39 protein-coding genes (1 of these 39 running past the window's edge) are annotated in these 45,030 nt (G+C 73.9%); 8 read left to right on the forward strand and 31 right to left on the reverse strand.

Annotation, left to right across the window (positions count from 1 at the left end):
- From ACZ6Q9_RS22845 to ACZ6Q9_RS22890, 10 genes are all read right to left on the reverse strand, one after another.
- Positions 1-589, reverse strand: the 5' end (the start) of a protein-coding gene (locus tag ACZ6Q9_RS22845; protein WP_396829476.1) for a glycosyl hydrolase. Its footprint begins 1,112 nt before the window's first position; 589 of the gene's 1,701 nt are visible here — the first part of the coding sequence; it begins with the start codon at positions 587-589; the stop codon falls past the left edge of the window.
- Between the two features lie 153 nt (positions 590-742).
- Positions 743-1,567 (reverse strand): shikimate dehydrogenase, encoded by an 825-nt coding sequence (locus ACZ6Q9_RS22850; protein ID WP_396829475.1) that lies wholly within the window; start codon positions 1,565-1,567, stop codon positions 743-745.
- A complete protein-coding gene (gene mltG, locus ACZ6Q9_RS22855) occupies positions 1,567-2,766 on the reverse strand; it encodes an endolytic transglycosylase MltG (protein ID WP_396829474.1) in 1,200 nt (399 codons plus the stop codon). The genes ACZ6Q9_RS22850 and mltG overlap by 1 nt, the downstream gene beginning before the upstream one ends.
- Positions 2,763-3,224: a Holliday junction resolvase RuvX gene (gene ruvX, locus ACZ6Q9_RS22860; RefSeq protein ID WP_350708988.1), complete on the reverse strand. Its 462-nt coding sequence runs from the start codon at positions 3,222-3,224 to the stop codon at positions 2,763-2,765. Before ruvX ends, mltG begins: the two co-directional genes overlap by 4 nt.
- A gap of 73 nt (positions 3,225-3,297) precedes the next feature.
- Complete coding sequence (alaS, locus tag ACZ6Q9_RS22865; protein WP_396829473.1) at positions 3,298-5,976, reverse strand: alanine--tRNA ligase; 2,679 nt, start codon at positions 5,974-5,976, stop codon at positions 3,298-3,300.
- Positions 5,973-6,278 carry a hypothetical protein gene (locus ACZ6Q9_RS22870; protein ID WP_393263809.1) on the reverse strand — a complete coding sequence of 102 codons (306 nt, stop codon included), beginning with the start codon at positions 6,276-6,278 and terminating at the stop codon, positions 5,973-5,975. Before ACZ6Q9_RS22870 ends, alaS begins: the two co-directional genes overlap by 4 nt.
- A 24-nt stretch (positions 6,279-6,302) precedes the next feature.
- A complete protein-coding gene (locus tag ACZ6Q9_RS22875; RefSeq protein WP_393263810.1) occupies positions 6,303-6,764 on the reverse strand; it encodes a DUF948 domain-containing protein in 462 nt (153 codons plus the stop codon).
- Positions 6,765-6,915: 151 nt separating this feature from the next.
- Complete coding sequence (locus ACZ6Q9_RS22880; RefSeq protein WP_393263854.1) at positions 6,916-7,539, reverse strand: hypothetical protein; 624 nt, start codon at positions 7,537-7,539, stop codon at positions 6,916-6,918.
- 2,429 nt (positions 7,540-9,968) lie between these two features.
- The gene (locus ACZ6Q9_RS22885; protein WP_393263812.1) at positions 9,969-11,483 is read right to left on the reverse strand and encodes a replication-associated recombination protein A; all 1,515 of its coding nucleotides are present in this window, start codon (positions 11,481-11,483) and stop codon (positions 9,969-9,971) included.
- A 76-nt stretch (positions 11,484-11,559) separates the two neighbouring features.
- The gene (locus tag ACZ6Q9_RS22890; protein ID WP_350708997.1) at positions 11,560-11,772 is read right to left on the reverse strand and encodes a hypothetical protein; all 213 of its coding nucleotides are present in this window, start codon (positions 11,770-11,772) and stop codon (positions 11,560-11,562) included.
- A 165-nt stretch (positions 11,773-11,937) separates the two neighbouring features.
- Between ACZ6Q9_RS22890 and ACZ6Q9_RS22895 the strand changes: the two genes are divergently transcribed.
- Positions 11,938-12,678, forward strand: a complete 741-nt coding sequence (locus tag ACZ6Q9_RS22895) for a GNAT family N-acetyltransferase (RefSeq protein WP_393456448.1) — start codon at positions 11,938-11,940, stop codon at positions 12,676-12,678.
- A 46-nt stretch (positions 12,679-12,724) separates the two neighbouring features.
- Here ACZ6Q9_RS22895 and ACZ6Q9_RS22900 read toward each other — a convergent pair whose 3' ends face one another.
- The 5 genes from ACZ6Q9_RS22900 to ACZ6Q9_RS22920 form a co-directional block, all read right to left on the reverse strand.
- On the reverse strand, positions 12,725-14,155 hold the full coding sequence (locus ACZ6Q9_RS22900; RefSeq protein WP_393456445.1) for an MFS transporter: 1,431 nt from the start codon (positions 14,153-14,155) through the stop codon (positions 12,725-12,727).
- Positions 14,152-14,748, reverse strand: a complete 597-nt coding sequence (locus tag ACZ6Q9_RS22905) for a helix-turn-helix domain-containing protein (protein ID WP_393456442.1) — start codon at positions 14,746-14,748, stop codon at positions 14,152-14,154. The genes ACZ6Q9_RS22900 and ACZ6Q9_RS22905 overlap by 4 nt, the downstream gene beginning before the upstream one ends.
- An 85-nt stretch (positions 14,749-14,833) precedes the next feature.
- Positions 14,834-15,649, reverse strand: a complete 816-nt coding sequence (locus ACZ6Q9_RS22910) for an SDR family oxidoreductase (RefSeq protein ID WP_396829472.1) — start codon at positions 15,647-15,649, stop codon at positions 14,834-14,836.
- Between the two features lie 76 nt (positions 15,650-15,725).
- A complete protein-coding gene (gene aspS, locus ACZ6Q9_RS22915) occupies positions 15,726-17,531 on the reverse strand; it encodes an aspartate--tRNA ligase (RefSeq protein WP_393456436.1) in 1,806 nt (601 codons plus the stop codon).
- Positions 17,532-17,653: 122 nt separating this feature from the next.
- Positions 17,654-18,424: a hypothetical protein gene (locus tag ACZ6Q9_RS22920; protein WP_396829471.1), complete on the reverse strand. Its 771-nt coding sequence runs from the start codon at positions 18,422-18,424 to the stop codon at positions 17,654-17,656.
- A 167-nt stretch (positions 18,425-18,591) separates the two neighbouring features.
- On the opposite strand from ACZ6Q9_RS22920, the gene ACZ6Q9_RS22925 reads away from it, so the two are divergent.
- A complete protein-coding gene (locus ACZ6Q9_RS22925; RefSeq protein ID WP_396829470.1) occupies positions 18,592-19,269 on the forward strand; it encodes a hypothetical protein in 678 nt (225 codons plus the stop codon).
- A gap of 33 nt (positions 19,270-19,302) precedes the next feature.
- On the opposite strand, the gene ACZ6Q9_RS22930 is transcribed toward ACZ6Q9_RS22925, so the two are convergent.
- Both ACZ6Q9_RS22930 and ACZ6Q9_RS22935 read right to left on the reverse strand, forming a co-directional pair.
- Positions 19,303-20,910 carry an MFS transporter gene (locus ACZ6Q9_RS22930; RefSeq protein ID WP_396829469.1) on the reverse strand — a complete coding sequence of 536 codons (1,608 nt, stop codon included), beginning with the start codon at positions 20,908-20,910 and terminating at the stop codon, positions 19,303-19,305.
- A gap of 103 nt (positions 20,911-21,013) precedes the next feature.
- Positions 21,014-22,063 carry a S1 family peptidase gene (locus tag ACZ6Q9_RS22935; protein ID WP_393456424.1) on the reverse strand — a complete coding sequence of 350 codons (1,050 nt, stop codon included), beginning with the start codon at positions 22,061-22,063 and terminating at the stop codon, positions 21,014-21,016.
- Positions 22,064-22,315: 252 nt separating this feature from the next.
- Here ACZ6Q9_RS22935 and ACZ6Q9_RS22940 point away from each other — a divergent pair, with 252 nt between their 5' ends.
- Positions 22,316-23,146 (forward strand): SGNH/GDSL hydrolase family protein, encoded by an 831-nt coding sequence (locus tag ACZ6Q9_RS22940; protein ID WP_396829468.1) that lies wholly within the window; start codon positions 22,316-22,318, stop codon positions 23,144-23,146.
- Positions 23,147-23,199: 53 nt separating this feature from the next.
- Here the strand turns inward: ACZ6Q9_RS22940 and ACZ6Q9_RS22945 are convergent, their stop codons facing one another.
- A complete protein-coding gene (locus ACZ6Q9_RS22945) occupies positions 23,200-23,676 on the reverse strand; it encodes a winged helix-turn-helix transcriptional regulator (protein WP_396829467.1) in 477 nt (158 codons plus the stop codon).
- A 56-nt stretch (positions 23,677-23,732) separates the two neighbouring features.
- Here ACZ6Q9_RS22945 and ACZ6Q9_RS22950 point away from each other — a divergent pair, with 56 nt between their 5' ends.
- A complete protein-coding gene (locus tag ACZ6Q9_RS22950; protein WP_396829466.1) occupies positions 23,733-24,248 on the forward strand; it encodes a PaaI family thioesterase in 516 nt (171 codons plus the stop codon).
- 214 nt (positions 24,249-24,462) lie between these two features.
- Here ACZ6Q9_RS22950 and ACZ6Q9_RS22955 read toward each other — a convergent pair whose 3' ends face one another.
- The 3 genes from ACZ6Q9_RS22955 to ACZ6Q9_RS22965 all read right to left on the reverse strand — a co-directional run bounded on the left by ACZ6Q9_RS22955 (position 24,463) and on the right by ACZ6Q9_RS22965 (position 27,602).
- Positions 24,463-25,395, reverse strand: a complete 933-nt coding sequence (locus ACZ6Q9_RS22955; RefSeq protein ID WP_396829465.1) for an acyl-ACP desaturase — start codon at positions 25,393-25,395, stop codon at positions 24,463-24,465.
- Between the two features lie 69 nt (positions 25,396-25,464).
- The gene (gene hisS, locus ACZ6Q9_RS22960; RefSeq protein ID WP_396829464.1) at positions 25,465-26,793 is read right to left on the reverse strand and encodes a histidine--tRNA ligase; all 1,329 of its coding nucleotides are present in this window, start codon (positions 26,791-26,793) and stop codon (positions 25,465-25,467) included.
- A gap of 89 nt (positions 26,794-26,882) precedes the next feature.
- Positions 26,883-27,602 carry an MBL fold metallo-hydrolase gene (locus ACZ6Q9_RS22965; protein WP_350709027.1) on the reverse strand — a complete coding sequence of 240 codons (720 nt, stop codon included), beginning with the start codon at positions 27,600-27,602 and terminating at the stop codon, positions 26,883-26,885.
- Between the two features lie 258 nt (positions 27,603-27,860).
- Between ACZ6Q9_RS22965 and ACZ6Q9_RS22970 the strand changes: the two genes are divergently transcribed.
- Together ACZ6Q9_RS22970 and ACZ6Q9_RS22975 are read left to right on the forward strand one after the other, a co-directional pair.
- A complete protein-coding gene (locus ACZ6Q9_RS22970; protein WP_393271073.1) occupies positions 27,861-28,751 on the forward strand; it encodes a peptidylprolyl isomerase in 891 nt (296 codons plus the stop codon).
- Between the two features lie 64 nt (positions 28,752-28,815).
- Positions 28,816-29,652, forward strand: a complete 837-nt coding sequence (locus tag ACZ6Q9_RS22975) for a peptidylprolyl isomerase (protein ID WP_396829463.1) — start codon at positions 28,816-28,818, stop codon at positions 29,650-29,652.
- Positions 29,653-29,905: 253 nt separating this feature from the next.
- Here ACZ6Q9_RS22975 and ACZ6Q9_RS22980 read toward each other — a convergent pair whose 3' ends face one another.
- The 8 genes from ACZ6Q9_RS22980 to ruvC all read right to left on the reverse strand — a co-directional run bounded on the left by ACZ6Q9_RS22980 (position 29,906) and on the right by ruvC (position 39,311).
- Entirely contained in the window at positions 29,906-32,425 is a 2,520-nt protein-coding gene (locus tag ACZ6Q9_RS22980; RefSeq protein ID WP_393456406.1) for a RelA/SpoT family protein, read from the reverse strand.
- 171 nt (positions 32,426-32,596) lie between these two features.
- Positions 32,597-33,163, reverse strand: coding sequence for an adenine phosphoribosyltransferase (locus ACZ6Q9_RS22985; RefSeq protein WP_393456403.1), 567 nt, complete (start codon positions 33,161-33,163; stop codon positions 32,597-32,599).
- A 101-nt stretch (positions 33,164-33,264) separates the two neighbouring features.
- On the reverse strand, positions 33,265-34,452 hold the full coding sequence (gene secF, locus ACZ6Q9_RS22990; RefSeq protein ID WP_393271069.1) for a protein translocase subunit SecF: 1,188 nt from the start codon (positions 34,450-34,452) through the stop codon (positions 33,265-33,267).
- 1 nt (position 34,453) lies between these two features.
- Positions 34,454-36,379 (reverse strand): protein translocase subunit SecD, encoded by a 1,926-nt coding sequence (gene secD / locus ACZ6Q9_RS22995; protein ID WP_396829462.1) that lies wholly within the window; start codon positions 36,377-36,379, stop codon positions 34,454-34,456.
- Positions 36,380-36,637: 258 nt separating this feature from the next.
- Entirely contained in the window at positions 36,638-36,979 is a 342-nt protein-coding gene (gene yajC, locus ACZ6Q9_RS23000) for a preprotein translocase subunit YajC (RefSeq protein WP_357704261.1), read from the reverse strand.
- Positions 36,980-37,117: 138 nt separating this feature from the next.
- Positions 37,118-38,188 carry a Holliday junction branch migration DNA helicase RuvB gene (gene ruvB / locus ACZ6Q9_RS23005; RefSeq protein WP_396829461.1) on the reverse strand — a complete coding sequence of 357 codons (1,071 nt, stop codon included), beginning with the start codon at positions 38,186-38,188 and terminating at the stop codon, positions 37,118-37,120.
- Positions 38,185-38,787: a Holliday junction branch migration protein RuvA gene (gene ruvA, locus ACZ6Q9_RS23010; protein WP_350709043.1), complete on the reverse strand. Its 603-nt coding sequence runs from the start codon at positions 38,785-38,787 to the stop codon at positions 38,185-38,187. Before ruvA ends, ruvB begins: the two co-directional genes overlap by 4 nt.
- Positions 38,784-39,311 carry a crossover junction endodeoxyribonuclease RuvC gene (gene ruvC, locus ACZ6Q9_RS23015; RefSeq protein ID WP_350686934.1) on the reverse strand — a complete coding sequence of 176 codons (528 nt, stop codon included), beginning with the start codon at positions 39,309-39,311 and terminating at the stop codon, positions 38,784-38,786. Before ruvC ends, ruvA begins: the two co-directional genes overlap by 4 nt.
- 193 nt (positions 39,312-39,504) lie before the next feature.
- Between ruvC and ACZ6Q9_RS23020 the strand changes: the two genes are divergently transcribed.
- Positions 39,505-40,287, forward strand: coding sequence for a 3-hydroxybutyrate dehydrogenase (locus tag ACZ6Q9_RS23020; protein ID WP_393271061.1), 783 nt, complete (start codon positions 39,505-39,507; stop codon positions 40,285-40,287).
- Between the two features lie 14 nt (positions 40,288-40,301).
- Complete coding sequence (locus ACZ6Q9_RS23025) at positions 40,302-42,221, forward strand: helix-turn-helix domain-containing protein (RefSeq protein WP_393271059.1); 1,920 nt, start codon at positions 40,302-40,304, stop codon at positions 42,219-42,221.
- Between the two features lie 97 nt (positions 42,222-42,318).
- Here ACZ6Q9_RS23025 and ACZ6Q9_RS23030 read toward each other — a convergent pair whose 3' ends face one another.
- Both ACZ6Q9_RS23030 and ACZ6Q9_RS23035 read right to left on the reverse strand, forming a co-directional pair.
- Entirely contained in the window at positions 42,319-42,927 is a 609-nt protein-coding gene (locus tag ACZ6Q9_RS23030) for a TetR/AcrR family transcriptional regulator (protein ID WP_393271057.1), read from the reverse strand.
- 11 nt (positions 42,928-42,938) lie between these two features.
- Entirely contained in the window at positions 42,939-44,507 is a 1,569-nt protein-coding gene (locus ACZ6Q9_RS23035; protein ID WP_393271055.1) for an MFS transporter, read from the reverse strand.
- Positions 44,508-45,030 lie beyond the last annotated feature (523 nt).

Consider the following 45,030-nt stretch of genomic DNA (forward strand, 5'->3'; position numbering starts at 1 on the left):
GGCGCGGGCGCAGGTCGGGGTTGCTGTTCTCCGTCGACGCCCAGTAGATCCGCGTTTCCAGGCCGGTCTGGGCCAGCGAGACCGTCCAGGTGCCGTTCCCCCTGACCAGGGCCGAGACGTCCCACTCGTTGAAGCCCGCCGCCACCGGGGACACGGCGTCCAGGGCCGGGCCCGGCGGCGTCGGCGCCGGGCGCGCCGCGCCGGCGTCGGCGGTGGACGCGTGCGCGGTCACCGTCGCGGGGAACTTCCGCCAGGCGTGCACCCGCAGCGTGGCCCTGATGTTGACGGCGGACGCCGGCAGGCTGGTCACCGCGAACCGGATGACCGCCTCCCGGGCCCCGCGCGGGTTGCCGTCGCAGCGGGCGGCGCAGGTCGCCAGCGTGGTCTTCGCGCCGTTGTCGCCGTCCTGCGGCACCGTCGTCGCCGTGGTGTCCGCCGTCGCCCGGATCGACACGTCGTCGGCCGCCAGCAGCGGCACCGTGGTGGCGGCGATGCCGGCGACCACGGTGGCGCCGACGACGCCGAGCAGCACGGCCTTGCGCCGTGGGCCGTGGTGCCGGGCGCGGCGGTGCAGTCCGTGCCTGCTCAAGGAACACTCCCTGTGTCTCGGGCGGTGACGCTCAGCAGCGTATCCACGACCGCCACGTGACGTGGGCAGGACAGCGGGACGTAAGCGCGTCTTAACCGTCGCCTAAGGATGCCCTGGAGAACCACAGGGGACGGTCCCCGCCGGCGGGGACGGTCAGGCGGCGCGGGCGGCGGCCAGCGCGGCGGCCATCGCCGCCCGGGGCGCGGCGACGCCCGTGAAGTGCTCGAACTGGCCGACCGCCTGGGCCAGGAGGAGGTCGAGCCCGGAGACGATCCGACAGCCGGCGGCCTGGGCGGACGCGGCGAGGGGTGTCGGCCACGGGTCGTAGAGCGCGTCGAAGAGCACCGTCTCCGGCCGCCAGGCGACGGTCTCCGCGAGCGGGTCGGCGACGCCCTTCGGCACGGTCGAGACCACCACGTCGGCGCGGCACCGGTCGGCCGCGTCGGCCCAGGACCCGCCGGCCAGCTCCACGTCGACCGCGCGCGCCACCGGGCGCAGCTCCTCGACCGCCTCGGGCCGGCGGGCCACCACGGTCACCGCACGGGCGCCGAGCCGCCCCGCCGCCGCCACCGCCGCCCGCGCCGTGCCGCCCGCGCCCAGCACCGTCACCGTCGCGCCGGGGCGCACCCCGGCGTCGGTGAGCACCTCGACCATGCCGACGACGTCCGTGTTGTCGGCGTACCAGGAGCCGTCCGGGCGGCGTACCAGCGTGTTGGCGGCGCCGACGGCGGCGGCGACCGGCGAGACCTCGTCGGCCACCGCGAGCGCCGCCTCCTTGCCCGGCATCGTCACCGACAGCCCGGCCCACTCCGGGCCCAGGCCGGCGACCACGTCCGGCAGCTCCGCCGCCGCGCACTCGATCCGGGTGTACGACCATCCGGCCAGCCCCGCCGCCGCATAGCCGGCGTTGTGGATCACCGGGGAGAGAGAGTGCGCGATGGGCTTCCCGAGCACCCCCGCCCGCCGTACGACCGCCATCAGATGACCCCGGCCTCCCGAGCCTTCGCCATGTTCTTCTCGTGCTCCGCGTAGGTCTCGGCGAACTCGGAGTGACCCGCCTTGTCGATCGCCACGAAGAAGAGCCACTTGCCGTCCGGAGGGTCCATCGCGCCCTCCATGGCCTGCTTGCCGGGGTTGTTGATCGGGGTCGGCACCAGGCCCTTCAGCTTGCGGTTGTACGGGTTCTTCGGGTCGTCGAGCTCGGCGGCAGTCATGTCGGCGGAGCGCTTCGTCGCCCTTCCGATCGACTCCAGGTAGTAGTTGACCGTGACGTCCATCTCCAGGCAGTTGCAGGGAAACTCGCCGAACACCCGGTTGTACGCCACCCGGGCGACCTTGCCCAGGTCGTCCTTGTTGCCGGCCTCGGCCTGGGCCAGCGACGCGACGATCAGCGCCTCGTACGGGCTGATGCCGCCGCGCTCCTTCTGCACCCGGTCGGCGAACTGCATCTCCCCGGTGACGGCGAGGAAGTTCTCGACCATCAGCTTCAAGATGGTCTCGGCGGTTGCCTTCGGCGGGATCTCGTAGGTGTCGGGGTAGAGGAAGCCCTCGATCGACGGCTTGACCTTCTTGCCGTCGGTGCGCTTGAACCACCAGTCCGGCACGCCGAGCGCGAGCGGGTCCTTCGCCGCCGCCTCGAAGTCCTTCACCGGGATCTTGGTCTCCTTGGAGAGCAACTGGTAGACGTTCTTCGCCGTCCGGCCCTCCGGGATGGTGACCCCGTTGACGATCCGGTTCTTCAGGTCGAGCATCGCGGTGACCGCGCTCTCGCCGCTCATCTGCTTGCGCAGCTTGTAGGTGCCCGGCTGGATGTTCTTGCTGCGCGAGTTGGCCTCGGCGGCCTCGATGAACGCCTTGGCGCTCTTCACCACGTCGGCGGCGACCAGCGCGTCGGCCATGTCGGCGATCAGCGCGCCCTGCTTGATCTCGACGGTCACCTCGCCGGTGCCCGCGCCGTCGTAGTCGGGCGTGACGAAGTAGCCCTGGATCCGGTCGAAGCCGTAGAAGGCGCCGCCCCCGATCCCGCCCAGCAGGACCAGGGCGAGCAGCAGCGCCAGGACGGTCTTGCCCCGCCCGCCGCCGGAGCGCCCGTCGCGCTTACGCATGGCGCTGCGCCGGTGTTTGCCCTTCTCCCCCCGCTCCTGCTCGTCGAACCCGAGGTCCAGATCGTCGATCATCGCGTCCGCCTCCGCTGCGCGTCCAGCCAGCTCTGCAGAATCTCCACCGCGGCAGCCTGGTCGACCACCGCCCGTTGCCGTTTCCCCCGGACACCACGCTCGGCAAGCCTACGAGACGCCACGACCGTGGACATCCTCTCGTCGGTGAGCGCCACCGGAACGGGCGCTATTACATCGGCCAGTCGGTCAGCGTACGCCTTCGCGTGGACGGCCGCCGGACCGTGCTTGCCGGCGAGATTGACCGGAAGGCCGACGACGACCTCGACCGCCTCGTGCTCGGCCACCAGCGCGGCGAGCTCGGCGATGTCGCTCGGCACCGCGTCCGGGCCCGCCGTGAGGTCGCGGGCGAGGGTGACCAGCGGGGTGGCCAGCACCCCGTGCGGGTCGGAGCGTGACACCCCCACCCGGACCTGCCCGACGTCCACGCCGAGCCGGACGCCGTGGGACAACTCGCTCACCGTCGGTAACTCCCCCAGAAACGGCGAACCAGGACGGACCATTCCGGTCCGCCCTGGTCGCTGCGGTCTCGCATCACGCCTCGGCGATCGCCTTCTCGACCGTGAGCAGCAGGTTGGGCGCTTCCGCCGCCGGCAGGCCGCCGCCCTGGGCCAGGTCGGGGCTGCCGCCCCCACGCCCGGAGAAGGCCGCCTTGACCAGGTCGGAGGCGGACAGGCCCCGGCTGCGGGCGGCCGGGTTCACCGCGACCACCAGGGACGCCTTGCCGTTGGCCCGGGCCGCCACCGCGACGACCGCCGGCCGCGCCGGGTCGATCTTGCCCCGGATCTCCTGGGCGAGCGTCCGCACGTCGTTGCCGGCCGCGCCCTCCGGCGCCTCGGTGCCCACGTACGCGACCCCGCGCACGTCCTTCGCCTGCGCCGCCAGCGCCGCCGCGCCGCCGAGCACGAGCTGGGCGCGCAGCTTCTCCAGCTCCTTCTCGGCGTCGCGCAGCTGCGTCACGGTCTGCTCGACCCGGTCGGCGACCTGGTCGTTGGGCACCCGGTACAGCTCGGCGAGGCGGGACACCAGCAGGTGCTCGCGGGCCAGGAAGTGGAAGGCGTCCATGCCGACCAGCGCCTCGACCCGGCGCACCCCGGAGCCGATCGACGACTCGGAGAGGATCTTGACCAGGCCGAGCTGGCCCGAGCGGGCAACGTGGGTGCCGCCGCACAGCTCCCGGGCGTAGTCGCCGACCTCGACGACCCGCACCTCCTCGCCGTACTTCTCGCCGAACAGCGCCATCGCGCCGATCCGCCGTGCCTCCTCCAGGGAGGTGACGAAGGCGTGCACCTCCAGGTCGGCGAGGAGCACCTCGTTGACCTGCTGCTCGACGTCGCGCAGCACGCTCGGCGCCACCCCGGTGGGGGTGTTGAAGTCGAAGCGCAGCCGCCCGGGGGCGTTCAGCGAACCGGCCTGGGTCGCGGACTCGCCGAGGAAGTTGCGCATGGTCTGGTGCACCAGGTGGGTCGCGGTGTGCGACCGGGAGATGGCCCGCCGGCGGGTGGTGTCGATCTCCGCGTAGCCGGTCTCCCCCGCCCGCACCTCGCCCCGGACCACCCGGGCGCGGTGCACGATCAGGCCGGGCACCGGCTGCTGCACGTCGAGCACCTCGACCTGGCCGCCGCCGACCGTGATCATGCCCAGGTCGGGCTGCTGCCCGCCGCCCTCGGCGTAGAACGGGGTGGCGTCGAGCACCAGCTCGACCGTGTCGCCCTCGACCGCCGCCTGGCGGGGGCCGTCGACGCCGAGCACCGCCCGCACCGTCGACTCCCGGGACACCTCGCTGTAGCCGGTGAACGTCACCGGCCCGCCCGAGTCGAGCACCGACCGGTACGCCGACAGGTCGGTGTGCCCGGTCTTGCGCGCCTGGGCGTCGGCCTTGGCCCGGGCCCGCTGGTCGGCCATCAGCCGGCGGAAGCCCTCGGCGTCGACCTGGAGCCCCTGCTCGGCCGCGATCTCCAGGGTCAGGTCGATCGGGAAGCCGTACGTGTCGTGCAGCTGGAACGCCTTCTCACCGGAGAGCGCCTGCTTGCCGGCCGTCCGGGTTTCGGCGATCGCCGTGTCCAGGATCGTCGTGCCGGCGCGCAGGGTGGACAGGAACGCGTCCTCCTCCGCGTACGCGTAGTCGGCGATCCGGTCGAAGTCGGCGGCCAGCTCCGGGTACGACGGGGACATGCAGTCCCGGGCGACCGGCAGCAGCTCGGGCAGCGCCCGCTCCTGCCAGCCGAGCAGCCGCACGGCCCGGATCGCCCGCCGCATGATGCGCCGCAGCACGTAGCCGCGCCCCTCGTTGCTCGGGGTGACCCCGTCGCCGATCAGCATCAGCGCGGTACGCACGTGGTCGGCGATCACCCGCAGCCGGACGTCGTCCGGGTGCGACTCGCTGGCGACGTGGCCGGAGCGGGCGCCGTAGCGCTTGCCGGTCAGCTCGGCGGCCTTGTCGAGGATCGGCCGGACCTCGTCGATCTCGTAGAGGTTGTCGACGCCCTGGAGGATGGATGCCATCCGCTCCAGGCCCATGCCCGTGTCGATGTTCTTCGCCGGCAGGTCGCCGAGGATCGGGTAGTCCTCCTTGCCGGTGCCCGGGCCCCGCTCGAACTGCATGAAGACGAGGTTCCAGAACTCCATGTAGCGGTCCTCGTCGACCGCCGGGCCGCCCTCGCGGCCGTACTCGGGGCCGCGGTCGTAGAACAGCTCGGAGCACGGGCCGCACGGGCCGGGGATGCCCATCGACCAGAAGTTGTCCGCCTTGCCCCGACGCACGATCCGCTGGGCGGGCACGCCCACGGAGCGCCAGATGTCGTACGCCTCGTCGTCGTCCAGGTAGACCGTCGGCCAGATCCGCTCCGGGTCGAGGCCGAACCCGCCCTGCTCCTGCGACTTGGTGACCAGGTCCCAGGCGAGCGGGATCGCCCCGTCCTTGAAGTAGTCACCGAAGGAGAAGTTGCCGTTCATCTGGAAGAACGTGCCGTGCCGGCTGGTCTTGCCGACCTCGTCGATGTCGGGCGTGCGGATGCACTTCTGCACGCTGACGGCCCGCCGGTACGGCGGGGTCTGCTGCCCCAGGAAGTAGGGGACGAACTGCACCATGCCGGCGTTGACGAACAGCAGGTTCGGGTCGCTGATGGCGGGCAGCGGAGCGGACGGCACCACGGCATGGCCGTTCGCCTCGAAGTGGGCGAGGTACCGCCGCTTGATCTCCGCCGTCTTCATCGCTGGTGTTCCTCCGGAAAGATTTCTCGGTCGCCGACGCGCGGGTCCTCCCGCAACTCGGCGAACTGGTCGTCGAACGCCTCGCCCTGGGCGAACGCCTCGTGGATCTCCTGCTCGCGCTCGGCCATCCCGATCCGGACGTCCTCCACGAAGCTACGCAGCGACTCCGCCAGCCCGCCAGCGGATTCGGACAACGTGCTGGCGATGCCGGCCGGGGTGTACGACTGCGCGGTGCGGGTCGCCTTGCGGACCACGACCACGCCGACGGCCAACCCGATGCCGAGCCAGAACAAGCGCCTCATTCCCCAGCCCTCCTGGTCGTGCCGTCAGCGGTTGCCGCGCTTGGCGGCCCGCCGCTGCTGCTTGATGGTGTCGCGTACCTCGCGCTCGGTCTCGGCGTGCCGGCGGGCGGCGGCGGCCTTGCGCACGCCGTAGCCGAAGGCGGCCACCTTGACCAACGGGTTGGCGGCGGCGGCGGAGACGACGGTGGCCAGGTTCGCGACGTTGGCGGTGACGTTCTGCGCGTGGCTGGTCATGGTGTCGACCTTGGCGAGCTGCAGGTTCACCCCGTCCAGGGAGGTCTGCACCTGTTCCAGGGTCGTGTTCACGTTCTTCACCGTGGTGTTGACGTCGCCCAGCAGCGGCGCGGTGCGGTCGTTGAGGTCGTTGATCATGCGGGTGGTCGCGTCCACGGTGTGCCGCAGCCGCAGGATGGGCAGCGTCAGGATCAACACCAGCATCGCGAACGCGATCGCCGCGATCAGCGCCGCGACCTCTCCAAAGTCCACGCCTGTCCTCCTCAAGCAGGGGTCCCGGGGACCGGACGTCCCCGGAACGCGCGACCGTTGTGCCCACACCGCCGCCCGGCGACCCGCAGGGGCCAGCGGGGGCTGGCGGATCCGCCAGCCCCAGACCCTACCGTCCGTGATGGAAACCGGCTCAGGACGGTGAGGGTGTCGGTTCGCCGAGCGGATCCTCGCTGAACGTCGGGAAGGGATCCTCGCCCGTGAGCGAGGGGTCGATGCTCGGCTGCGGCCGGGTCCGCTCGTCGTCGATCGCGTTGCGGACCTTCACCGACACCAACGATCCGGCGCACTGCTGGGCAGCGGCCGACGGATCGGGCGACGGCTCCACGGCCGGTGCCCCGTCCACCGGCGGCGGCGCACAGGTCGGCTCGCGCACCCAGAGGTCGAGGGTCAGCTCGTCCCGGCGCCAGCAGGTGTAGCTCCCCTTCGGCGACTGCTCGGGGCAGCGGGTCACCTGCCAGGGCCGCCAGCCGTCCTCGGTCAGCGCCCGCTCGTAGACCTGCGCGGTCTCCTCCGGGGCCCGTTCGGAGGTGATGGTGCGTTCGCGCAGCCGGCAGTCGAGCAGGCACCACCGGCTGCCGCTGACGTCGTCGACCGTCTTCGCCGCCGCCCAGCCCGGCACGTCCAGCTCGTCGAGGGTGTCGAAGACCGGGTCGCGGCTGAGCGTGCGGATGCCGAAGAAGAGCGGGATCGCGCCGAGGAGCACCACGCTGACCAGGGCCAGGACGCCCATCCGCAGCCGCCGCCGCTCGCGCATCTGCCGCCGCAGTTCGGACCGCGCGCCGCGCAGCCCGCCGGAGGCGGGGGCGTCGTCGTCGGGCGACTCCGGCTCCGCGGCCTGCCGCAGCGCCGGCCCGTCCGCCGGCCCCGGCCCGACGGCGGACGGATCGGCGGACGGTACGACCGAGACGGCGGCCCGGGCCACCGGCGGCCCGCCGGCCGGTCCCGACGGAACGCCCGCCGGCTCCGGTCGCCCGGGGTCACGGGGCGGCGGCAGGGCGCGCCCGGTGGCGCGGTCCTCCGGTCCGGGCCGGGGCGCCGGGGCGGCGGCGCGGGCCACGCCGGTCGGCCCGGCCGGCGCGCCAGGTCCGGCGCTGCCCGGGCCGGCGGTGCCAGGTCCCACGGTGCCCGGGCCGGCGGTGCCGGGCAAAGTCGTGGGGGCCGGCGTCCCGCCGGCGTGGGTGGTCCCGGGCGGCATCCCGCCGGCGTCGGGGGCCCCGGGCGGCGGCACGGCGGCCCGACCCGGCGCGGCGTCGGGTCGCGCGGCGCCCCGGACCGGCCCGCCCTGGGTCACGTCGGGACGGGCCCGGCCACCCGGGCGCGCCTTGCCTTCGAGCGGTCCAGCCGGCGCCGGTCGCGCGGCGCCCCGCGCCGGCGGCGGACCGGAGGGTGCGCCGTCGGCCGGCCGGGGTGGTTCGGAACCGGGCCGGGCCCGGCCCGTCACCTGTCCGGTGTCGTCGCCGGGGACCGGCGGTCGCGCGCCGGGGCGGGCCCGGCCGGCGGGGGCGCGGCCGGTCCCGGCGCCGCGCTGCTCCGAATCGGGTGCCACCGGCGGGTCGCCCGGGACGGGCGGCGCCGCCGGTGGCTTGACGGTCGGCAGGGCGGGGTCGGTGTGGTGGGTGCGGCCGGCCTGCCGGAGCCAGTCGGCCGGGCGCTCCGGCCGGCCGCCCCGGGGCTCGCCGGGGGCGGGCCGCCGCCGGCCCGGTTCCCCCTCGCCGGGTGCCACACGGCGCCCCGGCCCGGCGTTCTCTTCCTCGTCCGGGCTCGTCCGGTGCCCCCGGACACGGCCGGCCGGGGCCTCCGCACGACCGGTGGGCGGCGCCGCGGGGCCGCCGTCCGCACGACCGGTGGGCGGTGCCGCGGGGCCGCCGTCCGCACGGCGGGTGGGCGCGGAGGCGGGACCGCCCTGCGCGGGCACCGACCCGGCGCCGGGCGGCGCGGGGGGCGCGCCGGGCACCGGCGGGGCATTGCCGGAACGGGGCACCACCGGCTCGTCCGGCTCGGCGGCGCGGCGTCGACCGGCCGGGCCGGGACGGCGGTGGTCGATCGCGTCCACGCCCGGCGCGTCGCCGGGGGCGGCGGTCGGCGGGGCGGCCATCGGCGCCTGCCCGGTCGCCTCGGTCGGCTGGGGGCCGCCGGCGTCGACCGGGCCGCGCCGCAGCCGACCGGCACGGGGGTCACGCTCGTCGGCCGGGGCGCCGCGCAGCTCGCCGGTCGGCGGGCCGAGGGACGGCTGGGCGGCACCGGGTGGCGGGACGGCGACCCGGGCGGCGCCGACGGGACCTCCCGGGCGGCCGGAGGCGCCCGGCGCCGGCGCGGCACCCGGCGCGGGGGCCCGACCGGAACGCCTGCCCGGCGACGGCGGTTCCACCGGCGTCACGGCGGGCGGAGCGCCCGGAGCGCCCACCGGCGCACCTGCGGGCGGCCCGGATCGCGGGGCCCCGGCCGGCCCCGGGTGCGGACGGACCGGCGGACCGGAGGGCGGGTGCGCCGACGGACCGGCGGGCACGGCCGGCGGGCCGAGGGGCGCACCGTCCGGCGGGCCGACGGGCGGACGCGAGCCGGGGGGCATGTCGACCGACGGGCCGACCGGTGGGCGCTGGCCGGGGGGCACGTCGACCGACGGGCCGACAGGCCGACGCGGGCCGCCCGGCGCACCGCCCTGACGGCCCGTGGCCGGGCCGCCCTGCGGGCCGGTCGAGGGGCCCGAGTCGGGTCGCGGGCGTCGGTCGGGCCCGTCCGGCCCGGGCTGCGGCCGCCCGGCCGCCGGGGCCCGGCGCGCGGACTCCGGTGCGGTGGCGGGACCGGAGGCGGGGGCCGCCGGGCCGGCCGGCCGGGGCTCCGCCGCACCGGGCCAGGGACCGTCCGCCGGCCGGGGGCGCGGGGACTCCGCCCCGGCGCGGCGCACCGGAGGCGCGGCGGCCGGGCCGGGGCCACGGTGGGGCGACCCGGAAGGGTCGGGAGGCGTCGGGGCGCCCGGGGGCGGGGTCGGCTCCGCCCCGCCCGGCCCCAGCTCGGTGCGCTGCTGCTTGGCCGAGCGCAGGTCGTCGATCCAGCCGAACTCCTCGCCGCTGATGGGCTCCTCGGGCTCGGCCTCGGCCTTGCCCCGCCCCCAGCGGCGACCCTTGGCGCGGGAGTCGCGCCGCTCGTCCGGGCCGTCCTCCGGTCGCTCCGAACCACGCGATCTCACTGCTGACCCTCTCCGGCGGCGTCACTGCCGCCCTCTCGCGCCGCGCCGGCGCCGCCCGTGTCCGCCGATGGGCGGCCGTTGCCCGCCGATCCGCTCGCCACGCCCACCGGTGCCTCCGGGGGCGCGGCCGGGGCCGGCAGCCCCCGTACGATGCGGCGCAGCAGCGGCAGCCGGGTGGCCACGGCCCGCTCCGCGCCGTGCTGGCTCGGCCGGTAGTAGTCGGCACCGACCAGGTCGTCGGGGACGTACTGCTGGGTGACCACGCCACGCTGGTCGTCGTGCGGGTAGCGGTAGCCGGTGCCGTGGCCCAGCCCCTTGGCGCCGGCGTAGTGCGCGTCGCGCAGCCCGCGGGGCACCGGCCCGCCTCGGCCGGCCCGCACGTCGGCGATCGCCGCGCCGATCGCGGCGGTGGCCGAGTTCGACTTCGGGGCGGTGGCCAGGTGGATCACCGCCTGGGCGAGGTTGAGCTGCGCCTCGGGCAGGCCGACGTACTCCACCGCGTGGGCGGTGGCGGTGGCGACACTCAGCGCGGTCGGGTCGGCCATGCCGACGTCCTCGCTGGCGAAGATGACCAGGCGGCGGGCGATGAACCGGGCGTCCTCGCCGGCGACCAGCATCCGGGCCAGCCAGTGCAGCGCCGCGTCCACGTCCGAGCCGCGCATGCTCTTGATGAAGGCGCTGGTCACGTCGTAGTGGGCGTCGCCGGCGCGGTCGTAGCGCACCGCCGCCACGTCGACCGCCTGCTCGGCGGTGGCCAGGTCGATCCGCCCGGCGCCGAGCGCCGTGGCGGAGGCCGCCGCCGCCTCCAGCGCCGTGAGCGCCTTGCGCACGTCACCGGCCGCGAGGCGGACGAGGTGGTCCTCGGCCTCGGTCTCCAGGATCAGCGCGCCGCCGAGCCCGCGCTCGTCGGCGACCGCGCGGCGCAGCAGGCCGCGCACCGCCGCGTCGTCCAACGGCTGGAGGGTGAGCAGCACGCACCGCGACAGCAGGGGTGAGATCACGGAGAAGTACGGGTTCTCGGTGGTCGCCGCCAGCAGGGTGACGGTGCGGTCCTCGACGGCGGCGAGCAACGAATCCTGCTGGGTCTTGCTGAACCGGTGCACCTCGTCGATGAAGAGCACGGTCTGCGGGCCGCCGGAGCGGCGCTGCCGGCGGGCGGTCTCGATCACCGCGCGCACGTCCTTCACCCCGGCGGTGAGCGCCGACATGGCGACGAAGCGGCGGTCGGTGGCCCGGGCCACCAGGTGCGCGATGGTCGTCTTGCCGCTGCCCGGCGGCCCCCACAGGATGACCGACATCGGCGCGCTGGCGGAGACCAGCTGGCGCAGCGGGGCGCCCGGCGCGAGCAGGTGGTCCTGCCCGACGAGCTCGTCGATGCTGCGCGGGCGCATCCGGACCGGCAGGGGCGAATCCTCCCCCACCGCCGTGAAGCCGTCCACACCGACGGAACCCGCGGGCGCGGGGGGCGCTGCGGCGGGCTCACCGAGGGAGAAGAGGGCGTCGGACTCCATCACGAGAACAGTACCGGTCCCGCCCGACGACGCCGGAAGCGCGCCGTCCGGCGGGACCACTGGTGATCGATTACGGTCAGCCCCGGCCCGGGCGCCGACCCCGGTACCACCGGCCGCCGCCCCCGCCGCGCGGGGCGCTGCCAACCCCGGCAAGGTAGAGGGAGAGCAGCAGCAGGCCCAGCATCAGCAGGGTGGACGGGTTCAGCAGGTCCGGCGCACCGAGGTTGGTGTCGAAGAGGTCGAGCAGCAGGGCGAAGCCGAAAACGATCGCCGCGAGAATGGCGAGCATGTCGTTCCTCCGGTGGGGGTTCCCAGTAGGTCTGCGCGGGATGTACCCAATCGGTCCGCTCGCCAATCTCCACGGTGGACCACCCCGGTTCTGGGTGCCGTCCGGGTTCCGCCGACGGGAGCGGGTCCGCCGACGGGAGCACGGCGGGCGTTCTAGGCTGGCGACATGATCGTCGCCGACCAGGTCCTGGAGGGGCGGGACGCCATCCTGGCGGCTGCCGACCACCACCCGTACGCCCGGCACTCGCTCTGGCTCGGCGAGCAGCCGCGCGGCTGGCGGCGCGACGACGCGGTGGGTTGGCTGCTCCCGGCGGAGCACGGCCCGGCCGGCGGCGCGATCGGCGCGCCCGGGCCGGCGGTCGACGTCTTCGCCGACCTCGTCGCGCGGGGCGTGCTCCGGCCCGGCCAGTGGCTGCACCTGCCGCGGCTCGACCCGGCGGCGCTGGCCGGCCGGCTGGCCGTGGCCCGGCACGACGAGTGGGACTTCCTCTGGACCGTCGCCGCGCCCCCGCGCCAAGCCGAGGAGGAGCGGGTGGTCCGGCTCACCGAGGCCGACCGCCCGGCGCTGACGGCGCTGATCGACGAGTCGTTCCCGACCACCACCTCGCGCCCGGACGACCCCCGGGTCGTCGCCTGGTACGGCATCCGCGACGGCGACCGGATCGTCGCCTGCGGAGCGGACCGCAGCCGGGGCGACGTCGGCTTCCTCGCCGGCCTGACCGTCGCCCCCGACCGGCGCGGCCGGGGGCTGGGCGCGGCGCTGACCGCCGGGATGACCCGGGCGCTGTTCGCCCGCCACGACACCGTGGCGCTCGGCGTCTACACCGTCAACGTCGGCGCGATCCGCCTCTACCGGCGGCTCGGCTTCACCGCCACCCTGGCCCGCAGCTCGGTGCACCTGGCCTGAGCGCGCCGGCGGGCCCCTCTCCCGGGCCCGCCGGCGCGCCGGTCGCTCAGCCGCCCTGCGCCGGAGCGGGCGCTGCGTCCACCTCCGACCACCCGCTCACACGCGCGGTGGGACCCGTCCCCGACGCGAATCCGGCACCCGGAGCGGGGACCGGGCCGGGGGCGGCAACGGCCTCCGGAGCCGGGAGCGGGCCGGACGCGGGAACGGCCTCCGACGCGGGCACGGGGTCGGGGCCGGCCGGGGTGCGGCGGCCGGCGCGCCAGGCGGGCAGGTAGAGCGGGGCGGCGACGGCCAGCACCACGGCGCCGACGAGCATGGCGGTGCTGATGCTGGTGGCCTCGGCCAGCATCATGAGCACCACCCCGCCGAGCGCCCCCGCCGGCTGGGCCATCATCGAGTTCAGCGAGAGCACGCTGGTCCGGTACGGGCCGTCGACCTGACGATGCAGCAGCCCCATGTGCAGCGGGTTCGACGCGCCGTGAACGGCATAGCAGGCGAGGTAGGCGACGAGCACGCCAACCGGGCCGGCGAACAGACCCATGCCGACCACCGTCACGCCCTGGAGGATCCTCAGCAGCCCGGCGGCGGGTGCGGCGCCCAGCCAGCGCAGCAGCAGCGGGGTCAGCGCGGCACCGGCCGCGTTCGCCAGCCAGGCCACAGAGCTGGCCGGGCCGAGCAGCGCGGCGGCCCGGTCGGCGTCGCCGACGACCTCGGCGAGCCGGATGGGCAGCAGTGACTCGAAGGTGACCATGCCGAAGCCCCAGAACAGCTCGACCGCGACCAGGGCGAGCAGCACCCGGGAGCGGCGCAGCAACCCGAACGCCTGCCCGACCATCCGCGGTGCCTCGACGACCGAGGCGCGCAGCGCCCGGGCGCCGCGGGCCGGCCGGGTCTCGACCATCAGCACCAGCATGGCGACCAGGGCGATCGCCTGCAGCACGATGGCGACGAGCACCGGCAGGGTCAGCGCGCTGACCGGCCCGACCGGGCCGAGCGCGACCAGCCCGCCGCTGAGCAGCGCGCCGGCGCCGATGGCGAGGCCGATGACGGTGCCGGCGAGGCCGAGGCCGCGCTCGTACTCGGCGTCCGGGTCGGCGGCCAGGGTGGCATCGACGTACCAGGACTCCAGGGGGCCGCTGTCCAGCGCCCGGTAGACGCCCTGCAACGCCCACGAGACGAAGAAGAGCCAGAACGAGTCGGCCACCGCGAAGACGGCCAGCGAGACCAGGCAGGTCGCCCAGGCGGCGACGAGCACCGGCTTGCGGCCGAGGGCGTCGGCGAGGCCACCGGTCGGCAGCTCCAGCGCCAGCACCACCAGCCCCTGGGCGGTGGCCACCAGGCCGATCTGGGACAGCGACAGGCCGCGCTCCTGCATCAGCAGGATCATGACGGGGATGAGCAGGCCGCCGGGCAGCCAGCGCAGGCCGTAGAGGGTGAGGTAGCGGAACCGGACCTGGCGTACGGACAGCGCGGTCATCGCATCTCCCGGAGCAGCGGGTACGCGGCGAGAAAGATCTGCACCGACTCGGCGTCGGGCGCGGCCGGCTCGGCGTCGGCTTCGTGCCGGTAGCGTTCGAGGACCTGCCACAGGTCGGCCTCGAGCGCCTTGAGCCGGTCGGGCGGGATGGTCATGAAGACGTCGCCCATGCCGAGGGCGTCCCGCCAGGCCGGCGACCACTCGTGCTGGGTGGCGAACCACTGCTCGGCGTGCTCGGCCAGGAGGCGCACCTGGTCGCCCTGGATCCACTCGATCGCGGCGCGGGCGTCCGGGTCGTCGTCGAAGTCGCTGGTCTCCCAGTTGGTGACGTCGTGCGCGGCCCGCCACCAACGCTGCCGGCCCGTCCCCCGGTCCGGGTCCTCGACAACGAGCCCGACCTCGGCGAGCTGGCGCAGGTGGTAGCTGGTGGCACCGGTGTTCGTGTTCAGCAGCTCGGCGAGGGTGGTCGCCGTCGCCGGCCCGTTCACCCGCAGCGCCCCGAGCAGGCGCAGTCGCAGCGGGTGCGCCAGCACGCGCACCTGCCGGTGGTCGAGGCGCACGCTGCGCGGCGCCGACTTCCCGTCGTCTCCCATGGCTGCACGATATCTGTGCACACTTTCTATGCACAAGACTTGTGCATAGAAAGTGTGCATCATCCGACAGGGCGGGCCCGAGGGCTCAGGGGGCGAGGATTTCGCGGATGCCGCGCAGCCGGGTCGGCAGCAGGGCGGCGGCGCGGGACGAGTCGAGGCGCACCTCGGCGGGGCGGACGAGGCCCGAGGAGGCGCTGGTCGTGGTCTTCAGCCCGGCCGGGTCGAGGCCGAACCGCGCCGCCACCAGCAGGCCCATCTCCGCCCGGCTGACCGCGTCCGGGCCGGCCACGTTGAGCGGGCCCGCGTACCGGCTGTCGACCAGGTCGAGCACGGCGGCGGCCAGGTCGGCCACGTCGACCGGGCAGCGGACCTCGTCGGTGAACAGGGCGGCCCGCCCGGCGAGGGCGTCGAGGCAGAGCCGGATCTGCTTGCTCCGCTCGTCGCCGACGATCAGGGAGGTACGCACCAACGCCGCACCCGGGTCGATCGCCCGCACGGCGGTCTCGGCCGCCGCCTTCGCCGCCCCGTACGGGAAGACCGGGCTGGGCGGCTCGTCGTCGGCGTACGGCTCGGGGCGGCCGGCGTGCAGCGCGTCGCTGGACAGGTGCACCAGCCGCGCTCCCACCTCGGCGACCGCGTACGCGACGTGCGCCGCCCCGTCGGCGGTCACCGTCCACTCGGCGTACCGGTAGGGGGTGCTGACCACGGCGTCGGGGCGGACCCGGGCGACCAGCTCGCGCACGGCGGACCGGTCCGTCACGTCCAGGCGGCGCGCCTCGACGCCGGGCACCTCGACCCCGCCCGAGTGGTACGTCCCGACCACCCGCTCCCCCGCCGCGACCGCCTGCCGGCAGACCTCACCGCCGAGGTACCCGCTGGCCCCCACCACGAGCAGCGTCACGCCGCCCCCTTCAGTCGGTGATCAGGAGGTCCGCGTCGAGGCCGACGACGCGAACCTCCTGATCGACGAGAAGCGATCAGGTCGGGTCGGCGACCGGGGCGGCCGGGCCGGCCGTGCCGGTGTGCGCCGCCGCCGGGGGCTTCGGCTTGGCGTCGATGCCGGCCTCGGTGCGCTGCTGCGCGGTGATCGGCGTCGGCGCGCCGGTCAGCGGGTCGAAGCCGCCCCGGGTCTTCGGGAAGGCGATCACCTCGCGGATCGAGTCCGCGCCGGCGAGCAGCATGCAGACCCGGTCCCAGCCGAAGGCGATGCCGCCGTGCGGCGGGGCGCCGTACTTGAACGCCTCCAGCAGGAAGCCGAACTTGTCCTGCGCCTCCTCGGGGGTGATGCCGAGCAGGTCGAAGACGCGCTGCTGCACGTCGCCCCGGTGGATACGGATCGAGCCGCCGCCGATCTCGTTGCCGTTGCAGACGATGTCGTACGCGTAGGCCAGCGCCCGGTCCGGCGCCTCCTCGAACCGGTCGACCCACTCCGCGTTCGGCGAGGTGAACGGGTGGTGCACGGCCGTCCAGCCGCCCTCGTCCGTACGCTCGAACATCGGCGCGTCGACCACCCAGCAGAACGCCCAGGCGCTCTCGTCGACCAGGCCGGCCCGCTTGGCGATCTCGATCCGGGCCGCGCCGAGCAGCTCCTGCGCCTCGCGGGTGTTGGCGCTGGCGGCGAAGAACACCGCGTCGCCCGGCTTGGCGCCGACCGCGTCGGCCAGCCCGCCCAGGTGCTCGGCGGAGAGGTTCTTCGCCACCGGCCCGCGCGCCTCGCCGGTCTCCGCGTCGAGCACCACGTACGCGAGGCCCCGCGCGCCACGCGCCTTGGCCCAGTCCTGCCAGCCGTCCAGTTCCTTGCGGCTCTGCGACGCGCCGCCCGGCATGACGACCGCGCCGACGTAGCCGCCGGCGTCGATCGCGCCGGCGAAGACCCGGAACTCGGTGCCGCGCAGGTAGTCGGTCAGCTCGGTCAGCTCGACGCCGTAGCGCAGGTCCGGCTTGTCGGAGCCGTACCGGGCCATCGCGTCGTGCCAGGTGATGCGCGGGATCGGCCGGGAGATCTCGTGGCCGGCCAGGTCCTTCCAGAGCGCCGAGACGATCGCCTCGCCGAGGTCGATCACGTCGTCCTCGGTGACGAACGACATCTCGATGTCGAGCTGGGTGAACTCCGGCTGCCGGTCGGCGCGGAAGTCCTCGTCCCGGTAGCAGCGGGCGATCTGGTAGTACCGCTCCATGCCGCCGACCATCAGCAGCTGCTTGAACAGCTGCGGCGACTGCGGCAGCGCGTACCAGCTGCCCGGCTGCAGTCGCACCGGCACCAGGAAGTCGCGGGCACCCTCCGGGGTGGACCGGGTCAGCGTCGGGGTCTCGATCTCCAGGAAGTCCCGCTCGTGCAGCACCGAGCGGGCGAGCTGGTTGGCGCGCGAGCGCAGCCGCATCGCCTTCGCCGGGCCGCTGCGGCGCAGGTCGAGGTAGCGGTAACGCAGCCGGATGTCGTCGCCGGCCTCCACCTGGTCGTCCACCGGCAGCGGCAGCGGCGCCGCCTCGGAGAGCACCTCCAGCTCGGCGGCGGTCACCTCGATCTCGCCGGTCGGCAGCTCCGGGTTCTCGTTGCCCTCGGGCCGGCGGGTCACCTCGCCGGTGACCCGGACGCAGAACTCGTTGCGCAGCGCGTGCGCGTCCTCCTCGCGGAACACCACCTGGACCACGCCGGAGCCGTCGCGCAGGTCCACGAAGATCACGCCGCCGTGGTCGCGCCGGCGGGCGACCCAGCCGGCGAGCGTCACCGTGGTGCCGGCGTCCGTCGCGCGCAGGCTGCCGGCGTCATGGGTACGGATCACGACTCGCGTCTCCTCATCTGCGGTACACCGTTACCCCTGGCATTCTGTCAGCCTTCCCCGGAGCACCGTTGCGGGGTGAGGAAGGCGGGGACGGCCACCGCCGACGCGGACGCGTTCCCGCCCTACAGCGGGATGTTCCAGGCCCGCACGGTCACCACCACCGTGCCGTCGTCGCCGACGTCGGTGACCTGCAACAGTGCCATCTTCCAGGTGTCGCCGCGCTCCTTCGCGTCAACCAGGGAGGTCTTGATGCAGATCGCCACGCCCTTGCGGGCGGGGACGTTGATGTCCGGGCCGATGGGGCCCTTGTCGATCCGGTCGTTGCAGTCGGCGGCGCCGAGCGAAGCGCTGTCGACCTGACTGCCCTTCGTACCCCTGGTCAGGTTGAAGTACGACGAGTTGCCCCCGCAGCGGGCGGTGAACCGGATCTCCTCGCCGTCGCTGACCCGCACCTCGGGCTTGTCGAGGTCGATGTCCACGTAGCTGTCGCAGCCCGCCCGGAGGGTGAGTTCCTCCCCGACGTACTTGTCGGTGTAGCGGGTCTGCTTGTCGAGTGGCGGTTCGCCGCTCCCGGCGGGCGTCGGCCCGGACGGCGACTCCGCCCCCGTCTGTTCCGGAGCCGGCGTGGTCGGCTCGTTCGTCGGCTCGCCGGTGCCCGCCGACGGGCCTTCGGGTCGCCCCGCGCCGGCCGCCCGGGCGATGTCCCGGGCGTCGTTGGCCTGGTCGAGTGCCCGTAGCGACAGCGCCGTGGCCAGCAGCCCCAGGACGAGGGCCAGCACGGCCGCGCCGGCCGCGACCAGGGGCCAGCGGCCGCCGCCGCTCGACTTCGGCGCTCCCGGACCGCCCGGGCCGGAGGACGGCGGCACCGGGGCGCCCTGCTGGTCGGCGGTCATGTCGTGGCTCCTCACGTCGGGACGGCCGTCGGCCGGACACGGGGCGCATTTATCGCAGATAGTTGTCAAGATCGCTGTCAGCAACCCGTCACCCAACGGGACCGCCTCGTCACGGACCAGCCGGGATAATGAACCACCCCCATCGATCTTGTGCAGGTGAGACCCCCATGACCGAGCCGGTGACCGGCACGGATTCCGCCCGCCGCCGGCGGGGGTTGACCCCCGGCGAGAAGACCGGCGCCGCGATCGGTCTGGCCAGCCTGCTCGTCGCCGTGCTCGCCTGGCAGTGGCCCCGGCAGGACCAGTCGCCGCCGGCCACGCCACCGCCCACCCCCAGCCGGGCCACGACCGGTGCCACCGCCGCGCCACCCGCCGCCACCACCTCCGCGGCCCCCACCGGTGCCGCCGGCCGGACATACCTCGACACGCTGACGCCCGAGACCGGCGGGCCGTACCTGCAACCGTTGCCGCGCGCGCTGGCCGGCCGCTCCGACCTGCCGCATCCGGTCGTGCTCTCCTGCCCGACCAACGACGGCGAGGACCGGAGCCGGTCGGTCAGCTACCCGCTCAAGCGTCGCTACCTGGACTTCTCCGCCAGTTTCCGGGCCTGGTACCCGCCGGCTGAGGACCCGGAGTCGGCCGTGCGGATCAGCGCCGTGGTGACCGTCCGGGAACCCGACGACACCCTGACCCGACAGCCCCGGCCGGGCCGGACGACGACGATGTCCCGACCGGCGCAGCCGCTGTCCTTCTCCGTGGAGGGGGGCGACCTGCTGACGCTGACCGTGGAGTGCGACTTCGGCGGGGGCGTCGCCGTCCTCGCCGACGCCGGCCTCATCCGCTGACGGAAGCGGCGGGCCGGCTGGTCCCGCGACCGGTCAGTCGCGCGGGTCGGCGGGGAGCAGGTGGTTCACCACGATCTCCCCGACGGTGAGCGCCCGGGCGCGTTCCTCCACCCCGCGGTCGGCGCCGGTGAGCCGCCCGCCGTGCTGGCGCAGGTGCTCCTCCCAGGACGGCACCTGGTAGACCTCGACGAAACCGTGCTCCCGCTCCCCCGTGCGGTACAACCCCCAGCGCATCGCCCCGGTACGCCGCCGCGAACGCCCCACCAGCCGCATCGCCTCGACGAACTCCGCCTGCCGCTCGGGCGGCACCGTGTAGGAGACGGTCACCAGCACCGGCCCGCTACGCGGATCGGCGGGCAGCGTCAGGTGCGGCTCCGGCCACCACACCGCCGGGTCGCGGTCGACGCCCCGGGTGTCGCGCAGCGGCCAGAGCGGCACGGTCGCCGCGCCGGCCGCCATCATCCCGGCGGCCACGGCGAGCGCGACCACGAGGTCGGTCACCTCGCCGAGCGCGCCCCAGGCGACCGCCCCGAGCGCCTGCCCGCCGGCGAAGACCATCTGGTAGACCGAGAGCCCGCGGGCGCGTACCCAGCCGGGCAGGAAGAGCTGCATCGCCGCGTTGACGCTGGACAGCACGGTCATCCAGGCCATCCCGGCGGGCACCAGGGCCAGGGTGACCGGCACCGGCCCCGGTGCCAGGGCGAGCACCGCCAGGACGGCGGCGTAGACCAGCCCGGCCAGCAGCAGCAACCGGCTGGTGGTGAGCGACTGCCGGATCCGGGGCAGCACGAGGGCACCGGCCACCGCGCCGACGCCGAGGGCGGCCAGCAGCACGCCGTACCCGCCCGCGCCGAGGTGCAGGCGGCGGCTGGCGACCAGGGGCAGCAGCGCCCACAGGGCACTGCCGGGAACCACGAACAGCGCCGCCCGCAGCAGGATCCGGCGGACCACCGGCGAGTGCCGCACGTACCGGCCGCCGGCACGCAGCGCCGCCGCGAACCGCTCCGGCATGTCGTCGCCCTCGGGCCGTGCCGGCCGCCAGCGCAGCAGGGCCAGCGCGAAGACGGCGAACGACACCGCGTTCACGGCGAAGACGGTGGCGACGCCGGCCCGGGCCACCAGCACGCCGGCCACCGCCGGCCCGACCGAGCGCGCCAGGTTCACGCTGATCGACCCGAGCGCCGAGGCCGAGACGAGCTGCGACCGGGGCACCAGTTCGGGGATGACCGCCTGCCAGGCCGGCAGGGTCAGCGCCTGGCCGACGCCGAGCGCGAAGGTCAGGGTGAGCAGCAGCGCCGGCGGCATCCGGTCGGCGGCGGTGAGTCCGGTCAGCAGGACGCCGACGGCCGCCAGGAAGCACTGCACCCCGATCAGCAGGCGGCGACGGTCGAGGGTGTCGGCCAGCGCGCCGGCGGGCAGGGCGAGCAGCAGCACGGGCAGCATGCTGGCGGTCTGCACGAGCGACACCAGCGTCGAGGCGTTGGCCTCGTCGACGAGCAGCCACTGGGCGCCGACCGTCTGCATCCAGGTGCCCACGTTGCTGGCCAGCACCGCCAGCCAGAGGCTCCGGAACGCGGCGAGCCGCAGCGGGGCCCAGGCGGAGGAGGCCACGTCGGCGGGCGAGGTCGCGGGGGCGTTCACCGACCGGAACGTACCCCGGCCGGCCTGGTCCAGTCCGGCGAACCGGGCCGGGGCACGCGAGCGGGCCGCCGGATCACCCGGCGGCCCGCTGACGTGCGATCGGTCAGAAGATGCTGACGCCGTAGCGGCTCAGCGCCTCGGTGACCGGCTGGAAGTAGGTCGTGCCGCCCCAGCTGCAGTTGCCGCTGCCGCCGGAGGTCAGGCCCAGGGCGGTGGAGCCGCTGAACAGCGAGCCGCCGCTGTCGCCCGGCTCGGCGCAGACGTTGGTGCGGATCAGGCCGGAGACCGAGCCCTCGGCGTAGTTCACCGTGGCGTTGAGCGCGGTCACCGAGCCGCCGCGCAGGCCGGTGGTGCTGCCGGAGCGCTGCACCGACTGGCCGACGTACGCGTTGCCGGCGGCGGTGATGTCGCGGTAGCTGCCGTTGTAGAGGTAGACGTTGCCGGCCGCGTTGGCGGAGTTGCTGTGCCGCACGATGCCGTAGTCGTTGCCCGGGAAGCTGGTGCCGGTGCGGGTGCCCAGCAGGCTGGTCTGGGCGGAGTTGCTGTACCAGCTGGAGGCGATGTTGGTGCAGTGCCCGGCGGTCAGGAAGTAGTAGGTGCTGCCGCTGCGGACGTTGAAGCCCAGCGAGCAGCGACCGCCGCCACCGGCGTAGATGGCCTGACCGCCGGAGATCCGGGTGCTCAGCACGCCGGCCTCGGCCTCGATCCGGATCGCGCCGTCCATCCGCGCGGCGGCGGCCTTGACGCGCTCCAGCTTGGCGCCGGTCACGGTGCTGTCGACCGAGACGACGACCTGGTTGGTGGCCGGGTCGGTCCACCAGGCGGTGCCGGGGATCTTCGCGGAGCGGTCCAGCTCCGCGGTGGCCCGGGCCAGCTCGCCGGCGCCGCGCTTGACGATCTTCGGGGTCGCGCCGGCGGCGGCGACCTGCCGGGCGGCGAGCGCGTCGGTCACGGTGACGACCATCTTGCCGCTGGCGTCGGCGTACGTGCCGGCGGACCGGTCGCCGAGACGCTCGGCCAGGCCGGCGGCGGCGTCTGGAGAGGCGAACGCGGGTGCGGCCTGGGCGGGCGCGCCGATCAGCGAGCCGGCGACCAGGGCTCCGGCCGCGGCGAGGGTGGCGGCGCGACGGAGCGAGGACCTCGTGGGTCGCATGCAACAACCTCCAGGGAGGGGACGACTGGCCCCCTTCGGGGTGAGGGGGCCGGGACCATGCCGGCCGATCTGGGGAAACCGGCCGAACTGACTGAAGTATTCACATATTTAAGATCGTAGGCAAGACCCGACTTTGTCCTTTTCGCCCCGGCTGCGGCCGTCACCATTCCGAAACATTGTGGACACAGACGTCTGTCTATACGCTCTGTTCACCGCACCATCACCCTCGGCACCCGCGACCCGGAGGCCATCATGAAGTCCATCCGACGGCTGCTCGTCCCCCTCGCCGCGCTCACCACCCTCGTCCTGCTGGCCGGCACTCCGGCCGCCGCCGACCCCGGCCCGCCCCCGAACTCGATGGCCAGCCTCGGCGACTCGATCACCCGCGGCTTCAACGCGTGCGGCTGGTACAGCGACTGCACCTCCCGGTCCTTCAGCACCGGCGACTACTCCACGGTGAACAGTCACTACCTGCGCATCCGCGCGACCAACGCGGCCATCAACGGTCGCAACCACAACGACGCCCGCAGCGGCGCAAAGTCCGCCGACATGTACGGCCAGGCCGGCACCGCCGTCAGCCAGGGCGTCGACTACGTCACGATGCTGATCGGCGCCAACGACGCCTGCACGAGCACGGAGGCGGGGATGACCTCGGTGGCCACCTACCGGGCCAACATCGACGCCGCGCTCAACCGCCTCAAGACGGGGCTACCCAACGCCCGGGTGCAGGTGATCAGCGTGCCGGACATCCACCGGCTCTGGTCCGTCGGCAAGGACAGCGGCAGCGCCCGCAGCGCCTGGTCCCTGTTCGGCATCTGCCAGTCGATGCTCGCCAACCCGACCTCCACCGCCCAGGCGGACGTCGACCGGCGCAACCGGGTACGCCAGCGGGTGGTCGACTACAACACCCAGCTCGCCCAGGCATGCACGGCGTACGGCCCGAACTGCGACTTCGACGACAACGCCGTGTTCGGCTACCCGTTCACCCTCAACCAACTCTCCAGCTGGGACTACTTCCACCCGAACACCAGCGGGCAGCAGGTCCTCGCGAGCGTCTCGTACGCCGCCGGATTCGGCTGGTAGCGCGCCGGAGCTGACGCGCGGGCGGCGGCCACCGTCCGCGCGTCGCCGCGCGCTCACCCCACGCGGCGGCGCGCCCCAGGCCCCGGGCGCGGCACCACGTCGCGGGGCCGGGCCACCTCGTGGCCGCGCTCGCAGCGCAGCTCGACGGCCACCTCGGCGCCGCAGTCGCGGTGCGCGACGGTCAACGGCGAGCCGGCCGGGTCGGCCAGGTAGCGGTCGCCCCAGCCGAGGACGGCGACCAGCACCGGCCACAGGTCGAGTCCCATGTCGGTCAGCCGGTACTCGTGACGCACCCGGCTGCCCGGCTCGCGGTAGGGCTCGCGCCGCAGCACGCCCCGCTCCACCAGCATCGCCAGCCGGTTGGTGAGCACCTGCCGGGGGATGCCGGTGCGGACGCGCATGTCGTCGAAGCGGCGGATGCCGTTGAAGACCTCGCGCAGGACGACGAGCGTCCACCGCTCGCCGAGGACCTCCATCGCGCGGGCGATCGTGCAGTTCTCGATCGACCAGTCCAGTGCCGCGGGCCTCATGCGCTCCAGGCTAGGTCTGATTGACAGACTCAGCAACGCGCTGCCAGGCTGGGTCCATGACACAGACGCAGGACCCGGCGCGCAGCCGTACCTTCTCCTGGTCCGACCCGGGCATCAACGTCGCGCACCTCGGCCGGCGCAGCGGCCTGGAGCTGCTCCGCGCGATGATCGCCGGGGAGCTCGCGGCGCCGCCGATCATGCATCTGGTCGACATGTCCCGGATGGAGGCCGACGAGGGCCGGGTGGCCGTCGAGCTGGTCCCCCAGGAGTTCCACTACAACCCGCTCGGCACCGTGCACGGCGGGGTCCTCTCCACCCTGCTCGACACGGCGGCGGCCTGCGCGGTGCACACCACGCTGCCGGCCGGGGTCGGCTACACCTCGCTGGACCTGAACGTGAAGTTCCTGCGCCCCGTCACCGTCGCGAGCGGCACCCTGCGCTGCGAGGGCACCGTGCTACAGCGTGGCCGCCGCACGGCGCTGGCCGAGGCGAGACTGCTCGACGCCCAGTCCCGCCTCGCCGCCCACGCCACCTCCACCTGCCTCCTCTACCCCCTGGACCAACCCGCCTGACCACCCCACCCCACCCCCACACCCCCTCGACCCGCCGATCTTGCACTTTCGGCCCGCGATACGCCGCAATTGCGGCTTTCGCCCGGGCACAAAGTGCAAGATCGCGGGAGTGGGGGGGCGGGGGCGGGCGGGAGAGACGCTTCGGGCGTGGTCGTCGTCGAGAGAGCCAGCGACGGCCACGTCCGGGGACCCGGCGGCCGGGACGGTCAGCGGGTCAGCGGGCGGCGAGGCGGGCGGCGCGGGCCGCGCGCTTCTCCTCGAAGCGGGATGCGGCGCGCTCCAGGTCGTCGAGGTGGGCGGCGATCTGGTCGCGGGCGGCCTCGCCGTCGGCGTCCAGGCCGGTCACGTTGAAGACGTCCCACTGGCGCAGCACCGGGACGACCACCTCGTCGCGATGCTGGCGCAGGTCGTAGATGCCGGCGAGGGCGATCGCCACGGACTTGCGGGCGAAGCCCTCGATGCCGTTGCCCGGCATCTGGAAGTCGGCCACCACGTCGGCGACCGCCCGCATCGCCTGGCCGGGCGCCAGCTCGAAGGCCGCCGCCAGCAGGTTGCGGTAGAACACCATGTGCAGGTTCTCGTCGGCCGCGACCCGGGCGAGCAGCGCCTCGCAGGCCGGGTCGCCGGTGACGCGGCCGGTGTTGCGGTGCGAGATCCGGGTCGCCAGTTCCTGGAACGAGACGTACGCCAGCGAGTGCAGCACCTCGTCGTCGTGGGCGTTCTGGTAGCCGGCGGACATGTGCGTCATCCGGGCCCGCTCCAGGGCCACCGGGTCGACCGCCCGGGTGACGGTCAGGTAGTCGCGGATGGCGGTGCCGTGCCGCCCCTCCTCGGCGGTCCACCGGTGCACCCAGGTCCCCCAGGCGCCGTCCCGGCCGAAGAGGGTGGCGATCTCGTGGTGGTACGAGGGCAGGTTGTCCTCGGTCAGCAGGTTGACGATGAGCGCGGTGCGGGCCACGTCGGGGATGGTCGAGTCGGTCTCCGCCCACGCCTCGCCGCCGAGCGGCCCGTCGAAGGTGCGCCCCTCGCTCCACGGGACGTACTCGTGCGGAAACCATTCCTTCGCCATGGACAGGTGCCGGTCGAGGTTCTTCTCGACGACGGACTCCAGTTCGAGGAGCAGAGCGGTCTGGCTGAGCACGGTCACGACGATCTCCCTACGGTGGCGTAACTTACGCTACCGTAGGTCCGATCGTCCGTACGCGCCAGTAGCGACTCAGCTGACCAGCGGCTTGAGGTCCCCCCGGGGCGGCGTCCACTCCCCCGCCGCCGCCGCGACCTGCTCACCCGAACGGATGTCCTTCACCTCGTCGGCGGCCCCGTCCGCCCCCGGGAACCAGACGTACGGAATGCCCCGCCGCTCGGCGTAGCGGATCTGCTTGCCGAACTTCGCCGCGCTCGGCGACACCTCCGTCGGCACGCCCCGCCGACGCAGCGCCTCGGCCACCCGGTTGCTGGCCGGCCGCTGCTCCTCGCTGGTCACCGCGACCAGGACGCAGGTCGGCACGTCCCGCGACACCGACAGCGCGCCGGCGCCGAAGAGCAGCCCGAGCAGCCGGGTCACCCCGATCGAGATGCCCACCCCCGGGAACCGGGCGGCGCCGGAGCTGGCCAGGTTGTCGTAGCGGCCGCCGGAGCAGATCGAGCCGAACCGCTCGTAGCCGACGAGCTGCGTCTCGTAGACGGTGCCGGTGTAGTAGTCCAGGCCGCGCGCGATGCGCAGGTCGGCCACGCACAGCCCCGGGGAGTGCTCGGCGGCGGTCTCCACCACCCGGACCAGCTCCTCGATCCCCTCGTCCAGCAGCGGGTCGGTGACGCCGAGGGCACGGACGGCGTCGGCGAAGGAGGCGTCCGGGGCGGAGATCTCCGCCAGCGCCAGGCATGCCTTGGCCTGCGACTCGCTCGCCCCGGCGGTCTCGGCGAGCAGCTCGGCCACCTTCGCCGGGCCGATCTTGTCGAGCTTGTCCACCGCGCGCAGCGCCGCCTCCGGGTCGATCAGGCCGATGCCCCGGTAGAAGCCCTCGCAGATCTTGCGGTTGTTGACCTGGATCCGTACCGGCGGGATCGGCAGCGAGCGCAGCGCGTCGCCGATCACCAACGGCATCTCCGCCTCGTGGTGGGCGGCCAGGGTGTCCCGGTCGACGATGTCGATGTCCGCCTGGAGGAACTCGCGGTAGCGCCCCTCCTGCGGCCGCTCACCCCGCCACACCTTCTGGATCTGGTAGCGGCGGAAAGGGAACTGCAGCTTGCCGGCGTTCTCCAGCACGTACCGGGCGAACGGCACGGTCAGGTCGAAGTGCAGGCCGAGCGCGTCGTCCCCGGTCGGGCCGTCGGCGTCGGCCTGCAACCGCCGGATCAGGTAGACCTCCTTCGAGGTCTCCCCCTTGCGCAGCAACTGGTCCAGCGGCTCCACCGCGCGGGTCTCCAGCGGCGCGAAGCCGTACAGCTCGAAGGTGTCCCGGATCCGGTCGAGGACGTACTGCTCGATCATCCGCTGGGCGGGGGTCCACTCCGGGAAGCCGGAGATGGGCGTGGGCTTGCTCATGATGCTCCGTTCGCAGACCCGCGCGGTCCGCGCGGGCGAAGGCTGGTGCGGCCGCCGGCGGCCGCGGGGCGAAGGCTCGGTGCGGCCGGCTACAGGCCGCGGGCGGGGGCCGCCGGTCGCGCGCCGTCGCCACCCGCCACCTCGATGAGGTACGGGTTGGTCGCGCGTTCGCGGCCGATGGTGGTCGCCGGGCCGTGGCCGGGCAGCACGACGGTGTCGTCCGCCAGCGGGAGGATCTTGTCCCGCAGGCTGCTGATCATCGTCGGCATGCTGCCGCCCGGCAGGTCGGTGCGGCCGATGGAGCCGGCGAAGAGGACGTCGCCGGAGAGGCAGAGCTGCTCCGCCTCCCAGGGCGAGCCCGCGGCCGGCAGCCGGAAGAGCACCGACCCGCCGGTATGGCCCGGGGCGTGGTCGACGGTGATCTCCAGCCCGGCGAGGGCGAGCGTGGCGCCGTCGGTCAGCTCCGCGACGTCCTCCGGCTCCGTGTACGGCAGCCGCCCGCCGAAGAGCGAGGTGAGGTCCGCGGACAGCCCCTTGGCCGGGTCGGCGAGCATCTCCCGGTCGCCCGGGTGCACGTACGCGGTGATCCCACGGGCGCCGCAGACCGGCGCGACCGAGAACGTGTGGTCGAGGTGGCCGTGGGTGAGCAGCACCGCGGCCGGGTGCAGCCGATGCTCGGCCAGCAGCGCGTCGAGCCGGTCGAGCACCCCGATGCCGGGGTCGACCACCACGCACTGCTCCCCCGGCGCGGCGGCGACCACGTAGCAGTTGGTGCCGAAGGCGTCCGCGGGAAAGCCGGCCACGAGCACGTCCGCTCCCCTTCCGTCGAGCTGTCGGGTCCTGCCAGCAGCCTAACCGGCGACGCGACCGGGTTCGCCGCATCCGCCCCGGAGGCCCCGTTCGCCACAGTGACGCGTCCCGATAGACGCAGCCTCGGACCTCGTACACCACTTTCCCAGCCGGTAGCCGTACACTCTGGCGGGCGTGTGGCGTGGCGCACCTGCCGCCGAACGGGCGCAGGACGCCCGACCACCGGTGACGACCAGGGTAGAGGAAGGGGAGCACGGGTGGCTTCCAGCAGGGACCGGCAGCGCAAACTGGCGCGTGCCAAGCTCGACCGGCAGCTCGCCCGCCGGGCCGCCGCCGCCAAGCGTCGCCGGCAGATCCAGGCCGGTGTCGGCGTCACCGTCGTCCTCGCGCTGATCGTGGTCGGCTCGGCCTGGGGGCTGGGCGCCTTCGACGACGACCCGAAGGAGAACACGGCCGCCGAAGACGTGTGCCTCTGGACCCCGCAGGACGCCACCGCGAACACCAACCTCAAGGACGTCGGCACCCCGGCGACCCAGGGGCTGCCCACGTCCGGCGTGCGCCCGATGACGGTCACCACCAACCAGGGTGCCCCGGTCACCGTCGAGCTGGACCTCGCCGCCGCCCCGTGCGCCGCGGCGAGCATCGCCCATCTGGCCAGCCGGTCGTTCTACGACAACACCAAGTGCCACGAGATCACCGCCGAGGGCGCGGTGCGCTGCGGCGACCCGAGCGGCACCGGGCTGGGCGGCCCGACGTACTCGTTCTACGACGAGAACGTCCCCACCCCCGCGCCGTCGCCGTCGGCGAGCCCCGCGCCCGGCCAGCCCGCGACGTACCCGAAGGGCACGGTCGCGATGATCGCGAACCCGCCGGGCGCCAACGCGAGCCAGTTCCTGATCTTCTTCGAGGACTTCACCACGGCCGACCCGAAGTACCCGGTCATCGGTCGGGTCACCGGCGGGATCGACGTGGTGGAGAAGATCGGTGCCAAGCCGACCGTGGACAATGGGACGGGGGCCAAGGTCAAGCCCAAGGACGACGACGTGGTCATCCAGAGCCTGACCGTCGGTGAGCCCGTGGCGCAGGGGGCGTCGACCCCGGCGGCGACGCCGTCCGGCGCCCCGGCGGCCAGCCCCAGCGCCGGCTGACCCGGCCGCCCCACCAACCTCAGCGGCACCGACCGCGCCCGAGACAGCCCAGGAGGATCCAGGCGTGACGTCCACCAGAGAGCGGCAGCGCGCGGCGGCCCGCGCCCGGCTCGAGAAGGAGATGGCCGAGCGCGCGGCCAGGGCCCGCAAGCGCCGGCAGACCCAGGCGATCGTGGGAGCCGCGTCGGTCCTGGTGCTCGTCATCGCCGGCACCGTGTGGCTCGCCACCACGCTCGGCGGCGACGACGACAAGGCCGACACCGCCGGGCCGGCGGCCGACAACGTGCAGTGCGCGTGGACCGAGCTGCCCGCCGACCAGCGGACCAAGCAGATCAAGGACGTCGGGCTACCGGCCGCGCAGCAGTCGAACACCGGCACCCAGACGATGACGATCGACACCAACCTCGGTCCGATCACCGCCAAGGTCGACCGGGCGGCGGTGCCCTGCACCGCGGGCAGCTTCACGCACCTGGCGGAGAAGAACTTCTTCGACAACAGCAAGTGCCACCGGCTGGTGACCGAGGGCATCAAGGTGCTCCAGTGCGGCGACCCGAGCGCGACCGGCAAGGGCTGGCGCGAGACCGACGGCACCGGCGGCCCGAGCTACCGACTCGCCGAGGAGAACCTGCCCACCGACAAGCGCCCGCCGTACCCGGAGGGCGTGATCGCGATGGCCAACGCCGGCCCGGCCAGCACGGGCAGCCAGTTCTTCATCGTCTACGGCGACTCGCCGCTGGACCCGAACTACACCGTCCTGGGCACCATCACCGGTGGCATGGACATCGTGAAGCAGGTCGCGGCGGCGGGCGACGACAAGGCGTTCGCGCAGCAGGCCGGCGGTGGTCACCCGAAGAAGGAGATCGCCATCAAGAAGCTCACCATGAGCGCCCCCCAGGGCTGACCGCCCACCCGTACGACGAGCGCCCGCCGGCCCCGCCGGCGGGCGCTTCGCTATCCCACCCCCTCCCCTCCCCCATGCCCCGCCCCCGCCCCCATCCTCGCGATCTTGCACTTTGCGCCCCGACAAAAGGGGTGACCTACGCATATCGAGGGCCGAAAGTGCAAGATCGCCGCGGCGAGGGGGCGCGGGTGCGTAGCGGGGCAGGGTGGGGTGGGGTTGGGGGTGGGGGTGGGGTGGGGTTGGGGTGGGTGGGTCAGGCGCCGGAGGTGACGCGGTAGGCGTCGAAGACGCCGTCGACCTTGCGGACCGCGGCCAGCAGGTGGCCCAGGTGCTTCGGGTCGGCCATCTCGAAGCTGAACCGGCTCACCGCCACCCGGTCGCGGGTGGTGGTGACCGTCGCGGAGAGGATGTTGACCCGCTCGTCGGAGAGCACCCGGGTGACGTCGGCGAGGAGCTTGTGCCGGTCCAGCGCCTCGACCTGGATGGCGACCAGGAACGTCGACGCGGACGTGAGCTTCCAGCTCACCTCGACCACCCGCTCGTTCTGCGCCCGCAGGTCCTCGGCGTTGGCGCAGTCGTCGCGGTGCACGCTCACCCCGCCGGAGCGGGTCACGAAGCCGAAGACCGAGTCCGGCGGGACGGGGGTGCAGCAGCGCGCCAGCTTGATCCACACGTCGCTGACCCCGCGGACCACGACGCCCGGGTCCGCGCTGCTCTGCCGGCTGCGCGGCGGCCGGGTGGCGACGGCGGTCTCGGCGATGTCCTCCGCCGCGCCCTCCTCGCCGCCGTACGCGGCCATCAGCTTCTGCACCACCGACTGGGCGGAGACCTGGCTGTCGCCGACCGCGGCATAGAGCGAGGCGACGTCGGCCAGGTGCAGGTCCCGGGCGATCGACATCAGCGCGTCCGAGGTGAGCATCCGCTGCAACGGCATGCCCTGCTTGCGCATCGCCTTGACGATCGCGTCCTTGCCGGCCTCGATCGCCTCCTCGCGCCGCTCCTTGTTGAAGTACTGACGGATCTTCGTGCGCGCCCGAGGGCTCTTGACGAAGCCCAGCCAGTCCTGCGTCGGCCCGGCCGTCTCGGACTTCGACGTGAAGATCTCGATCACGTCGCCGTTGGACAGCGTCGACTCCAACGGCACCAGCTTGCCGTTGACCCGCGCCCCGATGCACTTGTGCCCGACCTCGGTGTGCACCGCGTACGCGAAGTCCACCGGCGTCGACCCGGTCGGCAGCGGGATGACGTCACCCTTCGGGGTGAAGACGTAGACCTCCTGGCTGGACAGGTCGAAGCGCAGCGCGTCGAGGAACTCGCTCGGGTCGGCCGCCTCCCGCTGCCAGTCCAGCAGCTGGCGCAGCCAGGTCATCTCGTCGATGTGCGCCGGCGGGCCGACGATCTGGGTGCCCTTGTGCTCCTTGTACTTCCAGTGCGCGGCGATGCCGAACTCGGCGGTGCGGTGCATCGCGTACGTGCGGATCTGCATCTCCACCGGCTTGCCGGTGGGCCCGATGACCGTCGTGTGCAACGACTGGTACATGTTGAACTTGGGCATCGCGATGTAGTCCTTGAACCGGCCCGGCACCGGCTGCCAGTTGGCGTGGATCACGCCCAGCGCCGCGTAGCAGTCCCGCACCGTGTCGACCAGGATCCGCACCCCGACCAGATCGTAGATGTCGTTGAAGTCGCGACCCCGCACGATCATCTTCTGGTAGATCGAGTAGAGGTGCTTCGGCCGCCCGGTGGTCTCCGCCTTGATCTTGGCGGCCTTCAGGTCGGTCTGCACCTTCTGGGTCACCTGACGCAGCAGCGCCTCGCGCTGCGGCTGGTGCTCCCCGATCAGCCGGTTGATCTCCTCGAACCGCTTCGGGAAGAGCGTCCCGAAGGCGAGGTCCTCCAGCTCCCACTTGATGGTGTTCATACCCAGCCGGTGAGCCAGCGGGGCCAGGATCTCCAGCGTCTCCTTCGCCTTCTGCTCCTGCTTCGGACGGGGCAGGAAGGTGAGGGTACGCATGTTGTGCAGCCGGTCGGCCAGCTTGATCACCAGCACCCGCGGGTCCTTGGCCATCGCGACGACCATCTTGCGGATCGTCTCGGCCTTGGCCGCGTCGCCCAGCTTGACCTTGTCGAGCTTGGTGACCCCGTCGACGAGCAGCGCGACCTCGCCGCCGAAGTCGGCGCGCATCTGGTCGAGCGTGTATTCCGTGTCCTCGATGGTGTCGTGCAGCAGCGCGGCGACCAGGGTGGTGGTGTCCATCCCGAGGTTGGCCAGGATGGTGGCCACCGCGAGCGGATGGGTGATGTAGGGGTCGCCGGACTTGCGGTACTGCCCCGAGTGCCAGCGGGCCGCGGTGTCGAAGGCACGCTGGAGCAGCCGCGCGTCGGCCTTGGGGTGGGCGTCCCGATGGGTCGAGATCAGCGGCTCGAGCACCTCGCTGACCTGCGAGGACTGCCACGGCGCGTTGAACCGCGCCAGCCTGGCCCGGACGCGGCGGCCGGTGGGCGCGGTGGAGAGCGCGAAGCCGGCGCTGGGCAGGGGATCACCGTCGGCGGGGAACGGGAGCACGACCCCCTCGGTCGCCGCGCCCGCGCCACCGGCCGGGCCGGCCGTCGCGCCGGACCGCGCGGTGTCGGCCGGACCGGTCACGCCGGAGCCGTTGCCGGAGCCCGCGCCCCGGGTCGGCGCGTCACCGTTCCGTGCGGTCACCGAGCCGTCCGCGTCGCCTGTCGGGTGCACCGTGCCCTCCACCGGAGGGGCGACATCGTGGGACACCGGCCTCCTCACCGCTCGCCGGGAATACACCGACCGTGCGCCGGTCGGCCTGGTCTCGCGCCGTCCGGACGGGCCCCCGCCCGGTCAGCAAAGGGCAATGCTACCCGCACGCACGGTGCGCCGCCGCTCCGCCGGACGGACCGCACCGGGTCCGCCCGACGGTCGGGGTGCTCAAACGGTCAGCAGGGCATGCACCGGGCGCGGCGACAACCGCTCCCGCGCGCCGAGGAAGCCGAGTTCCAGCAGCACGGTGAAGCCGGCCACGGTGCCCCCGGCCCGCTCCACCAGGTCCAGCGTCGCCTCGGCGGTGCCGCCGGTGGCCAGCACGTCGTCGACCACCAGCACCCGGTGCCCGGCCGTGAACGCGTCCTGGTGCACCTCCAGGGTGGCCTGGCCGTACTCCAGGTCGTAGGAGGCCGAGTACGCCGGGCGGGGCAGCTTCCCGGCCTTGCGCACCGGCACCACGCCGACCCCGGTCGCGTACGCGACGGCTGCCGCGACCACGAACCCGCGCGCCTCCATGCCGACGACGGCGTCGAACGAGTCCCGCCCGTGGTACGCGACGATCTCGTCGACCACCTGGCGGAACGCCTCACCGTCGGCGAACAGCGGCATCAGGTCCTTGAACATGACACCGGGCTTGGGGAAGTCGGGCACGTCGAGCACCCGGCTGGCCACCAGCTTCGCGGCCTCCGGGCCGCTGTCTCCCCGTACCCCGGTGCTGTGGGTCTCCGTCACGGCAGTCCGCTCCCCTTCCACGACGACGGCGTCCTCCCTGCTGCTCGCACAGCATGAAGGACGCCGCCGGTTCGATTCCTACCGGGTGTCTCCGGCCCAGGTCAGCGCCGCTTTCCGCCGCCCGGCCGGTTGCCGCCGCCGGCCGGACGCCCGCCCCGGACGCCGGTCGACCGCTTCCCCGCCGGCCGCGCGCCCACCTTCGGCGCGGCGCCGGCCAGCGCCGCCGATTCCGGGTCGACCGGCTCGTCCGCGGCCTCCCCGGTGCGGGGCGCACCCTTCGGGGTGACCTCGCCGCGGGCGATCGCGCCCCGGCGGGCCAGCACCCGCTTGTTGTGCGCCTGGATCCGCGGCTCGTAGTTCTTGAGCAGCACCAGCAGCGGCGTGGCCAGCAGGATCGAGGTCAGGAACGCCACCGCCATACCGACGAAGAGCACCAGGCCGAGGTCCTTCAGGGTGCCCGCGCCGAGCAGGCCGGCACCGATGAAGAGCAGACCACCGACCGGCAGCAGCGCCACCACCGAGGTGTTCAGCGACCGCATGAGGCTCTGGTTGATCGCCAGGTTGGCCGCCTCGCCGTACGTCTGGTTGTTGTTCGCGGTGATGCCGCGGGTGTTCTCCTGCACCTTGTCGAAGACCACCACCACGTCGTAGAGCGCGAAGCCCAGGATCGTGAGGAAGCCGATGACCGTCGACGGGGTGACCTCGAAGCCGACCAGCGAGTAGACGCCGGCGGTGAGGATCAGGTTCATGATCAGCGAGGAGACGGCGGCGACCGCCATCCGCCACTCGAACCGCAGGATCAGGTAGACCATCACCAGCGCGATGAAGATGACCAGACCGAGCATCGCCCGGGAGGTGACCTGGCTGCCCCACGCCTCGCTGACCTGGTTGCCGCTGATGGTGGTGGGGTCGATGCCGAACTCCTCGGCGATCTCGACCTTGACGGCGTTGGCCTGCTCGGCGCTGAGCTGCGTGGTGCGCACCTCGTAGAAGTCGCCGCCGGTGCCGCCGACCTTCTGCGTGGTGACCACGTTGGCGCCGTCGCCGGCCGTGGCGAGGGCCGTCTTGACCTTCGCCTCGGTCTGCTCCATGGTGCCGACGCTGGCCGGGACCTGGAACGAGTTGCCGCCGGCGAACTCGATGCCGAGGTGGAACCCGCGCAGCCCGAAGCTGAGGAGCGCCAGCAGGATCAGCGTGCCGGCGACGGCGAACCAGAGCTTGCGCCGGCCGATGATGTCGAGGCCGGCCTCGCCGCGGTAGAGGCGGCTCGCGAGACCACTCTTTGCCATCTCAGGCCTCCTTCACGCGCGGGTTGCGGGGCTTGGCCTCGTCGGCCGTCCGGGCCGGAAGCGCCCGCCCGAGACCACTGACCCGCGGGGACAGGAACGCCCGGGTGCGGGCGAACATCGTCATGATCGGGTGCCGGAAGAGGAAGACCACGACCAGGTCCAGCACGGTCGCCAGGCCGAGGGCGAAGGCGAAGCCCTTCACCGCGCCGACCGAGACCACGTAGAGCACCACCGCCGACATCAGCGTGATCGCGTTGGCCGAGATGATCGTCCGGCGGGCCCGGATCCAGGCCCGCGGCACGGCGCTGCGGGGGCTGCGCCCCTCCCGGATCTCGTCCTTGAGCCGCTCGAAGTAGATGACGAACGAGTCCGCCGCCACACCGAGCGAGACGATCATGCCGGCGATGCCGGCGAGGGTGAGGGTGAAGCCGATCTGCCGGCCGAGCACCACCAGCGCGCCGAAGACCAGCAGCGCCGACAGGATCAGGCTCAGGAAGATCACCGAGCCGAGCAGGCGGTAGTAGAAGAACGAGTAGATGATGACCAGCAGCATGCCGATGCCCGCCGCGAGGAGACCGGCCCGCAGGTGGCTGGCGCCCAGGGTGGCGGTGACGTTCTGCGACTCCTGCTCCTCGAAGGTGACCGGCAGCGCGCCGTAGCGGAGCTGGCCGGCGAGGGTGCTGGCGTCCTTCTGGGTGAAGTTGCCGGTGATCTGCGAGTTGCCGGTCAGCACGCCCTGGATCTCGGGCGAGGAGACGATCTCGTTGTCCAGCACGACGGCGACGCGGCACTTGCCGTCCTGGCCGAGCGCGGTGGCGTCGCAGGCCTGGCCCTCGTTGTTGAACGCCTCGCGGGTCAGGTTGGTCCACTTGTCCTGGCCTGGGCCGGAGAAGTCCAGGCTGACCACCCACTGGCTGGTCTGGTCGAGCACCGCGTTGGCGTCGTCGACGTCGGTGCCGAGCACCTTCGCCTGGTCGAGCAGGTACTTCGCGGCGCCGTCCTCGCAGGCGACCACCTGCTGGTCGGGGGCGGAGATCGACGCCGGCGGCCGCTTGTCGAGCTGGGCGCAGCTGATCTGCGGCACGTTGAACTGCATCTGCGCCGGCAGCACCGCGACCTCGCGCGGGTCGAGGGCGGCGAACGGCTTGAGCTTCTCCGCCAGCGACGGGTCGGCGGTCAGGTCGGCCGGTGCCTGGAGGCCGCTCGCGGCGGCCCAGGCGGCGGCGCCGACCTTCTGCTCGACGGCCTTGCGCTGCTCCTCGACGCTCTGCGGCACCGGCTGGCTGCTCGCACTGGGCGAGGGCGCCGCGGCGCTCGGCGAGGCCGGAGCCGACGCCGACGGGCTGGCGCTCGGCGCCGGCGCCATGCCGCCCTGGCCGCCGCTCGCCGACGGGGTCACCTTCGGCCCGGCGGTGCCGGACGGGGAGGCGCTGCCCGAGGGCTTCGTGCTGCCCGACGGGGCCGGGGTCGCGCTGCCGGACGGCGCCGGGGTGGCGGTCGGCGCCGGGGCGGCGGCCGCGCCGCTGCCGTCGGCGGCCTTGAGCAGCTTGCGGAAGCGCAGCTCGGCGGCGCTGCCGACCTCGGTGATGTCGCGGTTCTCACCGGGGAGGGAGATCACGATGTTGCGGTTGCCCTCGGTGACCACCTCGGCCTCAGCGACGCCGAAGGCGTTGACGCGGCTCTCGATGATCTGGCGGGCCTCCTCGAGGTTCTCCGCCGTCGGGGCCCGGCCGTCGACGGTGTTGGTCGCCTCCAGCGTCAGCCGGGTGCCACCGACGAGGTCCAGGCCGAGCTTGGGCTCCAGCCGGTCCTTCAGGCCGCCGCTGGCGCCGCCCGCGAAGAACACCAAAAGATAGAGGACGACGAAGATGAGCCCGAGCACGGCCAGTTGCCGTCCGGGGCGCATCTGTCCCTGAGGTGGTGCCACGGCTGTCCTGTCTCCCTGTACGGTCGCGCCGCTGGTGCGGCGGGTGTCGGCCGGTGCGGCCGGCGGTCCTGACGGGCCGGCGTCGGAGGCCGGCGCGCGGGCCCCGACGTCGCGGCGCGGGGGCGCCGAGCGGAGCGTGGACGTGCCGGCTCCCGCCGTCGGGCCCAACTATCCAGTTTTCACGTCGTCTCCGCTGCCCCTTCCGGCACGGCGGTCACCGCGAGCCGGCGACCGCCGCCCCGGGGCGGGAGCGACGCCTCACTCCTTGACGGCGTCCGCGTCCTCGGCGGCCGGCTCGGCGGGACGCTCCGCCTGGCTGACCACCCGGGCGATCGCCGGGCGGGCGTACCGGGTCTGCACACCGGGCGCGACCTCCAGCAGGACGGTGTCGTCGTCCACCCCGGTGACCGTGCCGTAGAGCCCGCCGATCGTGACCACCTCGTCGCCGGGGGCGAGGGCGGACTGCATGTCCGCCGCCTCGCGGCGGCGCTTCTGCTGGGGGCGGATCATCATGAAGTACATGACGCCGAAGAGCAGAGCGATCATGAGGATCGGCGTCAGGCTGCCGGCACCCCCGCCGCCCTCTGCTGCGTAAAGCACGGTGAAAGACCTTCCCATTGGCCGCCGACCCGGCACGGGTGTGCCGGAGCGGAGGCGGATTCTCACGTCCTGTACAGACCGGCGCGAGTCTAATCCCTGCACCTGGGAACGCCGAATGCGGCACAGATCACGTTCGCATCACGGCTGATCGGCGTCCGCAGAGAACAGATCGGGCGCGACAGGGGCATCCGTGCCAAATGTACCATTCGGGGGCGTACGCCCCAGGTGCCGCCAGGCAGCCTCGGTGGCGACCCGGCCGCGCGGCGTACGGGCCAGCAGGCCGGCCCGGACCAGGAACGGCTCACACACCTCCTCGACCGTGTCCGGCTGCTCCCCCACCGCCACGGCGAGGGTGGACAGGCCGACGGGGCCGCCCCGGAACGAGTCGACCAGCGCGGTCAGCACCGCCCGGTCCAGCCGGTCCAGACCGAGCGCGTCGACGTCGTACACCTTCAGGGCCGCCCGGGCGGTCTCCAGGGTGACCACGCCGTCGGCGCGGACCTCGGCGAAGTCGCGGACCCGGCGCAGCAGGCGGTTGGCGATCCGGGGGGTGCCCCGGGAACGGCCGGCGACCTCCGCGGCGCCCTCGTCGGTGATCGGCACGCCGAGGATCCGGGCCGAGCGGCGCAGCAGCACCTCCAGGTCGGCCGGGGAGTAGAAGTCGAGATGCGCGACGAAGCCGAAGCGGTCCCGCATCGGCCCGGTCAGCAGGCCCGAGCGGGTGGTCGCGCCGACCAGGGTGAACGGCTCGACGTCCAGCGGGATGGCGGTTGCGCCCGGGCCCTTGCCGACCACCACGTCGACCCGGAAGTCCTCCATCGCGCTGTAGAGCAGCTCCTCGGCCGGCTTGGCGATCCGGTGGATCTCGTCGATGAAGAGCACGTCGCCCTCGGCGAGGCTGGTCAGGATGGCCGCCAGGTCGCCCGAACGCTCGATCGCCGGGCCGCTGGTCACCCGGATGCCCGAGCCCAGCTCGGCGGCGACGATGTTGGCCAACGTCGTCTTCCCGAGGCCAGGCGGGCCCGAGAGGAGGATGTGGTCCGGCGGGGAGCCGCGCCGCATCGCGCCCTGGAGCAGCAGGTCGAGCTGGTCGCGCACGCGGTGCTGGGCGATGAACTCCTCCAGCCGCTTCGGCCGGACGCTGGCCTCCGCGTCCAGTTCCGCGTCGTTGACGTAGGCGGAGACCAGGTTGCCGTCGGGACCGGTCACCGGGTGCGGCCCAGCAGTCGGATGGCCTGCTTGAGCAGCACCGGCACGGGCGGCACGTCACCGTCGACGGTCTCCGCCACCGCGGCGACCGCCTGGTCGGCCTGCCCGGCCGTCCAGCCCAGCCCGACCAGCGCCTGCCGCACCTGCTCGGGCCACGCCCCGCCGGTCACCCCGGCCGCCCCGTCGGCGCCGACCGGGACCGGGCCGACCCGGTCGCGCAGCTCCAGGACCAGGCGCTCGGCGCCCTTCTTGCCGATGCCGGGCACCCGGGTCAGCGCGGCGGTGTCGGCGTTGGCGATCGCCTTGCGTACCGCGTCGGGGGTGTGCACGGCGAGCACGGCCTGGGCCAGCCGGGGGCCGACCCCGCTGGCGGTCTGCAGCAGCTCGAAGAGCTGCTTGGCGTCGTCGTCGGCGAAGCCGTAGAGGGTGAGCGAATCCTCCCGGACGACCAGGCTGGTGGCCAGCCGGGCGGGCTGGCCGACCCGCAGCTCGGCGAGGGTGCCGGGGGCGCACTGCACCGCCAGGCCCACCCCGCCGACCTCCACGACCGCGTGGTCCGGACCGGTCGCGGTCACCACCCCGCGCACGCTGGCGATCATCTGGCTCCTCCTCGTCGTACCCGGTCGGCCGCGGCGGCCAGCTTGGAGCGCGTCCCGCCGCGCCACACGTGACAGATGGCCAGGGCGAGGGCGTCGGCGGCGTCCGCCGGCTTCGGCGGCTCGGGCAGCCGCAGCAGCCGGGTGACCATGGCCGTCATCTGGGCCTTGTCGGCCTGACCGGAACCGGTCACGGCCGCCTTCACCTCGCTGGGCGTGTAGGTCTGCACGGGCAGCCCGGCGCGGGCGCCGGCGAGCACGGCGATCCCGCTGGCCTGGGCGGTGCCCATCACCGTGCGGACGTTGTGCTGGCTGAACACCCGCTCGACGGCGACACTGTCCGGCCGGTGCTCGGCGACCAGGTCGGTGAGCGAGCGGTCCAGGTGCAGCAGACGCAGCGGCAGCTCGTCGCCGGGGTCGGTGTAGACGACGTAGTAGGCGACCAACGTGCAGGGCCGCCCCGGCACGCCCTCGACCACGCCGACCCCGCACCGGGTCAGCCCCGGGTCGACGCCGAGCACCCGCACGCCGCCTCCTCCCCCAGCCGTCAGCAGTACGTGTGTTCGACACCCTACCGAGCCGGACGACGGCCCGGTGCCGGGGACACGCCGGGCGCGCCGACACGCCGCCGATGTGCCGCGTGGACCACACACTCCGGCCGTCGAGTATGTGCCGCCGCCCCATGTGCGCCCGGACACACAGCTCGTAACTTCATGCGCCATGACGGCAGAACCCGTGGCGGTGCCCCACGTCGTACACGTCGACCTCGCTGGTCGTACCGCCCTGGTGACCGGGGGCGGCAGCGGCATCGGCCGCGCCTGTGCCCTGCGGCTCGGGGCCGCCGGCGCCAAGGTCCTGGTGGTGGACCGCAACATCGAGGCGGCCAAGGCGGTGGCGGCGGAGGCCGGCGGCCGGGCCGAGGGGGTGGACCTGGCGGACGCCGAGGCGGTGGACCGGCTCGACGCGGACGTGGACATCGTGGTGAACAACGCGGGCCTCCAGCACGTGGCGCCGGTGCAGGAGTTCTCCGCGGAGCGCTTCGCCTACCTGCACCGGGTGATGGTGGAGGCGCCGTTCCTGATCATCCGCCGGGCGCTGCCGCACATGTACGCCAAGGGCTGGGGGCGGATCGTCAACATCTCCTCGGTGCACGGGCTGCGCGCCTCGCCGTACAAGTCGGCGTACGTCTCGGCGAAGCACGCCCTGGAGGGGCTGTCGAAGGTGGTGGCGCTGGAGGGCGCCGCGCACGGCGTGACCGCCAACTGCATCAATCCGGCGTACGTGCGGACCGCACTGGTGGAGAGCCAGATCGCCGACCAGGCGGCCAGCCACGGCATCCCGGAGGCGGAGGTGGTCGAGAAGATCATGCTGGCCCGGGCGGCGATCAAGCGGCTGATCGAGCCGGAGGAGGTGTCGGAGCTGGTGGCGTACCTCTGCTCCCCGCCGGCGGCGTTCATCACGGGCGCGTCCATCGCGCTCGACGGGGGCTGGACGGCGAACTAGTGGCGAGCCGCACAATGTCGGTCATGTCGTCACCGGTGGAGTTCCTGGAACTGCTCGCCCGCGAGGCCGCCGCGGTGGAGTTCGAGGGGCCGCTCGTCGCCGCGCGCGCCGCCGGGCTGCCGCCCGACCGGCTCGCCGAGCTGGAGCAGGCCAAGACGGTGGCGCTGCGGGTCCGCGCGCTGCTGGAACGCCGCCGCCGCCGGGAGGTCGAGCTCTCCGGCCTGTACGACACGGTCAGCGACCTGGCCGGGCTGCGCGACCTCGACGACGTGCTGCGCGCGATCGTGCACCGGGCACGCAACCTGCTCGGCGCGGACGTCGCCTACATGACGCTCAACGACGACGAGCGCGGCGACACCTACATGCGGGTCACCGACGGCTCGGTCTCCGCCCGCTTCCAGCGGCTGCGGCTGCCGATGGGCGCCGGTCTCGGCGGCCTGGTGGCCCAGTCCGGCGCCCCGTACGTCACGGCGAACTACCCGGAGGACGACCGCTTCCACCACACCGGCGAGATCGACGCCGGGGTGGGCGAGGAGGGCCTGGTGGCCATCCTGGGCGTGCCGCTGCGGCTCGGCTCGACCTCGATCGGCGTGCTCTACGCGGCCAACCGGTCGGCCCGGCCGTTCGTCCGGGAGGAGGTGGCGCTGCTGGTGTCCCTCGCCGCGCACGCGGCGGTGGCGATCGACACCGCGCGGCTGCTCGCCGAGACCAGGGCGGCGCTGGAGGAGCTGTCGGCGGCGAACACCACCATCCGGGCCCACAGCAGCTCGGTGGAGCGGGCCGCGGCGGCGCACGACCGGATGACCGCGCTGGTGTTGCGCGGCGGCGGCGTGGAGGACGTGGCCGCGGCGGTCACCGACGTGCTCGGCGGGGCGCTGCTGGCGCTGGACGCGGAGGGCCGGCTGCTGGCCCGGGTCGGCGAGATCGACGAGCCGGACCGGGCGGACATGGTGGAGGCGGTGGCCGCGTCGCGTACGGAGGGCCGCAGCGTGCGCCGGGGGCCGCTCTGGTACGCCGCGGTGGTGGCCGGCGCGGAGAACATGGGCGCGCTGGTGCTGCGCCCCGACGACGAACTGGTCGACGCCGACCAGCGGATCCTGGAGCGGGCGTCGCTGGTGACCGCGCTGCTGCTGCTGTTCCGGCGCACCGTCGCCGAGGCGGAGGGGCGGGTCCGGGGCGAGCTGCTCGACGACCTGATCGCCCGGCCGCTGCGGGACACCGACGCGCTGCGCAGCCGGGCCCGCCGGCTCGGGGTGGACCTGGACGCGCCGCACGTGCTGGTGGCGGTCGGCGACGACGCGATCGCCGCGACGGGTTCGGCCCGGCAGCGGGTGCTGTCGTGGGCCACCACGTACGCCTCGACGCGGGGTGGGCTGGCGGCGGCCCGCGACGGGCGGGTGGTGCTGATGCTGCCGGGCCGGGACGCGGGCGGCAACGCCCGGGCGGTGGCCCGGGACCTGTCCCGGGTGACCGGCCGGCCGGTGACCGCCGGGGCGAGCGGCCCGTCGACGGGGCCGGCGTCGCTGGCCACCTCGTTCGCCGAGGCCGACCGTTGCCTCACCGCGCTGGGCGCGCTGGGCCGGTCGGGGCAGGGCGCGAGCACCGCCGAGCTGGGTTTCGTCGGGCTGCTGCTGGGTGCGGTCGGCGACGGCGGCGACAAGGACGTGGACCGGTTCCTGACGGCCACCATCGGGCCGGTGGTCGACTACGACGCCCGCCGGGGCACCGCGCTGGTGAAGACGCTGGAGGCGTACTTCGGGGTGGGCGGCAGCCTGGCCCGGGCCGCGGAGCTGCTGCACGTGCACGTCAACACGGTGACCCAGCGGCTGGAGCGGGTCGGGCAGCTGCTCGGCGCGGACTGGCAGAAGCCGGAGCGGGCGCTGGAGGTCCAGCTCGCCCTGCGCCTGCACCGCCTGCGTACGCCGGCCGGCTGACGGTCCGACCGGCCGGCCGGCTGACGGTCCCGCCGGCCGTGTCGCGTGCGGGACCGGGTGGCCGTACCGGCGTGCGGGACCGGGGCGGTGGCCGGGGTCAGCGGGCGCGGATGCCGTCCAGGACGCCGTCGACGACCTTCTCCGGCAGGGACGCCTCGTCGAGGTCGGGGTGCCAGCGCAGCACCCGCTGGATCAGCATCGGGCCGGTCAGCATCGCCATGGTGACCTCGACGTCGATGTCGGCGCGCAGCTCGCCGGTGCGGATCCCCCGGCGCAGCACCTCCCGCATCAGCGCCCGGCGCGGCTCGATGATGCTCTGGTAGAGCTGGTACTCGTCCGGGCTGCGGTTCACCCGCGGCACCAGGCAGGGCATGATCCGCGCCGCCCGCGGGTCGATGTTGTGCCCGACCGCGCCGACCAGCACCACCAGGTCGTCGCGGACCGACCGGCCGGGCGGCGCCGGCGGTTGGCCCTTGAGCCGGCGCAGCGCGTCGGTCAGCAACGCGTCCTTGCCGGGCCAGCGCCGGTAGATGGTGGCCTTGCCCACGCCGGCCCGGGCGGCGATCGACTCGATCGAGAGAGCCTCGATCGTGCTGCCCTCGGCGAGCAGGTCGAGGGTGGCCTCGAGGATCGCCTCGTCCGCGCGGATGCTCCGCGGTCGCCCGGGCGACCGCGGAGCATCGGCGGTGGAAGTCATGTCGGACATTGTCCCCGAACCTAGGCGGTCCCGGCCAACTCGGGTTCACCCGCCGGTGCCGGCGCCGCCACCGGGGCCGCGGCGCGGCCGGGCATCCAGCGCAGCACCACGAGGATGCCGACCGCGGCGACCGCGGCGGCGAGGCCCGCCGCCCAGTGCATCGCGGCCACGAAGGCGTCGTCGGCCACCGCGATCAGCTGCGGCGCCGCCGGCCCGAGCTGACCCGCCGCGGCGTACGCGCCGGAGATCGACTCGCCGGCCGCTTCGCGTGCCCCGGCGGGCAGGTCCCGCAGCGCGGAGTCGACGTCGGCACGGTAGACCGCGGAGAGCACCGACCCGAGCACCGCCACGCCGAGAGCGCCGGCCACCTGCCGGACGGTGTTGCTGACCGCCGAGCCGACCCCGGCCTTCTCCCGCGGCAGCGCCGACATGATCGACTCCGTGGCCGGGGGCATGATGTTGGCCATTCCGGCGCCCTGGAGGAAGAAGAAGACGAGCACCACCCAGATCGGGGTGCTCTCGCCGACGAAGGCGAACGCGCCGAGCGCCACCACGGTCAGCGCCAGCCCGACCACGGCGACCGCCTTGCCGCCGTACCGGCGGACCATCGCCGCGCTGCGCGGGGCGAAGACGAGCTGGGCCACCGCGAAGGGCAGGAAGAGCAGGCCGGTCTCCAGCGGGCTGTAGCCGCGCACCAGTTGCAGGTAGAACGAGCTGAAGAACATCACGCCCATCGCGGCGAAGAAGATCAGCCCGACGATCGCCACCGGGGCGGCGAAGCGGGGCACCCGGAACAGCCGCACGTCCAGCGACGGGTGGTCGCTGCGCCGCTCGTACGCGACGAACCAGGCCAGCACCGCCAGGCCGCCGAGGATCGCGGCCCAGACCACCGGGCGGCCGAAGCCGTGCTCGCCGCCGTCGATGATGCCGTACGTCAGGGCGACCAGGCCGACCACCGACAGCAGCACGCCGACGACGTCGACGCGTCCCGGGTTCGGGTCCCGCGACTCGGGCACCAGGATCGCCACCAGCACCACCCCGAGCGCGACCACCGGCACGTTGATCAGGAAGACGGAGCCCCACCAGTAGTGCTCCAGCAGCGCGCCGCCGAGGATCGGGCCGATCGCCACCGCCAGGCCGACCGCGCCGGCCCAGACGCCGATCGCCCGGCCCCGCTCCCGTGGGTCGAAGACGTTGGAGATGATCGAGAGCGTGACCGGCATGATGGCCGCGCCGCCCACGCCCATCAGCGCGCGGGCCGCGACGAGTTGCGCCGGGCTCTGCGCGTACGCCGACAGCAGCGACGCCAGCCCGAAGAGCACCAGGCCGACCAGCAGGAAACGCTTGCGCCCGGCGCGGTCGCCGAGCACGCCGAAGGTGAACAGCAGGCCGGCGAAGACCAGGGTGTAGGAGTTGATCGACCACTCCAGCTCGCCCTGGCTCGCGCCGAGGCCGTGCACCGGGTCGGCGAGCGTACGCAGCGCGACGTTGAGGATGGTGTTGTCCAGGACGACGACGAGCAGGCTGATCACGAGCACCCCGAGGATCGCCCACCTCCTCGGATGTCCGGTGTTCTCGTGCGGTTGCATCTCTGGTTCTCCCCCCGGCCCCGTTTTCGATACGGGTCAGACTCGTATTGGGGGTCAGCTTAGGGGGTGAGGTTTCGATACGGAACCGGTTCGTATCTGATGTGCCGGCGGTCACGTGCGGTTGTGGCTCTCGCGGTGCCGTGGCCCCGGCATCTTCTGTGGCGTGTGCTTGCTGTGCGTCATGGCGGGTGTGGCCCGCCGTGCCCGGCTCCGGGCGGTCAGGCTCGATCCCTGCGCCGGGCACGGCGGGCCACACCCCGTGGGCGGTCGCGCGCCGTCCGCGCCTGGATGTCCGGTTGGCGTCGAGCTGCCCCGTCTGGGAGACCACGTGTCACCGCAGGCTCGGTCGTTGTCCGCGGCGGCACCGTGTGCCCCACCTGTGGAGGCAGCCCGACACGGGCCGGGCCGCGACGTCCAGTGGGTCCGGTTTCGGGGTGTGACCGGGGGCATCGTGGGGGCGGAATCGTGGCCGGGCCGGGGTCGTTACACCCTGCGTACGGCCGAGCAAGACCACCCCCGCCGC

It is taken from the genome of Micromonospora sp. NPDC049139, assembly GCF_055586845.1.

Excerpts from the sequence above, each read along its gene's own strand:
- alaS (WP_396829473.1), bottom strand. The coding sequence starts at position 5,976 with ATGAAGACGGCGGAGATCAAGCGGCGGTACCTCGCCCACTTCGAGGCG.
- ACZ6Q9_RS22870 (WP_393263809.1), bottom strand. The coding sequence starts at position 6,278 with ATGAGGCGCTTGTTCTGGCTCGGCATCGGGTTGGCCGTCGGCGTGGTC.
- ACZ6Q9_RS23035 (WP_393271055.1), bottom strand. The coding sequence starts at position 44,507 with ATGCAACCGCACGAGAACACCGGACATCCGAGGAGGTGGGCGATCCTC.
- ACZ6Q9_RS23025 (WP_393271059.1), top strand. The coding sequence starts at position 40,302 with ATGTCGGTCATGTCGTCACCGGTGGAGTTCCTGGAACTGCTCGCCCGC.
- ACZ6Q9_RS22905 (WP_393456442.1), bottom strand. The coding sequence starts at position 14,748 with ATGGGAGACGACGGGAAGTCGGCGCCGCGCAGCGTGCGCCTCGACCAC.
- ACZ6Q9_RS22920 (WP_396829471.1), bottom strand. The coding sequence starts at position 18,424 with ATGACCGCCGACCAGCAGGGCGCCCCGGTGCCGCCGTCCTCCGGCCCG.
- ACZ6Q9_RS22850 (WP_396829475.1), bottom strand. The coding sequence starts at position 1,567 with ATGGCGGTCGTACGGCGGGCGGGGGTGCTCGGGAAGCCCATCGCGCAC.
- ACZ6Q9_RS22945 (WP_396829467.1), bottom strand. The coding sequence starts at position 23,676 with ATGAGGCCCGCGGCACTGGACTGGTCGATCGAGAACTGCACGATCGCC.
- secF (WP_393271069.1), bottom strand. The coding sequence starts at position 34,452 with ATGGCAAAGAGTGGTCTCGCGAGCCGCCTCTACCGCGGCGAGGCCGGC.
- ACZ6Q9_RS22900 (WP_393456445.1), bottom strand. The coding sequence starts at position 14,155 with ATGACCGCGCTGTCCGTACGCCAGGTCCGGTTCCGCTACCTCACCCTC.
- ACZ6Q9_RS22950 (WP_396829466.1), top strand. The coding sequence starts at position 23,733 with ATGACACAGACGCAGGACCCGGCGCGCAGCCGTACCTTCTCCTGGTCC.
- mltG (WP_396829474.1), bottom strand. The coding sequence starts at position 2,766 with ATGATCGACGATCTGGACCTCGGGTTCGACGAGCAGGAGCGGGGGGAG.
- ACZ6Q9_RS22895 (WP_393456448.1), top strand. The coding sequence starts at position 11,938 with ATGATCGTCGCCGACCAGGTCCTGGAGGGGCGGGACGCCATCCTGGCG.
- ACZ6Q9_RS22925 (WP_396829470.1), top strand. The coding sequence starts at position 18,592 with ATGACCGAGCCGGTGACCGGCACGGATTCCGCCCGCCGCCGGCGGGGG.
- ACZ6Q9_RS22940 (WP_396829468.1), top strand. The coding sequence starts at position 22,316 with ATGAAGTCCATCCGACGGCTGCTCGTCCCCCTCGCCGCGCTCACCACC.
- ruvA (WP_350709043.1), bottom strand. The coding sequence starts at position 38,787 with ATGATCGCCAGCGTGCGCGGGGTGGTGACCGCGACCGGTCCGGACCAC.
- ACZ6Q9_RS22935 (WP_393456424.1), bottom strand. The coding sequence starts at position 22,063 with ATGCGACCCACGAGGTCCTCGCTCCGTCGCGCCGCCACCCTCGCCGCG.
- ACZ6Q9_RS22885 (WP_393263812.1), bottom strand. The coding sequence starts at position 11,483 with ATGGAGTCCGACGCCCTCTTCTCCCTCGGTGAGCCCGCCGCAGCGCCC.
- ACZ6Q9_RS22890 (WP_350708997.1), bottom strand. The coding sequence starts at position 11,772 with ATGCTCGCCATTCTCGCGGCGATCGTTTTCGGCTTCGCCCTGCTGCTC.
- ACZ6Q9_RS22880 (WP_393263854.1), bottom strand. The coding sequence starts at position 7,539 with ATGCGCGAGCGGCGGCGGCTGCGGATGGGCGTCCTGGCCCTGGTCAGC.
- hisS (WP_396829464.1), bottom strand. The coding sequence starts at position 26,793 with ATGAGCAAGCCCACGCCCATCTCCGGCTTCCCGGAGTGGACCCCCGCC.
- ACZ6Q9_RS23020 (WP_393271061.1), top strand. The coding sequence starts at position 39,505 with ATGACGGCAGAACCCGTGGCGGTGCCCCACGTCGTACACGTCGACCTC.
- ACZ6Q9_RS23030 (WP_393271057.1), bottom strand. The coding sequence starts at position 42,927 with ATGTCCGACATGACTTCCACCGCCGATGCTCCGCGGTCGCCCGGGCGA.